This is a genomic window from Haloferula sp. A504, assembly GCF_044385805.1.
Classification (GTDB): domain Bacteria; phylum Verrucomicrobiota; class Verrucomicrobiia; order Verrucomicrobiales; family Akkermansiaceae; genus Haloferula.
The window spans coordinates 1-56,495 of record NZ_JBISBU010000033.1 but is presented as its reverse complement, the minus strand read 5'-3'; the positions used below and the strand labels follow the sequence as shown (position 1 = coordinate 56,495).

Annotated in this window: 45 protein-coding genes and 2 tRNA genes (1 of these 47 running past the window's edge); 25 read left to right on the top strand and 22 right to left on the bottom strand. The window is 65.1% G+C overall.

Going from position 1 to position 56,495, the window contains the following annotated elements; genetic code table 11:
• From ACG2LG_RS15025 to ACG2LG_RS15005, 5 genes are all read right to left on the bottom strand, one after another.
• On the bottom strand, positions 1-380 hold the 5' portion of the coding sequence (locus ACG2LG_RS15025) for a SurA N-terminal domain-containing protein (protein WP_396260299.1). 82 nt of this gene lie to the left of the window's left edge; only the first 380 of its 462 coding nucleotides appear in the window; its start codon is at positions 378-380; the stop codon falls past the left edge of the window.
• A 56-nt stretch (positions 381-436) separates the two neighbouring features.
• Complete coding sequence (locus ACG2LG_RS15020; RefSeq protein ID WP_396260291.1) at positions 437-1,612, bottom strand: transposase; 1,176 nt, start codon at positions 1,610-1,612, stop codon at positions 437-439.
• 196 nt (positions 1,613-1,808) lie between these two features.
• Positions 1,809-2,234 (bottom strand): Imm7 family immunity protein, encoded by a 426-nt coding sequence (locus tag ACG2LG_RS15015; protein WP_396260289.1) that lies wholly within the window; start codon positions 2,232-2,234, stop codon positions 1,809-1,811.
• Positions 2,235-2,318: 84 nt separating this feature from the next.
• Positions 2,319-2,705: a hypothetical protein gene (locus tag ACG2LG_RS15010; RefSeq protein ID WP_396260286.1), complete on the bottom strand. Its 387-nt coding sequence runs from the start codon at positions 2,703-2,705 to the stop codon at positions 2,319-2,321.
• Between the two features lie 346 nt (positions 2,706-3,051).
• Positions 3,052-3,474, bottom strand: coding sequence for a DUF6869 domain-containing protein (locus ACG2LG_RS15005; RefSeq protein ID WP_396260284.1), 423 nt, complete (start codon positions 3,472-3,474; stop codon positions 3,052-3,054).
• A 532-nt stretch (positions 3,475-4,006) separates the two neighbouring features.
• Between ACG2LG_RS15005 and ACG2LG_RS15000 the strand changes: the two genes are divergently transcribed.
• The 4 genes from ACG2LG_RS15000 (at position 4,007) to ACG2LG_RS14985 (ending at position 10,768) form a co-directional block, all read left to right on the top strand.
• Positions 4,007-5,347 carry an integron integrase gene (locus ACG2LG_RS15000; RefSeq protein WP_396260282.1) on the top strand — a complete coding sequence of 447 codons (1,341 nt, stop codon included), beginning with the start codon at positions 4,007-4,009 and terminating at the stop codon, positions 5,345-5,347.
• A 488-nt stretch (positions 5,348-5,835) separates the two neighbouring features.
• Positions 5,836-6,603 (top strand): hypothetical protein, encoded by a 768-nt coding sequence (locus tag ACG2LG_RS14995; RefSeq protein ID WP_396260280.1) that lies wholly within the window; start codon positions 5,836-5,838, stop codon positions 6,601-6,603.
• Positions 6,604-6,620: 17 nt separating this feature from the next.
• Positions 6,621-7,145: a hypothetical protein gene (locus tag ACG2LG_RS14990; RefSeq protein ID WP_396260278.1), complete on the top strand. Its 525-nt coding sequence runs from the start codon at positions 6,621-6,623 to the stop codon at positions 7,143-7,145.
• The gene (locus ACG2LG_RS14985) at positions 7,142-10,768 is read left to right on the top strand and encodes a hydantoinase B/oxoprolinase family protein (protein ID WP_396260276.1); all 3,627 of its coding nucleotides are present in this window, start codon (positions 7,142-7,144) and stop codon (positions 10,766-10,768) included. Before ACG2LG_RS14990 ends, ACG2LG_RS14985 begins: the two co-directional genes overlap by 4 nt.
• On the opposite strand, the gene ACG2LG_RS14980 is transcribed toward ACG2LG_RS14985, so the two are convergent.
• Both ACG2LG_RS14980 and ACG2LG_RS14975 read right to left on the bottom strand, forming a co-directional pair.
• Positions 10,757-11,434 carry a rhomboid family intramembrane serine protease gene (locus tag ACG2LG_RS14980; RefSeq protein ID WP_396260274.1) on the bottom strand — a complete coding sequence of 226 codons (678 nt, stop codon included), beginning with the start codon at positions 11,432-11,434 and terminating at the stop codon, positions 10,757-10,759. The two genes, ACG2LG_RS14985 and ACG2LG_RS14980, sit on opposite strands and share 12 nt — an antisense overlap.
• A gap of 147 nt (positions 11,435-11,581) precedes the next feature.
• A complete protein-coding gene (locus ACG2LG_RS14975; protein ID WP_396260272.1) occupies positions 11,582-12,412 on the bottom strand; it encodes a TIGR00730 family Rossman fold protein in 831 nt (276 codons plus the stop codon).
• A gap of 161 nt (positions 12,413-12,573) precedes the next feature.
• Between ACG2LG_RS14975 and ACG2LG_RS14970 the strand changes: the two genes are divergently transcribed.
• Positions 12,574-12,972 carry a hypothetical protein gene (locus ACG2LG_RS14970; protein WP_396260270.1) on the top strand — a complete coding sequence of 133 codons (399 nt, stop codon included), beginning with the start codon at positions 12,574-12,576 and terminating at the stop codon, positions 12,970-12,972.
• Positions 12,973-13,047: 75 nt separating this feature from the next.
• Here ACG2LG_RS14970 and ACG2LG_RS14965 read toward each other — a convergent pair whose 3' ends face one another.
• Positions 13,048-14,058, bottom strand: a complete 1,011-nt coding sequence (locus tag ACG2LG_RS14965; RefSeq protein ID WP_396260268.1) for a helix-turn-helix transcriptional regulator — start codon at positions 14,056-14,058, stop codon at positions 13,048-13,050.
• A gap of 82 nt (positions 14,059-14,140) precedes the next feature.
• On the opposite strand from ACG2LG_RS14965, the gene ACG2LG_RS14960 reads away from it, so the two are divergent.
• Both ACG2LG_RS14960 and ACG2LG_RS14955 read left to right on the top strand, forming a co-directional pair.
• Positions 14,141-14,290, top strand: a complete 150-nt coding sequence (locus ACG2LG_RS14960; RefSeq protein WP_396260266.1) for a hypothetical protein — start codon at positions 14,141-14,143, stop codon at positions 14,288-14,290.
• Between the two features lie 134 nt (positions 14,291-14,424).
• On the top strand, positions 14,425-15,087 hold the full coding sequence (locus tag ACG2LG_RS14955; protein ID WP_396260264.1) for a hypothetical protein: 663 nt from the start codon (positions 14,425-14,427) through the stop codon (positions 15,085-15,087).
• A gap of 208 nt (positions 15,088-15,295) precedes the next feature.
• Here ACG2LG_RS14955 and ACG2LG_RS14950 read toward each other — a convergent pair.
• Positions 15,296-15,370 (bottom strand) — tRNA-Val (locus ACG2LG_RS14950).
• A gap of 156 nt (positions 15,371-15,526) precedes the next feature.
• Here ACG2LG_RS14950 and ACG2LG_RS14945 point away from each other — a divergent pair.
• From ACG2LG_RS14945 to ACG2LG_RS14930, 4 genes are all read left to right on the top strand, one after another.
• The gene (locus tag ACG2LG_RS14945) at positions 15,527-16,075 is read left to right on the top strand and encodes a hypothetical protein (protein ID WP_396260262.1); all 549 of its coding nucleotides are present in this window, start codon (positions 15,527-15,529) and stop codon (positions 16,073-16,075) included.
• Between the two features lie 59 nt (positions 16,076-16,134).
• Entirely contained in the window at positions 16,135-16,956 is an 822-nt protein-coding gene (locus ACG2LG_RS14940) for a hypothetical protein (RefSeq protein WP_396260260.1), read from the top strand.
• A gap of 51 nt (positions 16,957-17,007) precedes the next feature.
• Positions 17,008-18,756, top strand: a complete 1,749-nt coding sequence (locus ACG2LG_RS14935; RefSeq protein ID WP_396260258.1) for an alanine/glycine:cation symporter family protein — start codon at positions 17,008-17,010, stop codon at positions 18,754-18,756.
• A gap of 91 nt (positions 18,757-18,847) precedes the next feature.
• Positions 18,848-20,923: an ATP-dependent helicase gene (locus ACG2LG_RS14930; protein ID WP_396260256.1), complete on the top strand. Its 2,076-nt coding sequence runs from the start codon at positions 18,848-18,850 to the stop codon at positions 20,921-20,923.
• A gap of 185 nt (positions 20,924-21,108) precedes the next feature.
• Here the strand turns inward: ACG2LG_RS14930 and ACG2LG_RS14925 are convergent, their stop codons facing one another.
• A complete protein-coding gene (locus ACG2LG_RS14925) occupies positions 21,109-21,870 on the bottom strand; it encodes a sulfite exporter TauE/SafE family protein (protein ID WP_396260254.1) in 762 nt (253 codons plus the stop codon).
• Between the two features lie 255 nt (positions 21,871-22,125).
• Here ACG2LG_RS14925 and recN point away from each other — a divergent pair, with 255 nt between their 5' ends.
• The 4 genes from recN (at position 22,126) to ACG2LG_RS14905 (ending at position 27,053) form a co-directional block, all read left to right on the top strand.
• Entirely contained in the window at positions 22,126-23,775 is a 1,650-nt protein-coding gene (gene recN / locus ACG2LG_RS14920; RefSeq protein WP_396260252.1) for a DNA repair protein RecN, read from the top strand.
• Complete coding sequence (locus tag ACG2LG_RS14915) at positions 23,772-24,314, top strand: ATP-dependent zinc protease (RefSeq protein WP_396260250.1); 543 nt, start codon at positions 23,772-23,774, stop codon at positions 24,312-24,314. The genes recN and ACG2LG_RS14915 overlap by 4 nt, the downstream gene beginning before the upstream one ends.
• A 98-nt stretch (positions 24,315-24,412) precedes the next feature.
• Positions 24,413-26,086: a sodium/solute symporter gene (locus ACG2LG_RS14910; protein ID WP_396260248.1), complete on the top strand. Its 1,674-nt coding sequence runs from the start codon at positions 24,413-24,415 to the stop codon at positions 26,084-26,086.
• A 343-nt stretch (positions 26,087-26,429) separates the two neighbouring features.
• Positions 26,430-27,053 carry a YceH family protein gene (locus ACG2LG_RS14905; protein WP_396260246.1) on the top strand — a complete coding sequence of 208 codons (624 nt, stop codon included), beginning with the start codon at positions 26,430-26,432 and terminating at the stop codon, positions 27,051-27,053.
• A gap of 164 nt (positions 27,054-27,217) precedes the next feature.
• Here the strand turns inward: ACG2LG_RS14905 and ACG2LG_RS14900 are convergent, their stop codons facing one another.
• Together ACG2LG_RS14900 and ACG2LG_RS14895 are read right to left on the bottom strand one after the other, a co-directional pair.
• Positions 27,218-27,781: a DUF5698 domain-containing protein gene (locus ACG2LG_RS14900; RefSeq protein WP_396260244.1), complete on the bottom strand. Its 564-nt coding sequence runs from the start codon at positions 27,779-27,781 to the stop codon at positions 27,218-27,220.
• A 74-nt stretch (positions 27,782-27,855) separates the two neighbouring features.
• Positions 27,856-29,631 (bottom strand): L-fucose isomerase, encoded by a 1,776-nt coding sequence (locus tag ACG2LG_RS14895; RefSeq protein WP_396260242.1) that lies wholly within the window; start codon positions 29,629-29,631, stop codon positions 27,856-27,858.
• 217 nt (positions 29,632-29,848) lie between these two features.
• Here ACG2LG_RS14895 and ACG2LG_RS14890 point away from each other — a divergent pair, with 217 nt between their 5' ends.
• From ACG2LG_RS14890 to ACG2LG_RS14880, 3 genes are all read left to right on the top strand, one after another.
• A complete protein-coding gene (locus tag ACG2LG_RS14890; protein ID WP_396260240.1) occupies positions 29,849-31,591 on the top strand; it encodes an alpha-L-rhamnosidase C-terminal domain-containing protein in 1,743 nt (580 codons plus the stop codon).
• A gap of 63 nt (positions 31,592-31,654) precedes the next feature.
• Positions 31,655-31,727, top strand: a tRNA-Thr gene (locus tag ACG2LG_RS14885).
• Positions 31,728-31,832: 105 nt separating this feature from the next.
• Entirely contained in the window at positions 31,833-32,447 is a 615-nt protein-coding gene (locus ACG2LG_RS14880) for a DUF1294 domain-containing protein (RefSeq protein WP_396260238.1), read from the top strand.
• Positions 32,448-32,570: 123 nt separating this feature from the next.
• Here ACG2LG_RS14880 and ACG2LG_RS14875 read toward each other — a convergent pair whose 3' ends face one another.
• From ACG2LG_RS14875 to ACG2LG_RS14860, 4 genes are read right to left on the bottom strand one after another with little or no spacing between them, the layout of a single operon-like run.
• Positions 32,571-33,314: an SDR family NAD(P)-dependent oxidoreductase gene (locus ACG2LG_RS14875; protein ID WP_396260236.1), complete on the bottom strand. Its 744-nt coding sequence runs from the start codon at positions 33,312-33,314 to the stop codon at positions 32,571-32,573.
• 17 nt (positions 33,315-33,331) lie between these two features.
• Positions 33,332-34,627, bottom strand: coding sequence for an FAD-dependent oxidoreductase (locus ACG2LG_RS14870; RefSeq protein ID WP_396260234.1), 1,296 nt, complete (start codon positions 34,625-34,627; stop codon positions 33,332-33,334).
• Complete coding sequence (locus tag ACG2LG_RS14865) at positions 34,624-36,063, bottom strand: UbiA family prenyltransferase (protein ID WP_396260232.1); 1,440 nt, start codon at positions 36,061-36,063, stop codon at positions 34,624-34,626. The genes ACG2LG_RS14870 and ACG2LG_RS14865 overlap by 4 nt, the downstream gene beginning before the upstream one ends.
• Entirely contained in the window at positions 36,056-37,810 is a 1,755-nt protein-coding gene (locus ACG2LG_RS14860; protein WP_396260230.1) for a tetratricopeptide repeat protein, read from the bottom strand. Before ACG2LG_RS14860 ends, ACG2LG_RS14865 begins: the two co-directional genes overlap by 8 nt.
• A gap of 146 nt (positions 37,811-37,956) precedes the next feature.
• On the opposite strand from ACG2LG_RS14860, the gene ACG2LG_RS14855 reads away from it, so the two are divergent.
• Positions 37,957-39,993, top strand: a complete 2,037-nt coding sequence (locus ACG2LG_RS14855) for a sensor histidine kinase (RefSeq protein WP_396260228.1) — start codon at positions 37,957-37,959, stop codon at positions 39,991-39,993.
• A 7-nt stretch (positions 39,994-40,000) separates the two neighbouring features.
• Positions 40,001-40,669: a response regulator gene (locus tag ACG2LG_RS14850; RefSeq protein WP_396260227.1), complete on the top strand. Its 669-nt coding sequence runs from the start codon at positions 40,001-40,003 to the stop codon at positions 40,667-40,669.
• Positions 40,670-40,877: 208 nt separating this feature from the next.
• Here ACG2LG_RS14850 and ACG2LG_RS14845 read toward each other — a convergent pair whose 3' ends face one another.
• On the bottom strand, positions 40,878-42,251 hold the full coding sequence (locus tag ACG2LG_RS14845; protein ID WP_396260225.1) for an SGNH/GDSL hydrolase family protein: 1,374 nt from the start codon (positions 42,249-42,251) through the stop codon (positions 40,878-40,880).
• Positions 42,252-42,298: 47 nt separating this feature from the next.
• Positions 42,299-43,261, bottom strand: a complete 963-nt coding sequence (locus tag ACG2LG_RS14840) for a sodium-dependent bicarbonate transport family permease (protein ID WP_396260223.1) — start codon at positions 43,259-43,261, stop codon at positions 42,299-42,301.
• A 132-nt stretch (positions 43,262-43,393) separates the two neighbouring features.
• Here ACG2LG_RS14840 and ACG2LG_RS14835 point away from each other — a divergent pair, with 132 nt between their 5' ends.
• Positions 43,394-44,278, top strand: a complete 885-nt coding sequence (locus tag ACG2LG_RS14835; RefSeq protein WP_396260221.1) for a LysR family transcriptional regulator — start codon at positions 43,394-43,396, stop codon at positions 44,276-44,278.
• Position 44,279: 1 nt separating this feature from the next.
• Here ACG2LG_RS14835 and ACG2LG_RS14830 read toward each other — a convergent pair whose 3' ends face one another.
• The gene (locus ACG2LG_RS14830; RefSeq protein ID WP_396260219.1) at positions 44,280-46,802 is read right to left on the bottom strand and encodes a glycosyl hydrolase; all 2,523 of its coding nucleotides are present in this window, start codon (positions 46,800-46,802) and stop codon (positions 44,280-44,282) included.
• Between the two features lie 158 nt (positions 46,803-46,960).
• Here ACG2LG_RS14830 and ACG2LG_RS14825 point away from each other — a divergent pair, with 158 nt between their 5' ends.
• Positions 46,961-48,934 carry a DNA gyrase/topoisomerase IV subunit A gene (locus tag ACG2LG_RS14825; protein WP_396260217.1) on the top strand — a complete coding sequence of 658 codons (1,974 nt, stop codon included), beginning with the start codon at positions 46,961-46,963 and terminating at the stop codon, positions 48,932-48,934.
• A 90-nt stretch (positions 48,935-49,024) separates the two neighbouring features.
• Here ACG2LG_RS14825 and ACG2LG_RS14820 read toward each other — a convergent pair whose 3' ends face one another.
• On the bottom strand, positions 49,025-50,086 hold the full coding sequence (locus ACG2LG_RS14820; protein WP_396260215.1) for a substrate-binding domain-containing protein: 1,062 nt from the start codon (positions 50,084-50,086) through the stop codon (positions 49,025-49,027).
• Between the two features lie 140 nt (positions 50,087-50,226).
• On the opposite strand from ACG2LG_RS14820, the gene ACG2LG_RS14815 reads away from it, so the two are divergent.
• A complete protein-coding gene (locus ACG2LG_RS14815) occupies positions 50,227-51,552 on the top strand; it encodes an alpha-L-fucosidase (RefSeq protein WP_396260213.1) in 1,326 nt (441 codons plus the stop codon).
• Between the two features lie 2 nt (positions 51,553-51,554).
• The gene (locus ACG2LG_RS14810) at positions 51,555-52,340 is read left to right on the top strand and encodes an alpha/beta hydrolase (RefSeq protein WP_396260211.1); all 786 of its coding nucleotides are present in this window, start codon (positions 51,555-51,557) and stop codon (positions 52,338-52,340) included.
• A 74-nt stretch (positions 52,341-52,414) separates the two neighbouring features.
• On the opposite strand, the gene ACG2LG_RS14805 is transcribed toward ACG2LG_RS14810, so the two are convergent.
• Together ACG2LG_RS14805 and ACG2LG_RS14800 are read right to left on the bottom strand one after the other, a co-directional pair.
• Complete coding sequence (locus ACG2LG_RS14805; protein WP_396260209.1) at positions 52,415-54,202, bottom strand: beta-L-arabinofuranosidase domain-containing protein; 1,788 nt, start codon at positions 54,200-54,202, stop codon at positions 52,415-52,417.
• A 54-nt stretch (positions 54,203-54,256) separates the two neighbouring features.
• The gene (locus tag ACG2LG_RS14800; protein ID WP_396260207.1) at positions 54,257-55,927 is read right to left on the bottom strand and encodes an FAD-dependent oxidoreductase; all 1,671 of its coding nucleotides are present in this window, start codon (positions 55,925-55,927) and stop codon (positions 54,257-54,259) included.
• Positions 55,928-56,274: 347 nt separating this feature from the next.
• Between ACG2LG_RS14800 and ACG2LG_RS14795 the strand changes: the two genes are divergently transcribed.
• Positions 56,275-56,495 (top strand): hypothetical protein (locus tag ACG2LG_RS14795; protein ID WP_396260205.1); only part of this gene is annotated, 221 nt, incomplete at its 3' end.

Below are 56,495 nucleotides of genomic sequence, written 5' to 3'. Positions count from 1 at the left end.
TTTTCCTCTACCTCTTTTGCCTGGAAGTCCTTGAGCCACGCCTCTCGCTCCACCTTCTTCAATCGTCGAGCATAGTCTTCGATAAGCGCCTCGTGGATTGCTTCCCACAGCTTCTCGCGCACGATCTCTCGAGCGCCCGCCACGACCTCTGGGTCATTCCGCCGATTGTCATTCTCAGCAAGGAACGCTCGAACATCCCTCTCAACCCGCTGTGAAAGTTTCTTTGCGGTAATCGGCCTTCCGTTGACGGTGGCTACGATTCGATTCACCGCAATAGGGCCGTCTGCCTCTGAGCTGATCGTCAAGGTAGCAAGTGCAATAAGAATCAGTAGGGTCTTCATTTCTGGCCAACGTTTAGGATCACGCGCGGCGGCTTGCAGACACTTTCTCCATCAAGGCTGGTTCGCCGTCGCGTGCATCCGACTTGTTGGACACTCTAGTTCGCGCCTGTCGGGGGAGGAAGGGAAAAGCTCGCCAGCCCCCGTGCCAGAAGGCCTGCGGCAGATCGGAAACCCTCGACGCAAGCCCGGCGCGTCAGATAGCACGCGTCGTAGCGCCATTCCTCCCGTCCGCACCGCTTGCAGACCGGCCGGGACACCGGGAGGCTCCTCTCTGCGGCGCAACTCCCCGGTGCTCCGGGCAGCCGGGTGAAGCGTTCGCTGCGCCCGGCCAGCAGTCCGAAGTAGCGGATCCGCCGCAGGCCCTTGGGCACCAGATGGCGGGTGAAGCGGCGGATGAACTCCGCCCCTCCGAGCGTGATCTCCCGGTTCCGCCCGCCCTCGCGGTAGTCCTTCCACTCGAAGCTCACCGTCTCCCGCCCTTCGTCGACGTGCCGGATGCGGTGGTTGCTTATCGCGATGCGGCTGGTGTAGCGGGCCAGGTAGCGCACCACCGCCCGGGTGTTTCCCAGCGTCGGCCGGCTGAACACGTTCCAGCCCTTCGTCGCGAGCTTGAGCCGCCAGTCCCGGCGCTCTTCCAGTGCGGCGAGTCCGGCGGGCCAGCTCACCTCACGCGACGCGTCGAGCGCTTCGATCCGGCGCAGCATCACCGCCCGGAACACCTTCGAAAGCGCCCGCACCGGAAACAGGTAGTTGCGCCGTGCCGAGGTCCAGCACCCGTCGTAGCGGACCCCTCCGGCGCTGACCAGCAGGTGGATGTGGGGATGCCAGTTCAGCGCACGGCCCCAGGTGTGCAGCACCCCGAAGAAGCCGCCCTCCATCTTCCACTCGTTGCGCTGGAAGATCCGCAGCGTCTCGGCGACCGCCCCGAAGAGCTGGTCGGCGGCGGTCCGGTAATTCAGCGCGAAGAACTCGTGGAACTCCGCCGGCACGGTGAACACGACGTGGAAGTGCGGGCAGTCCGGCAGACGCCCGCAGACCTGTTCAGACCATTTCGCCTGGCGCGGACCAAGACACTGCGGGCAGTGGCGGTCGCCACAGGAACTCGCGTACCACTCGTCATGATGGCAGCTCCGGCATTCGGCGCGGTTGTATCCCAGTTCGCCGTGGCGGCAGTGCGCCATGAGGTTGAGCACCGAGTAATCCCGCTCCGTCAGGCCGCCGGGCCACAGATGCCGCCATTCACGCAGAATGTCGTTGACCGTCGCAAGCATGACTGTTCACATAAACAGTATGACTCGCCAATTCAAGTCCGACCTAATCCCATAACTCCGCCGGACTTTTCATATCGCTAGATATTTTAGTCCAACGTCAGAGTCTAGGCAACCCGCTACGGGAGCCGCACTCCGATACACTGGAAAGGGTTCAAATCACGATGAAAATTCGACTCGGAGCGGGTAGCGGGGTTGCCTACGACGGCTTGTTCGCTTCGTTGTATTCTGGTTCGAGCGCGGGGACGCAGGGGGACATTTGCGCGTCTGTTGATTCGGTCACCTGTCCGAGGGCCATCGTCCACTCGCGCATCGAATTCTCGAAGCCACGGGCATCCTCGTCGTCGCGGACGTGAAGCTTGCCATACGAATGGGGCGCAATCTTCGAGAGGCGTTTGAAGAACTCGATTATCGCTTCGTCTCGGTGATTGTGGTCGCCGCAGAAGATCAGGTGGGCGGTCCCATTCAATCGATTCAGGCGGAAGTCACGGTTGGCCCCTTCGACCCTACGGATGGCGTCACGAACTGCCGCCATGATCCCCCGCTCCCGGTCCTCCATCAGGTCACCGGCAGGATCATCCGAATCATCGGCGTGAATTGTCGCCCAACCGTGGAACTCGAACATGGTTTTCTAGCGAACGTCCGAGGTGTGGCAGCGGCTACTGGGAGCGCCACCTCGAAACAGGGTTGAGTGTTGTAATAAAGAGGGTCATGTCGACTCAGAGCGAGTAGCCGCTTGTCCACCACCGCCTTGTTCTGCCTTGGTGATTCGAGGTGGCACGCCATCCCAGAATATCGGAACGTCATCCTCTCGTTCGAGAAAAATCATCGAGTCAGCAGGCGCATCCTCCACGCCAACATTCCGAGGAAGCGTGAACGCGAGAGACTCTCGCCCTCCCGCGTGCCGGATGAAATCGAAGTCCTTGATGAAAGTCGTAGTGGACGACTGATCCGGCCGCAATATCCTGATGACCTCTCGGCGGTGAACAGGTTCCGATCTCGGAATGCGCCACTCATACATCGATTCTAGGGCGATCACGGTGCCACGCCCTTCGATGGAGAAGGAATCAATGATCTTGCAGAGCAATTTGGGCATCGTCTCGGTGATTCTATTCTAATCTGCAGTCATCCACCACTTGATTCCGAAACCGACTGCCGCGAAGAAGAAACTCCAGCCGACAATCATACCGATCAATAAGACATCCTGCGTTCCGCCCATACCCTGGGTCTTCGTGCGGTGCTTATCTACAGCTCCACGCAGAAGCTCAGTCCCAACGATCGCGAAAACCACCCCACCAGCGGAGATTAGTGTAGCGGTTTTCCACATGGTTTTCTTGGCAGAACGTCAAAGGCCATGCACCCCTGACCGAGGGCGCGCTTTCGACTGTGGTTTAAGGGTTATGCTACCGGTGGTCATCGAACTCAGAACGGGTCAGGGGTTGTCATGCGCCGGCTTGTTGGGCTTCTTGTTCTTGTGTTTTGGGTCTCTCGGATTCTAAGTGGCAAACAGCTCTTACCCTGTCGGCAACCCTCTCAGGATGGCAAGCAATGGGATAAACGCATGCAAGAACATCACAGCGGAAAAGCTCATTCTGTAGTGCGAATTCTTCGATTCGATCAATAAAACGGGAGCCATGCGCTCTTAACAGGTCTTCTAGTGGCCCGGCACCAAGGATACCCAGTATCCATTTTGGTGGTTTGCGCTCCACAATCAAACATATGATCGGCCAAGCCCGTTCTGGGTCCTGCCACACCAAACCCAACAATTCGTCATTCGCCCACGAAGATGGTTCGTCGCCTGTCATCCCATTTGCGATGAGGTAGGCTTCAACAAGCTCAGCTTCGGTGTAATCACGCGGGGACATAATGGGATGCAGTATTGCGAAGTCTTTTTTTGCCCAACAGTGTATTGTATCGACTCGTGGTTTCCCGGGGAAATCACGAATCTTGTCTTCCTGAAGGGTGCCAAGGGCGGGAGGCTTCGTCAAGGGAGCGGTCTGGCAGCGGTTCTAGACTCGCCGGGTGCTGACTTCCAGCGACTTGTGGGGCATCGGAGGTCCGGCACGGGGGCGGGTTTCTGGTTGATGGCCCGCGTCGGCTTTCAGATGAAACTACGGATCGTGGTTTCCAGGGGGATATCCCGTACGATGATAAGAAAGTTCGCCCGTCCGTGGAACATCGCGGAACGTTTCGGGTCGGATCGTGCCCGTGGGCCGATTGCTTGCAGTGACGGGGGTTCGAGGCCGAGTCATCAGGGTTCGTTGATGTTCGTGGAAAATTTGATGGCCGGAGTTCCTTACAACAAAATGCTTTCAGGTGTTCAGAAGGACACTTTTAGATGCTGTGGTTATGAACACATTATCCGGTTTGTCTGACGATGGTTTCTGGCGTGGCTTCATGAGGGTTCTTTCCGAGGAGGGAATTCCCGAAGTCCAGCGGCCGTATTTCGTGCGATGGGTCGAGCGGATGTTCCACGAGGCGGGTCCGGGAGGGCCGGACCGGGAGAAGGTGGAGGAGTTCGTGCATCGGCTCATAGGGGATGAGAGGGTTTCGGGCTGGCAGGTGAGACAGGCGATCGAGGCGTGCCGGCTTGCCCTGTGTCGTGCGGGGCGTGCGCGGTGGGGGGAATGGGCGCGGCGGATCGACTGGGCGGGGTGGAGTGAACGGGTGCGGACGCTGGAGCGGGAGCATCCGACGCGGATGCGTTCGGAGATCCGGTGCGAGGAGTGGCGGGTGATGGAGGAGGCGTGGCGCAAGCCCCACCCCGGGGAGGAGCGGGGCGTGGCGTGGACGGCGAGGCTGGTGCGGGACCGGGCGCGGGCGCTGGAGTATGCGTTGCGGACGGAGTCGGGATACGTGTCGTGGGCGACGCGCTACGTGCGCTTCGCCTACCGGGTGCTGGGCGGGCCGGAGGCGGTGAGGAAGCCGGAATCCGTGGGGCGCTACCTGCATTTCCTGGCGGTGGTGAGGGATGTGTCGCCGGGAACCCAGAAGCAGGCGCTCAATGCCCTGTCGTTTCTTTTCAAGAGAGGTTTCGGCAAGGAGACGGTGGATTTCGGGGAGTTCGGCCGGGCGCGGGAGCGGCGGCACCTGCCGGTGGTGCTGTCGAAGCCGGAGGTGGAGCGGGTCCTGAAGGAACTTCCCGATCCGTGGAGGCTGGCGGCGGAGTTGATGTACGGGAGCGGGCTGCGGATCTCGGAGTGCATGCGGCTGCGGATCAAGGACCTTGATTTCGACCGGCAGCAGATCGTGCTGCGGGAGACCAAGGGAGGGAAGGAGCGGGTCGTGCCCTTGCCGCGGGCACTTGAGGAACGGCTGCGCCAAGCGGTGGAGGAAGCGGGGCGGGTCCATGCCGGGGATGCGGCGCGGGGCGAGGGACGGGTGACTTTGCCACGTGCCCTGGAGCGGAAGTATCGCGGGGCGGCGACGAGCTTTCCGTGGTTCTGGGTGTTTCCCGCGGCGAAGCTGGTGCGCGACGAGAGGGGCGAGTGGCGTCGGCATCACCTGCACGAGGGTTCGATGCAGAAGGTGTTCAAGGAGGCGGTCGGGCGTGCGGGGATCACCAAGCGGGCGACCTGTCACTCGATGCGGCACAGTTTCGCCACGCATCTGCTGGAGCGAGGAACCGACATTCGCTCGGTGCAGGAGCTGCTGGGGCATTCGGACGTGAGCACGACGATGATCTACCTGCACGTGACGGGCAACGGAGGGATGGGTGTGCGCAGTCCGCTGGATTGAGGCAAGCCGGCGGAGGTGCCTGGGGAGGGCGGCGGCGGCGGGAAAGGTGCCGGTTTGGAGATCGGGGCCTCCCATTCGGGTCAGTAGTACCAGAGCTTGGCACGGGATTAAGCCGGTTTTCGGGTAAAAGAGTGACGGAAAGCCGGTCGAATTACGGTAGTTGTAGTTGGGACTTTCAAGTATGACTTGCCACGCAAGGGAAGATGCAGGCCGGCTGAGAGATCTTGAATACAAGATAACGCTTCATAGTGTCGCCGGAAATGTGTGGGTGATAGGCAGCCCGGGAGAGGTGATCAAAGGGCTCGTCGAGGAGGGGTGGGGAAGCACGCCGAATCGAAATGGGGCGTTGGAGGGGAGATTGGAGTGCGGGCGATTCACCGGGTTCCGGCGTTCACTGGCGAGGACCAATGAAATTCTCGACCTCCCAAAGCATCTCGGTTAAAAACTCGGCCAGCCGATTTCGGCAGTTCCATTCGACACCAGGCAGCATGAGCAAAGACAAAGGCATCTTCGAACCGCAGGAAGGATTCACCGATCCACCCAAGAGTCCCTTCGCCGTGGATGAGGGCGACGACAGTCCCTTCGCGTCGCCGTCGCCCGAGAGCAAGTCGCCCTTCTCCGAGGTGGCGGAGGAAACTCCGAAGCGCCTGGAGCCCGAGGCATCCCAGCCTTTCGCCTCCGGCAGCGAAAAATCCCCCTTCGGCTACGAGCCACCGGCAGCCTCCGAGGCGGCGTCTCCCTTCAGTGAGGCTCCCAAGCCTGCCGAAGCCGAGTCCAGTTCTCCCTTTGCGACGGCATCCGAGCCGCAGTCGTCGCCCTTCGGCGTGGATCCCACGCCGGCACCGGAGCCCGCGAGCGCAGCTCCCGAACCGGCACCGCAACCGGCTCCCTCGCCGGCGGCTACCGATTCGATGGAATCGGATTCCAGCTCGATCAAGCAGCTCGAGCTTCGTGCGATCTTCGGCGTCGACCGCGAACTTTCGGCGTCCGAAATCCTGCAACGGGCCGGTGCCCTTCCGGGGATCCGGAATCTCGCCCGCGTCTCGGCCTCCGAAGTCGGTGCCGTCGATGCGATCAAGCGCCTGATCGGTGGTCTCGGGTTCGGGGACGGTCAGGTGAAGCTCTACTGTGGCAGCGCGCCGATCGAATTCGTGCGTGAGGGATCGGTCCTGCTGGCGGTGCAAACCGACGGAGGCTTCGCCCCGGGTGTCAGGGAGACCCTGATGATCGCCGCTCGCGAGCTCGGCAAGATGTAAGTGGATTCCGGCCGGGGATGAAGACTTCTCCGGAGTTTCGCGGGACCAGACTGGTCGTCGTCGGTGCCACGGGATCCGGGACCGTGGACCTGCTCCAGGCGGTTGCGACGCGCTTTGGAAGCGACGCTCCGGAGCGCCTGGTCGCGGGGTGCTGGGAAGTGCTTCGAGCCGATGTGACGGTGGCATCGACGCCTGTCGAGCTGGTCTGTCTGGCGAATCCCGGACCCTTCGCGGGGGTGCGGGATCTGATGCTCGGTTCCGCCGACGGGGTCGTCTTCATGTTCGATGTCTCACCCGGTCGCATCGTCGAGTCGCGTCGGGTTTTTGATCGTCACCGGCCGAAGCTCGAGGACGAGGAGCGGCCTTTCGCCCTGCAGTATCATCGCATCGAGCGTGAACCGCGCTTCGATGCCGAGCGCATGGACGCCTGGCTCGGGCTCGACGGCAGGGGGCTGGTCCGGTTTTCGACGACATCGGATGCGCCCGAACAGCCGTTCGAGAGAATTGTTTCGGGCCTGATCCCGGGAGCTTCCCAGGAATGACCGACCACTGGCGGATCCGTGTGGATACGGGCGGAACCTTCACCGATGCGTGGGGGATCGGTCCGGACGGCGGGGAGCGCCGCTGCAAGGTGCTTTCGGATGGCCGGCTGCGGGTGGAGGTCGACGCGTCGGAGGACGGCTGGCTGGTCCTGAAGGGGGCGTCGGCGGAGTTGGCCGACGGCCTGCTGGTGGGTTGGAGGGAAGCAAGTGGTGCCGTGGTCGGGAAGCATGCGGACGGGCGGATCCGGCTGGCGGCCGGGCCCGGAGTGATCGAGTTGGACAGCGGTGAGGAGGCGCCGGTGGTGGCGGCCCGGTTGCTGACCGGAACCCCGCTCGGGGAGGCCCTGCCCGCGATGGATTTCCGGGTGGCGACGACCCGGGGAACCAATGCTCTCCTGGAGCACAAGGGGGCGCGGGTGGCCTTGTTCATCACCTCGGGATTCGAGGACATGCCCCGCATCCGCGATCAGCGGCGGGCGGACCTTTTTCATCTGGCAGGCACCGGCGGTGCGCCGCTGGCAGGGGAGATCTACGGCGTTCGTGGTAGGTTGTCGGCCGATGGATCGGTCGTCGAGCTGCCCGACGAGGAGGAGGTGAGGCGGGATGCGAGGAAAGCGCTTGCGGCCGGATGTGAGGTGGCGGCGGTCGCGCTGCTGCACGCGTGGCGGAATCCCGACCACGAAGCGAGCGTGGCAGGCTGGTTGCGTGAGGAGGGCTTCGCCGACGTGACCCTGTCCTCGGAGGTGTCGCCCTTGATCCGCCTTCTGCCGCGGATGGAAACGGCGCTGGCGGACGCCTTTCTCGGACCGGTGATGGGCCGGTTTGTGGAACGGGTCAGGGCGCCGCTGGGCGACGAGCCGGTGTGGATGATGACCAGTGCCGGGGGGCTGGTTCCGGCCGCTCGGTATCAACCCAAGGACTCCCTGCTATCCGGTCCGGCGGGAGGCCTGATCGGCGCGGCCGAGTTGGCCCGGGCGGCGGGATTTTCGAGGGTGCTGACCTTTGACATGGGGGGCACCAGCACCGATGTGGCGCGGGTCGACGGACCCTTCAACTACCGGGAGGAGCAACAGATCGGGCCGGCGAGGGTCGTGGCACCGGCGCTGGAGATCGAAACCGTGGCGGCGGGTGGAGGGTCGATCTGTGCCTGGCGCAACGGACGGCTCGAGGTCGGACCGGAGAGTGCCGGGGCGAATCCGGGACCGGCCTGCTATGGCCGGGGCGGTCCGCTCACGCTGACCGACGTGAATTTGCTGCTGGGGCTGATGGAGGCCGGGAAGGCGGGCCTTCCCCTCGACGCCGCTGCTTCGCGTTGCCGGTTGGAGGAATTGATGACCGCCATGCGCGACGACGGGGAAGACCCCGGGGAGGAGGCCCGGCTGCTGGCCGGCCTGCGGGACATCGCGGTCGAAAGGATGGCCGAGGCGATTCGCTCGGTGAGCATCCGGCAGGGCGTCGAGGTCGCGGATCACGCCCTCTTCGCCTTCGGTGGAGCGGGTCCCCAGCATGCCTGCGCGGTGGCTGAGCGGCTGGGGGTTTCGACGGTTCTCGTTCCGGCCGATGCCGGCTTGCTCAGCGCGTGGGGGCTGGAGCGCGCCCGGCGCCAGGAACAGCGGGTGCGGCAGGTCCTGGCAGGGTTGGAGGGGTATCCGGTCGAGACGGTGTGGCGGGAAATGTCGCAGGAGGCGGCGGGAGCGCTCGGCGTCCGGGAGCCCGGCTTTCGCTTCATTGCCTCGCTCCGCTTGCAGGGACAGGAGGCCACCCTCGAACTGGAATCGGAAGACGGACGCTCCGCGGGGCTGCGGGAAAGGTTTTCGGAACGCTATCGCGGGATCTTCGGCTACGATCCGCCGGCAGCGGTCGCCATCGAGCTGGTGCGCTTGCGGGTGGTGGCGGAGGAGCCGGCCCTCGGGGAGGAGCACGAGTGTTTTGGTGAACCGGTCGGCGTCGGTCCGCTGCTGTGGCAGGATCCCTTTTCCACCTGTGTCGTGCCGCAGGGATGGCAGGCGCGGCGGGGTGACTGCGGGACGGTCCGGCTCGAGTGGATCGAGCCGTCCGGCGCGTCGGGGGCGCCGGTTGGTTCCGCGATTGCCGCGGGGCTGTTCCGGAGCCGCTTCGAGGGGATTCTCGATTCCATGGGGGAGGCCCTCAAGCGGTCGGCGCTTTCGACCAACATCCGCGAGCGCCTGGATTTCTCGTGTGCCCTGCTCGATGCCAAGGGCCGCCTGGTCGCCAGCGCGCCTCACGTGCCGGTGCATCTCGGCGCGCTGGGCGTCTGTGTCAGGGAGTGCCGCCGGCGCATGGAGATGCGGCCGGGAGAGGTGGTCATCACCAATCATCCGGGCTTCGGCGGCTCGCACCTGCCGGACGTGACGCTGATCGCTCCGGTGCACGATTCGGGGGGCGAGCTGGTCGGCTTCATCGCCAACCGCGCCCATCACGCCGAGATCGGGGGGATGGCCCCCGGGTCGATGCCGGCGGGTGCGACCTGCCTCGAGCAGGAAGGAGTGGTCATCGAGCCGATGAGCCTGGTTGATGCCGGCCGGTTCCGGAGAAAGCGGCTGGCGGGCTTGCTACGGGATGCGTCGTACCCCTCGCGGCGCCCCGCGGACAACCTCGCCGACGTCGAGGCCCAGTTGGCGGCCTGCCGTTTCGGGTGCGAGGCGTTGGTCGGCCTGGTCGAGGCCCACGGGGCCGGTGTGGTGCGCGATGAAATTTCGGGAATCATCGATCGCAGTGCCGCCTTGATGGAGGCGAAGCTGGCGAGCCGGGAATTTTCCTCGTCGGTGGGCACGACGCTGGACGACGGGTCGCCGCTGGCCGTCCGGATCGAGGTCCGGGGCGGCGCGATGACGGTGGATTTCTCGGGGTCCGGACCGGTTCATGCCGGCAATCTCAATGCCACCCCGGCCATCGTGCGCAGCGTGTTGCTTTACGTGCTGCGGCTGTGGCTGGACGAGGACCTGCCCTTGAACGAGGGGCTTCTCGAGGCCGTGCGGCTCGAGTTGCCCGGGGGGATGCTGAACCCCGTCTTCGATCCCGATCCGTCGAAGGCGCCGGCGGTGGTCGGCGGCAATGTCGAGCTCAGCCAGCGCCTCGCCGACCTGCTGTGCGAGGCCTTCGGCCTGTGTGCCAACGGTTCGGGAACCATGAACAACTTCCTCTTCGGCGACGAGTCCTTCGGCTACTACGAAACCCTGGGCGGTGGATCCGGGGCGGGTCCCGGATTTCACGGGGTCTCGGGGCTCCAGGTCCACATGACCAATACCGCCCTGACCGATCCCGAGGTGATCGAGCACCGCCATCCCGTGCAGGTGCTGAGGCATGCCTTGCGCCGGGGATCCGGTGGCGGCGGCGAGTGGCGGGGAGGGGAGGGCATCGTGCGCGAGGTGCGGTTTCTCGTGCCGCTCACCGTTTCGTTCCTCACCCAGCGCCGCAACGAGGGGCCGCGTGGGCTGGCCGGGGGCGCGGACGGATCCAGGGGCGGGCAGTGGCGGATCGACGACCAAGGGAACGAGGAAGCGCTTCCCGGCATCTGCACCGTCGAGGTGGCGGCCGGCGAGTCGATCCGGATCGAAACGCCGGGAGGCGGAGGATGGGGACGGGCGGCGTCACCGGGCTGAGGCGGGTCGCGGCACCAGCAGCCCGGCCATCAGAAGCCCTGTCGTGAATCCGCCGACATGGGCGCCGAAGGCGATCAGCTCGGTCGATCCGCCGAAGATGGCGAAATAATCCATCGCGATGTAGATGCCGCCGAAGAAGGCAAGGTGGCTCGGGGGAATGGGTCGGGCCAGCGGCCAGACGTGGGGATCGGGCAGTCGGAAGCGCGTGGCCAGGCCGAGGTAGGCCCCCATGAAACCCGAGACGGCACCCGAGGCCCCGAGCATTGGGATCGGGTTGTCGGGTTGCAGCGCGACGTGGGTGATGGATCCGCCGATGGCGGCGAGCACGAAAAAAACGAGCATCCAGCGCCATCCCAGCAACTCGGAGACCAGCGCGGCGAAGCCCCACAGGAACAGCAGGTTGCTCGCCAGATGTCCGATGTCGGAGTGGAGAAGCGCACAACTCAGCAGCGTGAAAAGGCTCCACGCCTCGGTCGCTCCCGCCGTTCCGGCAAGCAGGTGATTCCAGGCCGCCGTGACCTCCGCCGGCACGCACATGAAGGGCTCGTAGCCGCTGCGACCGACCGCGAGCTGCAGGATGAAGAGCAGGATGAGCAGCGTGATCAGTCCGAGCAGCACGCCCTGCTCGTGCAGCACGCGTTTCCAGCCGATGACGGGGCGACTCACGAGGGCAGCTTCCCCGCGGCGGTGCAGGGCGGGCAAGCGGAAAGCGGGAAGCGGGAAGCGGGAAGCGGAAAGCGGGAAGCGGGAAGCGGGAAGCGGGAAGCGGGAAGCGGGGTGTCCGCCATCGACGGGTGTCGCGCGTCCCGGAAATCAACCGCGGCTGGCGGCCGGCATTTCGCTTTCGCCGAGGATGGAGCGGGGTCTTGGAAGATGCCGCTTGCGGAGCCCGAACTGCCGCACGGCGTGTCGCTTGAGGTGCGCGGCCGCCTCGTCGACATCGTCGGTGAAGAAAATCAGGTCGGGATCCTCCGGGCTGATGGTGCCCGCTTCGGCCATCCGGTAAACGAAGTCCATCAAGGGCTGCCAGTAGTCCTTGCCCATCAGGACGATGGGGAAGTTCCGGATCTTGCCGGTCTGGATCAGGGTGATGGTCTCGAACATCTCGTCCAGCGTGCCGGCGCCTCCGGGCATCACCACGAAGGCATACGAGTACTTCACCAGGATCACCTTGCGGGTGAAGAAGTAGTGCATGTCCACCGAGCGGTCGACGTAGGGGTTGAGGTGCTGCTCGAAGGGAAGCTCGATATTGACCCCGATCGATTTGCCCCCGGCCTCGCGCGCCCCGCGGTTTCCCGCTTCCATGATGCCGGGGCCGCCGCCGGTGATCACAGTGAAGCCGAGCTTGGCGACCTCCGAGCCCATGGCGCGCGCCAGTTCGTAGTAGGTCGTGCCCTCCTTGGTCCGGGCGGAACCGAAAATCGTGACGGCGGGTCCGGCGAAGTGGAGGGCCCGGAAGGCCCTGACGAAATCCCACGACACGCGCGCCAGCGTGGCCAGTTCGCGCACCCGGGATTTCGGACCGCTGAGCATCGAGCGCTCGGCATGCTCGAGTTCGAAGGCAAGCTCCTCGCGGATCGCCGCCTCGTTGATGTCGTGTTCCTCGGTCGGCTGGGGATGGGTGGGACAGTCGGGTGGCGTCATGGGCTGGCCCTTCCTAACACGCTGGGCGGGGAATGCCAGCCATTGGGGACCGGGAGCTTGCGTCTCCCCGCCGTTGTCCCACCCCCGGGGTGAGGGTGGGGCATGTCCGATTTTGCTTCCGGCTGCCCGGTTCAGAGGAAACGTTCCGCCGCCGTCCCGTCATGATCCGGCACCCGAAATGGCTGATGTGCCCGCCCGCGGCCCGGAGAGCCCGGCACGAGCCGGCCCGGCTCGGCCTCGGAAACGCCAACCTGTGGGCCGACATGCGCGAGGTGCTGCTGGATCCGGAACCGGATTCCAAGGAGCTGGAAGTGATCCGCCGCTGGCTGCGGGAGGAGGTCGAGCGGGAACTGCTGGAGCGCCTGCGCCGCGGCAACGCCTCCGGTCTGGTCCGCTGGGCCTGCCGGCTGTCGCCCCGCCTGATCTGGAAGCTGCCCTTCAGCCGGGCCCAGCCGTCACCTCGGCATCACCGCCGCATCGTTGCCGTGCTGCTGCCGCACAAGCTTCGCCAGGTCGAGCAGCAGTTGGCGGTGTACGCGTTCCGCGAGGGCCTGACGTGACCCTTTGCTCAGTCCGGCATGCACTGGGCCACGCAATCCACTTCATCCACCGTGCCGGCCCGTCGGCGCCGGGTCTCACCCCGCCTGGATTTTTGCCGCCTCGGCCCGGACCTGATCGCGCAGTGACTTCGGCTCCCTCACCTTGGCCTGGCTGCCCCAGCTCAGGGTCCAGCGGACCAACTCCTCCAGCCGACCGACCTCGAAGCGCACCTCCACCCGGCTGCCGGTGGCATTCAACGGGGTGACCTGCTGGCTCGGGTGCCAGCGGCGTTCCTCGACCAGCCGGGCCGCGTAGCCGCTGAGTTCGATGCGGACTTCCTGCTTGAAGTCGGGACGCTCGGGATCGGTCCAGATGCCGAAGGAGGTGCCGAGGTAGGCCGGGCCGTCGAAGTCGTCGGGCACCTCGAAGCGACCCTTGAGCACCTTGGCACCATTGATCCGGGGGAACGCGAAGGTCCGCAGGGCCCGGCGCTCCAGGTCTTGGCCGATCAGATACCAGCAGTGGTCGACCTCGCCGAGGTGGTAGGGCTGGATGCGGCGGATTTCGGTCTGGCCGGAGCCGAGCTTGCGGTATCGGAACTCGACCTCGCGGCGCTGCATCACCGCCTCGGCCAGCTTGCCGAAGAGCTTGAGGTCGGTCTTGGTGACGCCGCCGGGCTTGCGGGAAAACGCCTGGTCGAGATCGGCCCAGGCGAACTTCACTTTGCCCTGCATCGAGCGGGTGAGCTTGGCGAAGACCTCGCGCATGGTGGTTTCCAGCTGGGTGCCGCGGACCGACTCGATCGCCTGCCGGGCGAGGAACAACCCTGCCAGCTCCTCGGCACCCACTTCGAAGACCGGGAAAGTGCTGACATCCTCGGTGTAGCGGTAGCCGTGGGACGGGCCGTGGTATTCGAGGGGAAGCCCGAGGCGGTCGCGCATGAAGGTGATGTCGCGCTGGATGGTTTTCTGGGTGACCTCCAGCTCCGTGGCCAGCGTCGAGCAGTTGGGCAGCCGATCCTCCATCACGGCCTCATGGATGTGGTAGATCCGCTCCATCGGTCCACGGGTCATCCCGGCGCGGTCCCCTTCCAACATTCGAGGCATGCCGGAGTCTTCCACGGGGCGGGGGAGCATGGCAAGCCTGCTCACCCTGCGATTGTCCCACCCCATCGGTTGGACTGGGTGCATGCACTCACTCCGCCATCCCGGCCGTCGCGCCTTCCTCGGTTTTATCGGAGCCCTGCTGGGAGCTCCCGGTGCGGTCCGTGCCTTCCGCGCGTTCTTCGACCGTCAAGGACCGCCCGAGGATCTCGATTGGCGGGTGCTCGACCTCTGAGCTTCTCCAAGCCAACGGACCGGGGATGTCCCACCCCGCCCCGTAGTCTCGTTTTTGCCACGCCATCCGAGGGTCCCTGACTCCGGGTCGGCTTGGTCAACGCAACCCCCCAACACAGCCCCAACCAAACCACCATGAATCCCAACCTCACCGAAATCGCCTACGTCCTCGACCGCTCCGGCTCGATGCAGCCGCTGACCGAGGCCGCCATCACCGGCTTCAACGACTTTCTCCAGCAGCAACTCGACGAGCCCGGCGATGCCAACCTGTCGCTGATGCTCTTCGACAACGAGTTCCTCACGCCCCACATCCGCACGCCCTTGCAGGACGTCCGCGGGCTGGATGCGGGCAGCTACGTCCCCCGGGGCTGCACCGCCCTGTTGGACGCGATCGGCCTGACCATCGACGAGCTGGGCAAGCGCCTTGCCGCCGAGCCGGAGGAGCGGCGGCCGGGCAAGGTGATCGTCGCTATCTATACCGACGGTTACGAGAACGCCTCGACCTGCTACACGCTGGAGAAGATCAACCAGATGATCACCCACCAGCGGAAGCACTACGACTGGGATTTCATGTTCCTGGCCGCCAACCAGGATGCCATCGCCACCGCCGCGCAGATGGGCATCGCCCGCGACATGGCCTCGGTCTCCGATCACTCGGCGAAGGGCATGCACAGCGCGCACCACGCCTTTTCCCGCAAGATGAAGTCGATCCGGCAGGAGATGCGCACCGGCGAGAAGGACGCCGACTACGACAAGCCGATGGAGGAGGTCGTGAAGGAAGAAGAGGGGCGTGATTGATTTTCCCCCAGAGAACGCTGGTCGGGCTGCTCAAGGCTGCCAGCACCGGCGCCGTCCTTCCCGAAGGGCGGCGCCGGGTTTCCTCCGGGGAACCCGCAAGGCGAGCCTGCTGGAAGCTCTCCCGGCACGACCGGAGGCAGGGGCGGGATTTCGGGGATGATCACCGGCCTTTTGAAGTGCAGGGCCTGCGGAAATCACTCGGACTGAATGGTACACGGGGACGGGATCGAACCGCCGACCGACCGGGTGTAAACCGGTTGCTCTACCGCTGAGCTACCCGTGCGCGCGGGCAGAGGGGAGCGCGGGGAGAGGTGGGAATCAAGCGATTTGTATGATCCGCCGGGCGCAGCTCGTCCGTGCATGCTGCGTCGCCGGTCAAGCGGCACAGGCGCCGGATTATTTCTTGTCACAAATTGGCGGGCTGGACTCAATGGGAGGTATGCAAGTTTCCGAACCACGCCCGCTGCGCCTGTTGGCCCTGTTGTTTCCCGTCCTGTGTCTGATCGCCGATCCGGCGGAGGGCGCCGAGCGTTCGCTGAACCAGGCGAAGGCCGAAAAGAAGGAGGTGCGCTACTCGATGATGGGTCCCCGGGACACGCTGCTTTTTTACACCTTCGCGGAACAAGGCGCGGTCCTCAGGCTGCGGATCGCGAATCAGGACGCCTCGTTCCCGGTCACCGGAACGGTCTTTCTCTTCGATGACAAGGTGACGAAGGAGGGACTCGCCAAATGGCTGAACAACCAGCACTCGGACGGGATCTTCGTCGACCCGGCCGAGCCGAAGGAGACCATCGAACTGCCCGAAGGCGCGTGCTCCGTGGTCGAGAAGAAGCTCCTCGGCGAGAAGGAGAACGAAGGCCCCGGGGGTGGAAGCTTTGCCGACTACGAGTTGAAGATCGCGGTCAAGGACCACAAGGTGGGGGAAAAGTTCGAGTTGAAGGGTTTCGAGGACAAGGCCGGGGTGTTTCTCAAGGTGACCAAGAGTTGAGCGATCAAAGCCTCTCCGGAGAGCTTGCCCATTGGTCTCGGATCCGCTCGACTGTCGGAATGAGATTGCCACTTTTCCTGCCGGCCCTCCTCGTTTCGTCCGCATTTGCCGCCGAAACCTATCTGCTCAAGGAGCCGGATGAGGCGCTCGGACTCAGCGTCGAGACCTTGTCGGTCGCAAAGAATTCGACGACAACGACCCGCACGGAGGGTGGCGTCAGGACCAGTCACAAGGCGGATGTCGTCCGCTGGCGGCAGTGGAACCGGACCTTTCGTGACGACGCGCTGGGTGGGAAGGTCCACTACCGGATGCTGCGCGATGAAGTCACGACGCGGCTCGATGGCGACGAGCGGACCCAGGCAGGTCCGCTGCACGGCAGGATCGCGATGGGCCAGCGCAATGGCGCCGGCAACTGGGTCTTCACGCTCGAGGAGGGAGCTGCGGTGGGAGATCAGGTGACCGAGCTGGAGTCGATCCAGGCGATCGAGAACCGCCGCTGGCTTCCGAACCGCAAGGTGGCGATCGGGGAAACCTGGGAGTTCACGCCGCAGTTCATCCGCAACACCCTGCGCCGGGACGTGAAGAATGCGGTGGCCGTCGGCCTGATGGAACTGGTGGCGGTCGACAAGATGCCCGACGGCGGCCGGCAGGCCCGGATCAAGGTGGTGGTTCGTGCCGGGGGCGAGGAAGTGAAGTCGGCGCGCGAGGTGGTGGGTGCCGAGGGCATGCTTTCCGGGGAGATGACCGTGGAGCTGGACCGACCGGGGGCGATGGTGCTGCGACTGGCCGGGACGGTTGTGAGCGAGGCCAAGGTCGGGACGACCGGTGCCGTCGCCCGGATCCCGGTGACGCTGCGCTTTGAATCCGAGCCGCTGCCATGACCTGCTTCCGGCCTTGCCGGTTGGCACGGGACTTGCCAGCGTTGCGGGAACATGGTTCGCCGGTCGTTCTCCCAGCTCGCTTTTTTTCTCGTGGTGGTTTTTCTGACCCTCTGTCCGGGGCCGGCCCTCGCGGCTGAGGAGGCGGCGATGTCGATGGACGAGAAACTCGACGCCTTTCTCGAGCCGGTCGCCTACTGGGCGGACAAGATCGTCTTCTTCTCGATTCCGGTGGGAGGGCACAGCGTTCCCATCGTTCTGCTGCTGCTTGCCGGTACCGGGGTTTTCCTGACGTTGTTCTTCAAGTTCATCAATTTCCGCGCCTTCCGGCTCGCCCTGAGGACGGTGCGGGGAAAGTACTCGTCGGAGGATGATCCGGGGCAGATCACCCACTTCCAGGCACTGGCGACGGCGCTATCGGCCACGGTGGGTCTCGGAAACATCGCGGGCGTGGCGGTGGCCATCGGCATCGGAGGCCCCGGCGCGGTGTTCTGGATGGTGGTCATGGGGCTGCTGGGCATGACCTCGAAGTTCGCGGAATGCACGCTGGGGGTGGCCTACCGTTTCATCGACTCCGAGGGCCGCGTCCACGGTGGGGCGATGCGCTATCTCGAAAACGGCATGCGGGAGCACGGTGTGGGCGGCCTCGGCAGGGTGCTGGCAATCGTCTTCGCCGTCGCCTGCGTGGGGGGCGCGCTCGGTGCCGGCAACATGTTTCAGATCAACCAGTCGGCGCAGCAGATCGGCGAGACTTTCGGGATCTTCAACGACGGCCAGAGTTGGATCCTCGGGGTGATCGTCGCGGCGATGGTCGGGGCGGTGATCATCGGGGGCATCGTCTGGATCGCCCGGGTGACGGCGGTGCTGGTGCCGTTCATGACGATCATCTACGTGCTCGCCTGCATCGTGGTGCTGGGCGGCTACGTGTCGGAGATCCCGGCCGCCCTCGGGACGATTTTCCGCGAGGCCTTTTCCTTCGAGGCGGGATTGGGAGGCTTCCTCGGAGGCCTGATCCAGGGGATCAAGCGCGGGGTGTTCTCGAACGAGGCCGGGCTTGGTTCGGCGGCGATCGCCCACGCCCCGGTCAAGACTCGGAGGCCCGCCAGCGAGGGGGTCGTCGCGCTGCTCGAGCCCTTCACCGATACGGTGATCATCTGCCTGATGACCGCCCTGGTGATCGTGACCACGGGCGTGTGGAAGGCGGATGCCAGCATCAACACCGCCACCGAACTCCGCGAGGGTCCGTCGGCGACGGCCCCGGTGGTCCGGCAGCTGGCCGAGCGCGACCTGATCCACATCGTCACCCCGGCGAAGGAGGGCGAGCCGTGGATGGAGATCGAGATGAAGGACCGCGATGCCGCCGGTCATGTGCTCGCCGAGGCGGTGACCGAGCGGACCGGCTGGTCGGGTGGCATCTGGCTCACCTCACGCTCGTTCGGATCGGTGATCCCGTGGTTTCCCTATGTGCTGACGGTTGCGGTGTTCCTGTTCGCCTTCTCGACGATGATCTCGTGGTCCTACTACGGAGAGCAGGCGATCTATTATCTGGTCGGCGGCAACCAGCACGTCATCACCGCCTACAAGCTCGTCTTCTGTGGATGCGTGGTCGTGGGGGCGGCGGCCTCGCTCAAGAACGTGCTGATGCTCTCCGACGCGCTGTATTTCGCCATGGTGGCGCCCAACCTGATCGGCCTCTATTTCCTGCTGCCGAGGATCCGCAGGGAACTCGACCGTTTCCTTGCCTTCAGTCGCAAGGTGGACGGCGGGGCGACGCTCAAGGAGGCTGACCAGAGCGAGGCGTGAGGTGCTTGAAATCCATGCGGTTCGGGGACGCGGCGGTTCCCCGGCGAAGCCCGGCGCTTGATCGGCGGAGAGCCTGAGGCATGCTCCGACCATGCCGCGCGAGTTTCACCTGACCAGCCGACCGAAGCCGGGTGCTTCGGGCATCGACTACCGTGCGGAGCTCAACGAGGAGCAGTTCGCGGCGGTGACCTCGGCGCCGGGACCGGCGCTGGTGATCGCCGGTGCGGGATCGGGGAAAACCCGCACGCTGACCTACCGCGTCGCCTACTTGCTCGACCAGGGCGTCGACCCCCGCCACATCCTGCTGCTGACCTTCACCAACAAGGCGGCGCGGGAGATGACCGACCGGGTGCGCGAGCTGGTGCCGCACGACCTTTCGCCGCTGTGGAGCGGCACCTTCCATTCGATCGGCAACCGCATCCTGCGCCGCCATGCCGAGGACCTCGGGCTGACCAAGGCCTTTTCCATCCTCGATCGCGACGACCAGAAGTCGCTGCTTGCCGGCGTGGTGGGGGGCATGGACATCGACACGACCGTGCGCCGGTTTCCCAAGGCGGACGTGCTGGCGACCATGTTCAGCCTGGTCGAGAACACCGGCGTCGATCTCGGGGAACTGATCGAGACGCGCTATCCGTATTTCGAGGACTGGGCGAAGGAGATCGGCGAAGTCCACAAGCGCTACACCAAGCGCAAGCTGGAGACCAACTCGGCGGACTTCGACGACCTGCTGGTGCTGACCCTGAAGCTCTTCAAGCAACAACCGGAAGTCCTGGCGCTCTACCGCAAGCGCTTCCGGCACGTGCTGGTGGACGAGTACCAGGACACCAATGCGGTGCAGTGCGAGTTGATCGACCTGCTGGCCTCCGACGGGGCCTCGGTGATGGCGGTCGGCGACGATGCACAGTCGATCTACTCGTGGCGCGGCGCCGACATGGAGAACATCCTGAGCTTCCCCAAGCGCTACGACGGCTGCCGGGTGTTCAAGATCGAGACCAACTACCGCAGCGTCCCGGAAATCCTCGACCTCTCGAACTCGGCGATCCGCGCCAACCGCTCGCGCTTCGACAAGGACCTGCGCTCGGCGCGGGCCGCGTTGGGGACCAAGCCGGCGCTGGTGCCGCTCGAGGATCCCTCCACCCAGGCCCGGTTCATCGCCCAGCGGTTGCTCCAGCTGCGCGACGACGAGGGCGTGCCGCTCGAGGAGATGGCGGTGATCTACCGCGCGCACTTCCAATCGCTGCAGGTTCAGATGGAGCTGACCAACCACGGCATCCCCTTCGCGATCACCAGCGGGCTGCGGTTCTTCGAGCAGGCGCACATCAAGGACGTCGCGGCCTTCATGCGCTTCGCCACCAACCGGCGCGACGAGACGAGCTTCAAACGCATCGTCCTGCTGCTGCCGGGGATCGGCGCGAAGGGCGCGGACAAGTTGTGGCGGGCGTGGCTCGACACCGGCTGGGCCACGAGGGAGGAGCCGCCGGAGTGGTCGGAAGTGCTCGGGGCGCTGAAGGGTGTGCCGAAGAAGGCGGCGAAGCACTGGGAGCAGCTCGGCTTCATTTTCAACGAGCTGACGCCGGGGGGGGAGTTCGCGCGGCCGGCGGACATGATCTACAGCGTGCTCGAGGGGATGTATGACGAGCATCTGCGGGCCAGCTACGACAACTACGACAATCGCCGTAGTGACATCGAGGGCTTGATGGAGTATGGTGACCAGTATGAGGACGTGCTCGAGCTGTTGTCCCAGCTCTCGCTGCTCGGGTCCGCCGACGGCGAGCCCGGGGGCGACCGCAGCGAGCCGGACAAGGAGAAGGTCACGCTGTCGTCGATCCACCAGGCCAAGGGGCTCGAGTGGAAGGCGGTGTTCGTGATCTGGCTGGCGGAGGGGCAGTTTCCCAACGCACGGGTGATCGAGGCGGACGACCCGGAGATGATGGAGGAGGAGCGGCGGCTGTTCTACGTCGCGGTGACCCGGGCCAAGGACGAGCTCTACCTGAGCTACCCGATGATCAACCCCAAGAGCTACTCCGGCGACGTGATCCAGCGTCCGTCGCGCTTCCTCGACGATTTTCCCAAGGAGATGGTCGAGGAGTGGAAGGTTCGCTCCTCGTGGGAGGAGCCGGAATGGGACGAGACCGAGTGGGAGAAGGACGCCGACGAGCCGTTTTGAGGAGGACCTGGTGAGGGGCTCCGGCTTTGGTGGTGAGGGGTCAGGGGTCAGGGAGCGGCTTGAATGGTCCACGGTGAACGAATGGTAGAGTGGGGGTTGCTTGATCGGCGGGTGCCATCGCTTCGCCCGGCACCGGGGATCTGACCACCGGCCACTCGCCACTCATCAGCCAGGCAGGAATCCGCTCACTGTTTCGCCAGCAGGCTCACGGCGATGCCGATGCCGATGGCGGCGACGATGAAGCGGACGATCTTCGCCGGCACCCGCTGGGCGAAGTGGGCACCGAGAAAATAGCCGGGGACCGAGCCGACCAGCAGGATAACCGCGAGGCGCAGGTCGAAGCTTCCGGAGACCAGGAAGAAGCCCATCGCTGCGGTGTTGCAGAGCAGGGCGAGGAGGTTCTTCAGGGCGTTCATCCGGTTCAGGTCGCGGATCCCGAGCAGGCCGAGCCCGGCGAGCATCATGATCCCGATGCCGGCACCGAAGTAGCCGCCATAGACGGCCACCCCGCTCTGGAAGAGGAGTCCCCAGCGCGGCGGCTTCTCGGGGTCGTGGTCGGGCGCATGGGCGAAGGCCCAGCGGCGGATCGGCTCGTTGGCGAGAAACAGGGCGGTCGCGCCGAGGATCAGCCACGGGACGGCGGCCTCGAACACCGAGTCGGGGAGCCGGACCAGCAGCAGCGCCCCCCCGAGTCCGCCGAGCAGCGATATGATCCCGAGCGGCAGGATCCATCTTCGCACTTCCCGCAGGCGCCGGCGGAAGGCCCAGACCGAACCGGGCATGCCGAACCACAGCGCGACGGTCGAGGTGGTGTTGGCCAGCACCGGCGGCAGGCCGACCCCCATCAGGGCGGGAAAGGTGAGCATGGTGCCGCCGCCGGCGATCGAGTTCATCGCCCCGGCGAGGAAGCCGGCGACGAGAACAAGCCATTCGGTGGGGGTGGGCACGGCGCATTCTTCCGGAGAATCGACATTCCTGTCGATCTGCACTTTGGCGGGGTGGCGCAAAGCTTTGCTTTGCGAGGCGATCCCCACGGCTTTGCCGTGGGGCGCTGGATTGGAGCGATGGACCCAACCCCGACCCGCGCGGATTTTGCCAAAGCGGGAGCTTCGGCAGCCTCTCGCAAAGCAAAGCTTTGCGCCACCTGCCTGCGGCGTTGATTCCTCGAAGGTCGCAGGCATACTCCGGCCACGTTCCCCGCCATGTTGACCCTGCTGAAGATCCGCAACCTTGCCCTCGTGGACGAACTGGTCTGGGAACTCGGCGAGGGGCTGGTCGCCGTGACCGGCGAAACCGGGGCCGGCAAGTCGGTGATCGTCGGGGCGCTCAAGCTCGTGCTGGGCGAGCGGGCCGACAAGTCGCTGATCCGCACCGGCGAGGATTCGTGCACGGTGGAGGCCGTCTTCGAACTCGGGGATCCGGACGAGGTGGATGCGGTGCTGGAGGAAGGCGGGCTGGATGCCTGCGACGGCGGAACGCTGATCGTCCGCCGCGTGATCGGCGCGAAGGCCAACCGCCAGTTCGTCAACGACTCGCCCGTCACGCTCAACCTGCTCAAGCGCATCGGCGAGCAACTCGTCGACCTGCACGGACCGCACGATCACCAGTCCCTGCTTTCGACCGAGCGCCAGCTGGTCATGCTCGATGCCTATGCCGAGGTCGATCTGGCCGGCTACCGCGAGGCCTGGCAGGCGTGGCGGGAAAAGCGCAACGAGCTGGAGGAGCTGCGCCAGGCCGAGTCGACCAGCGAGCAGGAGCTCGACCTGCTGCGCCACCAGGTTTCGGAAATCGACGCCGCCGAGCTGAAGCCCGAGGAGGAGGAGGGAATCACCGATCGCTGGCGGCGGGCGGGCAATGCCACCCGGCTGGTCGAGCTTTCCGGTGCCGCGGCCGGGCTGCTGGGGGAAGACGACACCGGGATCGTGAGCCGGCTTGGCGAGGTCCAGCGCCTGACCCGGGAGCTGGAGAAGCTCGACCCCTCGATCGCCGACCGCACCATGGGCCTGGAGGGTGCCGTCGTGGAGTTGCAGGAACTCGAAGGCGTGTTCCGCGACTACGCCGAGGAGTTGGATCTCGATCCCTCGGAAGCCGCGGAACTGGAGGACCGGGTGAATCTTTTCGAGTCGCTCAAGCGGAAGTATGGCGCGACGCTCGAGGCGGTGCTGGCCCATCGCGACCGCTGCGCCGACCGCCTGGACTCGGTGGAGAACCGCGGCGAGCGCCTGCAGCATCTCGCGGACGAGGTGGAGAATCTCCGCGGAAAGGTCGACAAGCTCGGCCGATCGATCGGCCTGAAGCGCAAGAAGGCGGCGCCGCGGCTGGCCAAGGAGATTGCCGGACAGCTCCGCGACCTCGGTTTCAAGAGTTCGAGCTTCGAGATCCGCCTCGAGGCCCGGCGCGACCCGGGATCGGCGGGTTTCGAGGCGGTGGAGTTCTTCTTCGGGCCGAATCCGGGCGAGCCGCTCCAGCCGCTGCGGCAGGTCGCGTCGAGCGGCGAGGTGAGCCGGGTGATGCTGGCGGTGAAGAGCGCGCTGGCGGATCAGGATTCGACGCCGCTCATGGTTTTCGACGAAATCGACGCGAATGTCGGCGGCGAGATCGCCCGCGCGGTCGGCCGCAAGATGTCGGCGCTCGGCGAACGGCACCAGGTGGTGGCGATCACCCATTTTCCGCAGGTCGCGGCCAGTGCGGCGCGGCACTACGTGGTCGAGAAGCAGGTCGTCGGCGGGCGCACCTGTTCCCGGCTGTTCCCGGTCGATGGCGACGGTCGCATCGGCGAACTGGTGCGCATGCTCGGTGGCGGCGGCGACTCGGCGAAGGAATTGGCGAAGAGCCTCTTGCAGGGATCATGAGGAAACGGCGCCGCAATGAGTGCCATGTCGGCAGCATCCGCCGGGTCGAGAACCCGTCGGGGGAGACGGCAGCCGAGCTCGACCTTCCGAGCCGGAAACGGAGCGCCGAACGGCTTGTGGTGGGGCGCCGTGAATGGATCCGCCTGCCGGATTTCGATGCCGGTCCGTTCCATGCCAAGACCGACAGCGGGGCGCGCAGTTCCAGCATTCACGCCGAGGAGATCAAGCTCTCGGACGACCGTTCCGAGGTGGGTTTCTTCACCCGTGACCACTACGGGCGTCGCCACTGGTGCGAGATGGCGGTGGGCGGCGTGAGCCGGGTGAAGAGCTCGACCGGCGAGGCCCGGCCCCGGATCTGGGTCGAGGTCGAACTCGAGCTGCCCGGCGGCTTCCGCTGGCGCACGCGGCTGACCCTGGCCGACCGCCGCCGGATGAAGTGCTCGATGCTGCTCGGCCGGCGGGCGCTTTCCGGGTATTTCCTCATCGATACCGCCCGCGACCACCTGATGGGGGCCTTCGATGCTCGTGACGGGCACTGAATCGAAGACGTCGATTTGAGAAATTTTGCGCTGACGAGCCGGAGGCATCCGCCGATGATCGGGCTCCCGAAATCCTGCGGCGCGACAGCCACCAACCCATGATCACACCACAGAGCTCCCTCCATTTTCTCGGCCAGATCGATGCGACCTTCAGCCCGCTCGATACCGGCATCGTCATTGGCTACATCATTTTCATCTGCATCCTCGGGATCTGGGTGGGCTTCCGTAAAAACACTTCGTCCAGCCAGCTCTTCCTGGCGGGCAGGTCGCTCGGTTGGCCGGTCATCGGCATCTCCCTCTTCTGCGCGAACATCTCGTCGATCCACCTCGTGGGGCTGGCGGCCGACGGCTACCGGGTCGGGATGCCGGTGGGCAACTTCGAGTGGGGGGCCTCCTTCTGCCTCATCATCCTCGGACTGGTCTTCGCGCCCTTCTACTTCCGCAGCCGGCTCAGCACCCTTCCGGAATACGTCGAGCGGCGCTACAGCCCGATCACGCGGACCATCCTCGGGGTGATCTTCGTCCTGTCGGCGCTGCTGGTCCACATCGGCATGAGCCTCTATGCCGGCGCGAAACTGATGAACGTGTTCTTCGGTTTCAACATCACCACCGCGATCATCGTGATCGCCGGCGTGACCGCGATCTACACGGTGCTGGGTGGATTGAAGGCGGTCATGATCACCAACGTCGTGCAGGTCATCATCCTGCTGGCGGGTGCCGCCACGCTGACCTACCTCGGCTGGCAGGCGCTGGGCGAGGAGCGGGGGATCACCACCTACGCCCAGCTGAAGGAGGCGGTCTCGCCGGACATCTCGCCGACCGTGCTGCAGCCGATCAAGAACGCGGACGGGGGATTCAACGACTTCTCGTGGCTGTGCGTGCTCGTCGGCTATCCCATCCTCGGCATCTGGTACTGGTGCACCGACCAGACCATCGTCCAGAACGTGCTCGCCGCGAAGAGCGAGAAGGACGGCCGCGATGGCGCCATCTTCGGTGGTTTCCTGAAGATTCTGCCGGTGTTCCTGATGGTGCTTCCCGGGGTGATGGCCTACGCCCTCTACCGGGACGAAATTCAGGGCGAGAACAACAACACCCTGATGATCCTGATGCAGAAGCTGCTGCAACCGGGCTTCCTGGGCATTTTCGCCGCCGGACTCCTGGCCGCGCTCATGAGCACGGTCGCCGCCGCCCTGAACAGCACCGCCACCCTGGCCTCATCGGACATCCTCAAGCGCCTGCGGCCGGACACGCCGGACAAGACGCTGGTCTGGTTCGGTCGCATCGCCTCGATCGTCGTGGTGCTGTTGGCCATGGCGTGGTCGACACAGGGTGACAAGTTCAAGAGCATCTTCGAGGCGATCAACAAGATCCCGATGATGTTCGCTCCGGCGATCACCACGATCTTCCTGATGGGCGTCTTCTGGAAGCGGGGCACCAAGCAGGCCGCCATCGGCACGTTGCTGTTCAACATGGGCATCGGGGTGATCTACCTGCTGGTGGACATCCCGATCATCACCGACAAGCAGCTCATCGCCGAGGGCCTGGGCCTGCCCTTCATGCTGGTCGGCGGCATCTTCTTTGTCTTCTGCCTGGTGATCTACATCATCGTCAGCCTGGCCACGCCCGCGCCCGACGAGGCCCACATCAAGAACCTCGTCTGGGAACATCCGCTCGGATTTCTCCGCGAAGGCAGGATTTCCGGCATCACCGACCCCCGGATCATGGCCCTGCTTCTGCTGGTCATCATGGTCGTGCTGTATGTGGTGATGTGAGGATGGAGGGTGGCCTGCCTGGTCCCGTGGTCCCAAAAGTCGGACTGCTTCGCCGGCGAGGGGCATGGAGGTCCCGCTTGAAGGGGAATGGGACCCCGGTAGAAGCCGGGATCTCCGTCCCTGCTCGGGCGGTGATGCCATGATCGGCGCCCTGCGCCTTCCCCAGGATCCGATAAGATGGGGGATTGCCTTGTGGCGGGATTCATCGGTATCTGGCCCTCGAAGATGCCCCGTAAACTATTTCGAGTCCGCTCCTCTCCCGAGCAGTTTGGTCCTGTCCACCAGACGGGAAGTGTGCCTGGGCTTGACCTCCGGGAGCTCGGGGATGATGTATCGAGATCCCATGAGACACTTTCCCGAAATCCAGCTTTCCGCCGCGGCGGCGCGGGTGCTTGGCTGCCTGCTTGAAAAGGAGGCCGTCACCCCGGATCACTACCCGATGACGCTCAACGCGCTGGTCGCGGCGTGCAACCAGACGACCTCGCGTCATCCGGTGACCGACTACCGCGGCACCGACATCGAGCAGGCGTTGCTCGAGCTTTCCGAGGAATACCTGGTGAGCAAGTGCCTCGGCGGACGTGCCGCGAAGTATGAGCACAACCTGCCCGACGTGCTCGCGCTGAGCGATGGCGAACGGGCGGTGCTCACGGTGCTCCTGCTCCGCGGCACCCAGACCGCCGGAGAACTGAAGCAGCGCACCGATCGCATGCATGCCTTCGCCTCGCTGGCGGAGGTCGAGGAGATCCTGGCCGGCTTCATCGAGTATCCACACGGCCCGTTGGTCGAGCGTTTGCCGGCCGGTGGTGGACGACGGGTCGAGACTTTCCGTCACCTGCTCGGCGGCGGGGACGACGTGGAGGCGGAACCCCTCTCCGCCCAAGCCGAGGCCGCCGACTGGCGGCAGTCGGTCGAGCAGCGGCTCGCCGCACTCGAGGCCGAGGTGTCGCGGCTGCGGGGCGGGGAGTGAATGGCCATGTGGTGCAGGATTGAGCCGGGGCGGAAGAAGAACCGCGTGGCTCCGGCCGCGCCTCTCCGCGAACCCGGTTGTCGTTCCACACCGGTCCATATTTGCGTTCCCTCCAAGGGCTTCGCTCCAGTATCACGGGGCGTCGCGGGAGCCACGCGGTGCTTTCATTTCCGCATCACGGAGCGGCGGCGGCTGAGCGGGGTTTTCGTCCGTGGCATGAGGACCTTGTTGGAGATGCCGCCGTAGTCGAGAGTGTAGAAGACCTGATCCCGATAGGCCTTGAGCAGCGGCTGCACCCGCGGCAGGGCCCGCTTGGGCATGAAGCAGAAGAGCATGTTCTTCTCGCCGGTGCGGCCTTCGCCCTTGAGAAGGGTGGTGGACAGGTCGAGTTCGTGGAGTTCCGAGGCGAGGGAGCGGACTTGGTCGTCGCCGACCACCCGCAGGGTAAGATTGCCGAGTGGAATGCGACGCTCGACCCAGATGCCGAGCACGTTGCCGATCGAGAAGCCCAGCGCGAAGAACAGCCCGAGCCAGGGGTTTTCTTGGATGCGGTCCAGCGTCACCGAGATCACCGACAGCCAGATCACCACCTCCACGAATCCGAGGATGAAGGAGGTCTTCATCCGGCCGTCGATCACCGAGATCACCCTCAACGTGCCGATGGTGACGTCGGTCATGCGGGCGAGCATGACCAGCAGGCCGATGCCGAGGGTTTCCAGCCACTCCATGGTGCGAGTCTACCCCGTTGCCGGGGTGGGGCAAGGAAGGGGGTGATCGGCAGGAATGTCGATTCTCCGGAAGGCTATCCGTACAGCGGGCCGTAGGTGGCGCAGGCGCGGAAGTCGGCACCCTCCAGGTCGGCGGTGCCGAAGGCGTTCCAGGCACTGGGGCGGAAGACGCGGTCGCCGCCGACGTTGTGCATGTAGACCGGAATGCGCAGCATCGACGCCAGCGTGAGATACAGGTGGCCGACGTGGCCGTAGGTCATCACGCAGTGGTTGGCGCCCCAGTGGTTCATGACCTCGTAGGCGCTGACGAAGGCACCCTCGCCGGTGAGCTTCGGGGCGAACCAGGTCGTCGGCCAGGTTGGGTTGGTGCGCTGGTCGAGGGCGTCGTGGACCTCGTCGGGCAGGTCGATGGTGTGCCCCTCGGCGACCTGCAGCGCCGGGCCGAGGCCGTCGACGAGGTTGAGCCGGATCATGGTCGCCGGCATGCCGCCCCTGGTGCGGTAGCGCGTGCTCCAGCCGCCGCCGGGGAAGTACTCGGTGATCGACGGGTGCCAGGTGGTCGCCTTGAGGCAGGCGTTGACGTCCTTGTTGGTGATCTCCCAGTGCGGCTTCATCACCGGTTCGCCCTTGGTGGTTTGCTCGCCGGTGCCGTCGAGGGCGGCCGGTCCGGAGTTGATCAGGTGGAGGATGCCGTCCTTGACCAGCGGATGCTTGAGGGCCTTGCCGCTGGCTTGCTTGATCGCGTCGGTGCTCCAGTAGGTGCGCAGGTCGGCGAAGATCTGGGCGGTGTTGGTCAGCAGGTGACCGAAGAGCATCCCGGCACCGTTGAGGGCGTCGTTCTCGGTGGCGAGGATGTAGGGCGCGCGCTTGCCGTTCCAGTCGAAGGAGGAGTTGAGGATGGCCTCCATGAAGTCGCCGTTGGGGAAGTGGTCGGTCCACTGGCGCTGGCCCTGGAAGCCGGCGGCGATCGCGTTGTGGCCGAGTGCCTGTTCGCCGAGCCCCTTGCGCTTGAGCTTCGGGTTGCCGACCATCAGGTCACGGGCGATCAGCGCCATTTTCACGCTGTCCTCCCATTCCTGGTCGAGCTGCTCGCGGGAGCGGGTGGTTTCCGGCGAGTTGTAGTCCTTGCCCTCCTTGCAGTGCTTCTTCACCCAGGCGAGGGCGGTTTCGAATTCCTTGGTGTCGTATTGACCCTTGCGCATGCGTCCGGCGATTTCGCTCATGTCGACCGCCTCGACCCGCATGCCGAGCCATTTCTCCCACATCGCGGGATCGACCACCGATCCGGCGATGCCCATCGAGGTGCCGCCGATCGAGAGATAGGATTTGCCGCGCATCAGGGCGACGGCGAGGCCGCAGCGGGCGAAGTTGAGAAGCTTTTCGCGGACGTCGTCGGGGATGCTCGTGTCGGTGGCGTCCTGGACGTCCTTGCCGTAGATACCGAAGGCCGGGAGCCCCTTCTGGGCGTGACCGGCGAGCACGGCGGCGAGATAGACCGCGCCGGGACGTTCGGTGCCGTTGAAACCCCAGACCGCCTTGGGCGTGTGCGGGTCCATGTCCATCGTCTCGGAGCCGTAGCACCAGCAGGGGGTCACCGTCAGGGAGACACCGACGTTCTTGCTGCGGAACTTGTCGGCGCAGGCAGCGGCCTCGCGCACGCCGCCGATGCAGGTGTCGGCGACCACGCATTCGACCGGTGAGCCGTCCGGGTAGCGGAGGGTCTCCGCGAAAAGCGAGGCCACGGCCTCGGCCTGCTGCATGGTGCGTTCCTCAAGGGATTCGCGGACGCCGCCGAGGCGGCCATCGATGGTTGGACGGATGCCGATGCGGGGAAAAGCTCCGGATTTCATGGTGCCCGAAGCCTGTCAGGACCCTCCGGACATGTCACGGGACAAGCTCCGATTCGCGGGAAGATGCGAAGCTTTTGCAGCGATAGGAGGGGTGATCCGGGCTGAGGTGTCGATCCGCGTCTCCCCCGATTGGGGCATGCCCGGAACTTGGTTTTCGCTTGGATGATGCCGCCGACCCGTGCGGAATCGACCGGACCTCCTTCCACCCTTGTTGTCCATGATGAATCTTTGCTTGTTCCTGCGTTCCGGTGCCTTCAGCGCGGTGGTGTTTCTGTTCTCGGTGACCTGCCTGGTTTCAGCGGCGCCGGTCGGGTTGGTCGAGGAAAGACCACTGGAGATCCGCACGTTGGAGGACGGGCATCTATGGATTGATTTCGGCAAGGTCTCGTTTGGCAATCTCGAACTGAAGGCTCCGCAGGACGCCGAGATCGTCGTGCATTTCGGAGAGGCCGCCGCGGACGGACGGATCGATCGCGAGCCACCCGGCACCGTGCGCTACTCCAAGGTCCCGCTGAGCATGAAGGCGGGAACGCAGATCGTCGCCCCGCCGGCCGACAAGAAGAACACCAGCACCAACGACGACCGCCATCCGCCGGCCATCCTGACGCCCGAGGAATGGGGCGTGATCACGCCCTTCCGCTGGGTGGAAATCGAAGGCTGGCCCGGTGAGTTGAAGCCCGAACAGATCGTGCGCCGCTCGGCCTTTCCGGTGGGATGGGATGACGAGGCCGCCGCGTTCGAATCCTCGAACGAGACCCTCGACGCGATCTGGGAACTCTGCCGCTACTCGATCAAGGCAACTTCGTTCGCCGGCGTTTACGTCGATGGCGACCGCGAGCGGATCCCCTACGAAGCGGACGCCTACCTCAACCAGCTCAGCCATTATTTCGTCGACCCCGACAAGCAGATGGCGCGCGACACCTACGACCGGCTGATGGAGCATCCGACCTGGCCGACGGAATGGGCGCCGCACATGGTGTTCATGGCGCATGCCGACTGGATGCACACCGGCGACGCCGAGTGGCTGAAGCCGCGGTATGAGGCGCTGAAGGGCAAGCTGCTGATGGACCGCGTCGGCAAGGACGGTCTGGTCGTGAGCAACGAGAAGCAGGTCAAGCGCGACGACATCGTCGACTGGCCGAAGGGCGAGCGCGACGGTTACGTGTTCCGCAGGGTCAACACGGTGGTCAACGCCTTCCACATCGAGGCGCTGCGGCGGATGGCGGCACTGGCCGACGCGGTGGGAAAAATGGACGAGGCGAGCGAATACCGGATGCGGGCGGACAAGGTGGAGAAGGTTTTCAACGAGAAGCTTCTGATGAAGAAGGGGGTCTACCGCGACGGCATCGGCACCGACCATGCGGCCTTCCACGCCAGCATGTTTCCGCTGGCCTTTGGCCTGGTCCCCGAGGAGCAGGTGCCGACCGTGGTCCGGCATCTGGTCGGCAAGGGCATGGCCTGCTCGGTCTATGCGGCGCAGTATTTCATGGAAGCCCTGTTTGAGAACGGGGCGGGGGATGAGGCGCTCGATCTGATCCTCGCCGACGGCGACCGCAGTTGGCGGCACATGCTGGAGAGCGGCACCACCATCACCTGGGAGGCTTGGGATCATAAGTACAAGCCGAACCAGGACTGGAACCACGCCTGGGGCGCGGCGCCGGCGAACCTGCTGCCCCGCTACGTGCTCGGGGCCGACCCGCTGGAGCCCGGATGGGAGGTGGTGGGCATCCGACCGAACCTCGGCGATCTGACCTACGCGAAAGGCCGGGTGCCGACCGTGAAAGGTCCGATCGAGATCGAATGGAAGGTCGAGGGCGAGGTCCTGCACCTCGATCTCGAGGTGCCGGAGGGGATGGGCGTCCGAATCGACCTGTCGTCCGAGTCGCGGAAGGTTTACGTCAACGGCAGCCCCAAGGCCCTGTCGCCGAAGGATGGCTGGATGCCACTCCTGCTGAATTAGGGCGGAATTCTTCGGACTTGTCAGCGCGGTGCGACCGGGTAGTTTTCCGCGTCTCCGGGAAATGCCCGTTTAGCTCAGTTGGTAGAGCAGCTGTTTTGTAAACAGCCGGTCGCTGGTTCAAGTCCGGCAACGGGCTCTCCTCCCGCTCACGACCCATCACCGACCACCCAGACCGGCTGGGGGGCCGTTCATGGATGTCGCTTGAATATCGAGTGAGCCAAAGTAGCGTAAAGACCGCTTGATGAAGGAGGCCAGTTACCGGGGCGTGATCGTGGATTGGAAGGCCAAGAGTCCTTTCGGTTTCGCGGAGGCGAATGACGAGAAGATCTTCCTGCACATCACCAACTTCGTGGACCGGCCGCGGTGGCCGGAGAAGGGCGATGAGGTTTCCTTCGAAATGGGGCAGGATGCGCAAGGCCGAATCTGTGCGCAGGACATCGTGCTGCATGTTTCGCCCAGCGTCCTCGGCTGGCGTCACCTCTTCGAACTCGGGCTGTTGCTGATGCTTCCGGCGCTTGCGCTTCCCGGGCTGATGGAGTTCCTGAGTTTCTGGTGGATCGCCTTCTGCGTCGGGATCCTGTCGTTTCTGGCCGGCCTGCTGCAGTGGCTCGACAAGCGCCATGCGATCGCCTCCAGCTCACGGGTGCCCGAGGCGACCCTGCATCTGTTTGAGCTCTTCGGAGGTTGGCCCGGGTCGTTTCTCGGTCAGCGTGTCCTGCGCCACAAGATTTCAAAGGGCTCCTACCAATGGGTGTTCTGGGCGATCGTGCTCGTGCACCAGTTGTTCGCCCTCGACTTCATCTTAGGCGGCCTGCTTTGGAACGGACTCCACGGGCTGGTGCCGGAAGCCGGCTAGCCCGAATCACGCGCTTGGAGGCAGGCCGCCCCCGGCCTGCGGGCCGATTGGCGTTCGCAAGCGGGAAGCGTTGCGGGGCGAGGGCGCCCCGCCTCCGGAAGCGGCCGCGACGGCGTGCCGATCCTACAGCTTCGTCTTGTGCAGGACGAACTCGGGAAGGTGGCGAATGACCCCCATGACGAGTCGCCACCAGCCGGGCAGGTAGGCGGTGGACTTGCGCTTGTGGATCGCCTTCCAGGCGGCCTCGCCGACTTTCGAGGCGGAGGAGAAAAGCGGGCCCTTTTCGATGTTGGCCGTCATCGGGGTATCGGTCAGGCCCGGCTTGAGCAGGGTGATGGCGACGGCCGGCAGGTCGGCGAAGCGATGCCGCAGGCCGGCGAGGAACGTCTCGAGAGCCGCCTTGGTGGCGCCGTAGAGGTAGTTCGACTGACGCCCGCGGTCGCCGGCGACCGAGCCGAAGACGGCCAGCGTGCCCTTCTGTTGCTTGTCGAGGATGCGGGCGCAGGCCGCGGCGATGCGGACCGGGCTGATCAGGTTGATGTCGATCTCGCGGCCGGTGGCGTGGGGGTCGGCAAGGGTGGCGTCCTGGTCGGGCAGCGAGCCGTGGGCGATGAGGAAGAGGTCCCATTCCTTTCCCGCAAGCAGGGACTCCCAGCCGGCATCCGGGTTGAGCAGGTCGGTGGCATGCACCTCGCACACCGCGCCGCGGGCACGGAGGTCGGCGGCCACGGTTTCGAGGCGGTCGGCATTGCGACCGATCAGGAGGATCTCGGCGGGGCGGTCCGCCAGCAGGGCGCGCAGGGTCTCGCCGGCGATGGCCGAGGTGGCTCCGAAAACGGCGGTGCGGTAGGATGGGGAATCGCTCATGGTGGCGGGGCGGGGGTTCAGGCGTTCATCCGTTTCCAGAAATCCGAGCTCATGCCGGGATCGACATGCGGGCGGAATTCATCGAGGCGCGGATACGAGCGGACAAAGTCCTCCCGGCTCATCCGGGCGTCCTTGGCGGGGTAGAAGCGGGCGTCGCAGGAGCGGGCCACCTCGTCGAGGCGCCCGAAGAGCTCGAGGGTGGATTCGCCCTGGTTGGCGAAGTCCAGGGCCAGGGTGATGCCCGGAGAGGGGAATGACAGCATCCCCGGCGAGGCCTTCTCTCCGAAGGTCTTGATGACGGCGAGGAAGGAGCCCTGACCGCTCTCGGCAATGATCCGGAGCATCTCGCGCATCGGTTCGGCGCCGGCACCGGTGGGGGTGACCACCTGATACTGGAAGAAGCCGCGCTTTCCGTAGATCCGGCTCCAGCCCTGGACCGAGTCGAGCGGATGGAAGAACGGCGAGTAGTGCTGCTGGAGCGAATTCGTGCGGCCGAAAAAGCGCCGGTAGTAGAGGGTGTTGAAGGCGGTGATGCTGAAGCGGTTGAGCGCGAAGTTGGGGAAGTCGACCGGTACCGAGGCACCGGGCGGCTTGTGCGGATCCAGTCCGCCGTGGGCCGACCAGTTGCCGCGGATGAAGATCCCGCGCCCGAGGCTTCTCCCGCTGGCGGCGCAGTCGATCCACGCCACGGTGTGCTCCCAGAACCGCTCGGAGTCCTTCGACAGCTCGAGGAATTCATCGAGCCCGCTGAAGCGAACCAGTTCGACATCGAGCTGCGCCGAGCGGATGGGCACGAGCTGGAGTTCGGCCCAGGTGATGATGCCGGTCAGCCCGAGACCCCCGATCGTCGCGGCGTGGCGGGGGTTGCCCTCGGAGAGCAAGGTCCGGGTGCCGTCCGAGCGCAGCAGCTCGAAGCGCGGCACATGGTTGCCGAAGCAGCCGGCGCGGTGGTGGTTCTTGCCATGGACGTCGTTGGCGATCGCCCCGCCGAGCGTGACCAGCCGGGTGCCCGGGGTGGTCGGGAGAAACCATCCGCGCGGCACGCAGAAGCGCAGGATCGCATCGAGCGAGATGCCACCCTCGGCACGCAGCAGGCCGGTCCCGGGATTGAAGTCGAGGATGCGGTCGAGGAAGCGGGTCTCGATCATGCGTCCCTCGCTGAGCAGGCAGGAATCGCCGTAGGAGCGACCGAGGCCGTAAGCCAGGACCGGGCCCGGGGCGGGCCGGATCTGGTCGGCCCAGGCGGGGGCGTCGACGGTGGTGGTGACCGGTGAAACGCGGCCCCACGAGTGCATGGTGCGGGTGGTGTTCACGATGGCAGGGGTTGGGCCAGCAGCACACAGGCCAGGCCGGCAAGGGCAAGGATCCAGGTGCCCCGGTCCTTCAGGGCGAAGACCACCGGGTCGTCGTGCATGAGGCCGCGGTGGGTCAGGAACCAGATCCGGGTGATCCAGTAGAAGGCGATGACGCAGATGCCCCAGAACCACTCGTGGCGGGCGTAGAGCGAGGTGACCTGGTCGCTGTTGGAGTAGAGCGAGAGGACGATGCAGGAGGCCACACCCGAGGCGATTCCCAGCGCGGAGATGGTCGGGAGGTCGTCCTGCAAGTAGCCGCGGCCCTTGATTTCGCCGTCGCCGCTGTCGGCGGTGATGCGGAGCTCGACGCAGCGCTTGGCCGCCGCCAGGGAAAGGAAGATCAGGAAGGTGAAGGCGAAGAGCCAGAACGAGACCTTGGCCTCGGAAATGATGATGCCGCCGACAATCCGCGAGAGGTAGAGGAAGGTGAGCAGGAAGATGTCGGCGATGGCAACCCGCTTGAAGTAGAGCGAGTAGGACAGCGTGGTCGCGATGTAGCCGAGCAGCAGGAGCCCGAAGGTGGGGGAGAGCACGAAGCCGCCGACGAGCCCCGCGGCGACCAGGCCGGTCGAGGCGATGAGAATGCGCTGCAGGCTGGTCCGGCCGGAGGCCGCGAGCCGATCCCGCTTGCGGGGGTGGGCGCGGTCGTACTCGAGGTCGAGCAGGTCGTTCCACAGGTAGGTGCCCGAGGCGCACAGGCTCATGGCGAGGAAGGCGGCCGCCAGTCCGGCCAGTTGCCAGACGGTGTGAAAGTGGTGCCCGGCGAGGAAGGGCAGGGCGATGAGAAGATTTTTGGCCCACTGGTGGACGCGGATCGCACGCACCCAGTCCGGCCACGAGGTCGAGTTGGTGCAGAAGGAGCGTTCGACGTCGTAAACGGCCTTCGTCTTGGTGAGCGTGGACTCGTCGTGATAGACGACGATGGCCTTCCGTGCGTGTTCCCAGACGGCTTGGTCGGAGGTGGAGTCGCCGGCGTAGTCGAAGCCCTGCTCCCCGAAGCGCTCGACCAGCAGGGCGGCCTTGGTTCTGCCCTTGAGATTCGTCTCGTCGTCCGACGCCAGGATCTCGTCGAAGGGGAAGAGGTCCCGAACGGGGCCGAGCGCCTCCTCGTGCGACGCGGTCACCAGCAGGATCTTCCGGCCGTTCGCCTTTTCCTCCTCGAGCCACGCGAGGACCTCCCGGTTCACCGGGGGCGGGGTCTTCGGGGGATCGACCGCCCGGGCGAGGCGGCCCTTCAGGTGTTGTTTGCCCTTTGCAAGCCAGATCGGCAGCCGCCAGGCATCGAGGGGCCGATGGCGCAGCAGGCGGAGCACACCTTCGATCAACAGGTCCGAGCGGATGAAGGTGCCGTCGAGATCGACGCAGAGGGGGAGGTTGTCCGTTTCCTCACTCATCTTCCGGGCCTTCCCCGAGGGCCTCGAGGGCGGCGAGCAGTTGGGGATTCTCGGGGTGGAAATCGAGGCCGCGGGTGAGTTGATGGCGCTGTTTCTCGGAGTCGCCGGCGTTCCCGTACATCTCGGCGGCGGCAAGGATCGCCCGAAGATGGAAATCCGAGCTGGGACGGCGCAGGACTTCGAGGAGGTGGGCGAAGGCCTCCTCGGTGCGCGCGGGATCGCGGCCGATCATCTTGCCCAGATAGTAGTTGATCGACTGCGGGCTCTCGGGGTCGATGTGCCGCTTTTCCCGCGCGGCCTGGAGCATCGCCATGGCCTCTTCGAATTCCTCCCGCTCGTAGTGGACCCGGCCGAGGACCACATAGGGGGTCGAAATGCCCTCCGTGTCCTCGATGGCCTTGCGGGCGAAGGGCTCGGCCAGGTCCGGTCGGCCGTGATCGACCATCACCTGCGCGACGACCATTTTGGCGAGGTACTGATGGGGACGGGCGGCGGCGGTGCGCGCCATCATTTCCACGGGGACCGTCCAGGCGCTGGCCCAGACGCGGAGTTCGACCAGATTGGCGGCCCGGGCCGTGACGACAAGCGCCAGCAGGACGAGGGCGAAGCGTTTCGCCGAGGGTTCGATGTCGGCCTTGCGCGACAGGCGGAGGAGGCTGCGGAGAATCGCGACCGTGGCGAGGGTCAGGCCGATCGCGGGGATGGGCACGTAGTAGTCGGCGTAGGGGGTGTTGCCGAGCGGGACGAAATTTCCCGAGGGAAAGGCGGCGAGGAAGAACCAGGCGAGGCCGAGGACGAAGAGGTTGCCTGGTTTCCAGAAGCGGATGCAGAGCACGCCGATGCCGATGAGCATGAGCCAGCAGAAGGGGATGATGATCGCCGGAATCGACCGGTCCCACAGGTAGCTGCCGAGGAATTCGAGCCGGCCCCACGGAGCGAGCCACATCAGGAAGTGGGTCCACAGGAAATAGGGGGCCGAGGCGGCGATCTGCCAGTTCTCGATTTCGGTGGTGAAGGACGGGTTGTTGAGGCGGGCGGTGGACGACCCGCTCTGGTGCCGGATCAGCAGCCAGGCGATCACGACCACCGCGATCCCGGCGTAACGGGCGATGCTGGATCTGGCGAAGAGGCGGCGTCCGCGATAGAGGTCGAACATCACCGCCAGCGGGGCCGTCGCGACCGCGGTTTCGTAGGAGCAGAGGCCGAGCGCCAGCAGCAGGAAGAAGCCGATGCCGTCGGGCAGACGCCCGGATTCGCCACGCCAGCGGTCCCACAGGGTCAGGCCGAAGGCCATCGAGGCGGCGGCGACCGAGATGTTCAGGGCGCTGGGCCAGATCGCGGTGCTCACGTGGGCGGCCGAGAGCGACCAGATGGCGGCGGCGGCCAGCGCCCACAGCGGGCTGCCGGTGAGGCGCCGGGCCAGGGCGAAGACGCCGAGGGTGGCGACGAGGTAAGCGGCGAGTGTCACCCAGTGGTAGGCCACGGCGGAGGCGCCGGCCTGTTCCATCAAGTAGAAGAAGACGTTCTTCACCGGGCGGAAGAGCGAGAACACGTCGCTGCCGAGTGCATCCGCCACCGAGTCGAAGGTCTCGATCTGCTTGAGCGAGATCAGGTCGTCGAACACCAGCGGTGCCTTGAAGGCGGGCTGCAGCAGGATGGCCAGCACGACCGCGAGCACCACCATGCCGGCCACGGCGATCCACCGGTGGCGGGTGGGGGTGGGCTGGGAATCGTCGCGGTCCTCCATGCGCCGCCTAGAAAAACCACGAAGCCGGTAGTTTGGAAATCCTAAATATTGGAGATGGGAAGGATGCCGGAGCCGGCCACCGCTTGATGGGGTGTCGAAATCCGCTCTCCCGGAGCGGGCCTTTTCCTGCTTAGGCTGCGGACACGATGACGCGGGCAATGGTTCGAGGCGTGGTGGCGCTGCTGGTTTCCGGGGCGAGCGCCGGGGCGGCGGATTGGGGCGAGGACCTGGCGCGGAAGTTCGGCGGCAGGCTCGATGCGATCGACCAGGAGTTGGCGCGGATCGATGCGGATCTGGTCGGGTTGCCGGTTTTGCCGCGCGACGATCAGGGAGGGTCGGGGGGATTTGCCAGCCTGCATCCCGAGCCGCGGGGCGAGTTTCCCATGGTGGTCGAGTGGGGCGAGCCCGCACCGGTCGACTTTGTCGCGCTGGTGCCGGCGCGCCGCTACGAGATCGACGGACTGAACCGGCAGTATGGTCTGCCGGACGACTTCCGGGTCGAGTTGACGGATGCGCAGGGTGAGGTCGTGACCACGGTGGCGGAGGTGACCGACACCTGGAGCCATCCGGTGCGCGGCGGTCATCCCTTCGTCTTCCGGCTTTCACCGCCGGTCAAGGCGGCCGGCCTGAGGATCGTCGCCCAACAACTGCCGGGCGATGGCGATCGATTTGCCCACGCCTGGTCGGAAGCGTTCGTTTTTTCCAGGGGCGTCGATCTGGCGGCCGGGACAAGGGTCGGCAATCCGGGCGGCCAGAATTCGGCGGCGCCGTGGCAGTGGGCGCCGGAGTTTCTGGTCGACCGTCAGACGCCGCTGGGCCTTCCGGAAATGCCGGCGGGGGAACACCGGAACATCGGCTGGCTTTCACGGGGGCGCGAGCGGGCCGACGAGGTGACCTGGCTCGAGCTCGACCTGAGCGAGGTGCGGCGCTTCGACCGCCTGAGGCTGATCCCCGCGCGGCGCCCGACTTCGGATCTGCCGAGCGGCTTCGGATTTCCCCAGACCTTCAAGGTCAAGGTCGGCGAGCAGCGGGACGATTTCGAAACGAACGGCTCGAAGCTGGAGGTTTCCATGCGCAATCCCGGTCACAATCCCGTGGAGGTGAAACTGGGTGAGCTTTCCGGGCGCTTCGTGCGCATCGAGGCGACCCGCTTGTGGAAGCCTTTCGAGAGCTACCCGGCGTTTTTCGCGATGAGCGAGGTCGAGTTGTGGAACGGCCCCGAGAACGTGGCGCTGGGGGCGCGGGTGCGCTCGCCCGACGGGATGGGAAACGTGATCGCCTCCGGTGCCCGCTTCTGGAGCACGGTGAGTTTGTGTGACGGCTACGGGCCCGACGGGAAACTGGTGCCGACGCAGGAATGGCTGGCGGCGATCGACCGGCGGCTGGCCCTCGAGACCGAGCGCCACGAACTGCGGCGCGAAGCCGGCCGGATCATTGCCGACTGGCGCCGGGCGGTCTTCTGGGTGCTCGGGTTGCTGGGCGGCGTGGGTGGCGTGGCGCTGGTCGTCCTGCCGCTGCGCTACCGCATCCGGGAGCGCCAGCAACTGCGGGCGGTGCGCGAGCGGATCGCCGGGGACCTGCACGACGAGGTCGGCAGCAATCTCGGCAGCATCCAGATGTTCGCGGATCTGGCCGAGGGGCGGACCGGGCCGTCGAAGGAGCTGAGCCGCATCCAGCGCATCGCGGCGGAAACGGTGAGCGCCGTGCGCGACATCGTGTGGCTGCTGCGACCGCAGGGCGGGGCACGGATCGGGACCGTCGAGCATCTCCGCGAGACCGCGTCGATCATGCTCGAGCGTCTCGAGTGGAAATTCACGGCCAACGAGGCGGCGTGGCAGACGGAGCTTTCCGACGAGCAGAACCGGCACCTGTTCCTCTATTTCCGCGAGGCCCTGCACAACATCCTGCGGCATTCGGAGGCGAAGACCGTGACGATCCATGCCGATGAGGGCGACGGAGTCTTCGCGCTACTGATCACGGATGATGGGGTGGGCATCCCGGAGGCCAAGCGGGAACGTCCGGCGACCCTGAGGGCGTTGCGCCAGCGGGCGGAGGCGTTGCGGGCGGAGTTTGGCGTCGAGAGCAAGGATGGTGATGGCACCGCCTTGCACCTTGCGATCCCGCTGCGAAAGTCCAAACGAAGCAACGCGGGGATTGCCTCGAAGGCGGCGCAAGGTGCATGATCCGACCGTGGCGAAGGACGATAATGGGGCCGAGAGGCCGACGCAGGTGATCCTGGTGGAGGACCACGCGGACTTCCGCGAATCGGTATCGATGGTCCTCGAGGACCGCGGTTACGAGTGCGTGGGCGATTTCTCGACCATGGAGGATGCGCTGGAAGCGATGCGCGGCGGTCTCCAGGCCGACGTGGTGCTTTCGGACCTCGGCCTCCCGGGAATGAGCGGCATCGAGGGCATCAAGCAGGTCCGCGAGATCATGCCCCGCTGCCAGGTGCTGGTGCTGACCGCCTTCACCGACAAGGAGAAGGTCTTTGCGGCCCTCGAGGCCGGTGCCCACGGCTACCTGGTGAAGGCCGGCAGTGCGACGCGCCTGATCGAGACCCTCGAGGAGGTGCTCGCCGGTGGGACGCCGCTCGATCCGAAGATCGCGGGCATGATTCTTTCGAGCTTCCGCAAGCTCAGCCCGATCGCCGGTGCCGAGACGCTCTCGGATCGAGAGTGCGAGGTGCTGCAACTTTCGGCGAAGGGCCTGACCCGCCAGGAGATCGCCGACTCGCTGAAGCTCAGCACCCACTCGGTGACCGAGTACATCCGCCGGAGCTTCGACAAGCTGCACGTGCGCAGCCTTCCCGCCGCCGTCAGCGAGGCAATTCGCCGGGGCTTGCTGGATCTTTCGTGAGGACCGCCGATCTCCGAATCGGCATCCGGCGTGGCTGTGTCCGGTAGGCTCCGATGCCGATTCGGAGATCGGCGGTCCCTGTCCCTATTTATGGCGACATGACAGGATGGCGGAAATCGCGCACTCTTCCGCTGTCGCCGGGAGTAGAGGCCCCGGTTTCATGACACCCAGAAAAGGGTTCGCGCGCAAGCGCGGCCCTTTTTTGTTTTCAGGGCCGGGGGGCCGCGCGGAAGCGCAGGAAGTACCGGTCCTCGCCGCCGGGAGGCGTGACGGTCCGCTGCGCGCCGTTGATCGAGATCCGTGCCTCGGGAACCGGGGTCCAATCGCCGAGATCCGGCGACTCCTCGGCGCTGAGTGCGGCGTATCGCTCGTCGGCCGGCGTCCACGAAACGCCGCCGGGCCACGATCCGGTGAAGGGCGTCGAAAAGGTGTTCGGCGGGGTGCCGAGGATCATCTCGACGAGGTTCGGCAGCCCGTCCCGGTCGGGGTCGTCATCGGGACCATCGGTGGTCACCCCGAAGCCCGCGATCCAATCGAGGTAGGGTTGGTCGGGATCGAGCAGAAGGATGTCGAGGATCTCCCGATTGCTGAAGGGCGTGATGGTACCGGGGAAATCCGGATCAGCCGCAGCGATCTGATTGATCGCCGCGATGACTTCGTTGGCGATGAGTAACTGACCGACGGTGTGGGGGTGGAAGCCGTCCTTGCAAAAAAGGTGATCGGGCGGGTTGTAGGGATCGCCCGCGTCGCTCACAAACTCGGTGCCATTGAGGTCGTAGGGTCCGGGAACCAAGCCTAGTTTGATGTCAAGGATTTCACTGGTCAGGTTGTCGACCCTGGCCACCGTGGTCTTGGATTTCGTGGAAAAGGTGCTCACGATGTCTTGGTTTATGAGCGCGATCGCGGCGCGGGCCGCCGCGATGTCCGGGCTGGTGCGGGAATTGAACACGTCCGGTGTCGCACCGACATCGGGGACGGTGGCAACCACAATTGGTAAGTTTGGTGCCTGAGTCCGAATCCGGGTGTGGATAGTCTCAATTCGGTCGTGGACCTCACTCAGGAAAGGATTGGGTGGCGGGGTGGTGATGATGTTGTCGTAGGCTCCCTTCAGATCGTTGCCGCCGAGGAGGATGACGGCGACATCGACGGACCCAAGGGAGGCCAGTAGGTTGCTACCAGTGTTTGCAAACAGACCCGGGTAGACAAAGCCAGAGGTCTTGCCATTAAGAATATTTACCCAGTCCTCGGTGGTCATGGCCACGAGTGCGAAGTTGTATTGGTAACCTTCGTAGCGCGTGTCTCCCGGATTGAAAATGTTCCATAGCCTCGTCCACATTCCGAACACTCCAAAATCCGCCTCGGCAGATCTTCTCAGCTCGAGTAGCTCCGGCCAATTGAACGCGCGTGGGTTGTTCGAGGGAGGATCCGGCTCGGGATAGACGCTGCCAACGGTGAAAATGTTGTCGAGGCTAGAGATCGCTCCGTATTCATCTGTAATGCTGTCGCCGATGGTCAGGATTCTGACCTGCGCCGTGGACACGGCGCAGGTCAGCAGGAGGATGACAGCCAGGAAGCGAAGCATGCGGGAACCTACCCCCATTCTCCGGGCTGGCCAGCCGGGATTGCCGCTCAGACCCAGCGCTCGATGATCCACCAGTAAACCGGGATCCCGACCACGATGTTCAGGGGGAAGGTGATCCCCATGCTCATGGTGAGGAATTTCGCGGGGTTGGCGTCGGGCAGGGTGTCCTTGAGGATGGCCGGGGCGACGATGTAGGAGGACGAGGCACACAGGATGGTGAGCAGCAGGGCGTCGCCGTGCTGGAAGCCGAAGACCTTGCACAGACCGATGGCGATCATGCCGTTGACGATCGGCGCGATGATGGCGAAGGCCACCAGCAGCGGCGGGAAGTGGTCGAGCTCGCGGAACTTCCGCCCGACCACCGTGCCCATGTAGAGCAGGAAGAAGACCAGCATGCCGGTGAACATGTCGCCCCCGATGAAGGTCGCCAGGGGCGAGGTCTCGGTGCCGAGCGCGGTGAGCAGGTAGCCGATGGCCATGCTGCCGACCAGCACCAGCAGGGTGCCGTCGGTGAGCGACTCGCGGATCACCGTCCGGGTGGACTTCGTCGACTTGGTTTTCATGGCGAACTGCGCCATGAGCACCGCAATGATGATGGCCGGGGTCTCCATCACCACCAGGGCGACGGTCATGTAGCCCTCGTAGCTCTGGCCGATGGAGGTCAGGAAGCCGGCGGCAGTGATGTAGGTCAGCGTGCTGTTCGAGCCGTAGGTCGCGCCGATGCCGCAGGCGTCGGCCACGCCGAGGCGCTTCTTGAGCAGCAGGAAGGAGTAGAAGGGCACCAGGGCGCTCATCGCGATGATGATGCCGATGATGATCATCCCGTCGCCGAAGAGCGGCGAATGGTAGAGGCTGATGCCGCCCTTGAAGCCGATCGAGAGCATCAGGTAGAGGCTGAGGAAGCGGACCACCGATTCGGGGATCGTGAGGTTGGACTTCAGCAGCACGGCGACGAAGCCCAGGATGAAGAACAGGACGCCGGGGTTCAGGACGGTGGTCAGGGATTCCATGAATTTCAGATGGTTGATTTCAGATTTCAGATCGGGAAGGCCGTTGCCTCCTCGATCCGCGACAGGTGAACACAAATTCGTTTGTTCTTTCCATTAGTGGATTTAAAGAATATCGTTCTTAAAAAACGAACGATGGGATTTCTCAACTACCACCACCTGCGCTACTTCCGGGCGATTGCGAACGAGGGCACGCTGACCGGTGCGGCGGCCCGGCTCGGGGTGTCGCAGTCATCGATCAGTGTGCAGCTCCGCCAACTCGAGGAGAGCCTCGGGCAGCCGCTTTTCCATCGGGAAAAGAAGTCGTTGGTGCTCACCGAGGCCGGGACCATTGCGCTCGACTACGCCGAATCGATCTTCCAGGCGGGCGACGAACTGGTCGCGACACTGGGTCATCAGACCACGGCCCGGAGGCGGATGCTCAGGGTGGGATCGGTCGCGACCCTCTCGCGGAACTTCCAGCTCCAGTGCCTGCGGCCCTTTGCCGGACGGGACGACGTCGAGCTGGTGCTGCGCTCGGGGAGTCTCAGCGAGTTGTTGCGCCAACTGCGCGCGCATACCCTCGACGTGGTGTTCTCCAACCTCGCGGTCCGGCGCGACGCGGAGACCCCCTGGTACAGCCATCTGCTGGAAGAACAGCCGGTCGCCCTGGTCGGCCGCAAGTGGCGGGGGAGGAAGCGCTTCCGTTTTCCCGAGGATCTGGGCAGGGAGCCGCTGCTGTTGCCGACGACCGACAGTGCCGTGCGCGGTGCCTTCGATCTGGAGCTGGAGCGGGCGGGGATTCGTCCGGTGATCGCGGCCGAGGTGGACGACATGGCCATGCTGCGTCTGCTCGCCCGCGAGGGTGCCGGACTGGCGCTGGTGCCGCCGGTGGTGGTGCGCGGCGAACTGGAGCGGGGCTTGCTCAAGATCCACCACCGCTTCGCCGACATCCGCGAGGCCTTCTACGCGATCACCCCCAGTCGCCGGTTTCCCAATCCGCTGGTCGATGAACTGCTGGCCGCCTGTCGCGCGGCGTGAGCTATTCGGGCGGCGCCGCCGGAACCGCGGCGGTTTCGACCAGGGGAATCAGCCGGACCGGGCCGAGAAGTCCGGCGGGTAGCTCGGGATGGCCGGGGGCGAGCAGGTTGGCGACCCGGATGCTGAGGGTGTTGGTGCCGGCCTTGAGCATCGGGCCGACGTCGAAGCGGTGGGGCGGGGCAAAGGCAATCCCGGCGGGAAGGCCGTTGAGGTGGATCTCGGCGCTGTGCGCGACCCCGCCGAGGTCGAGCTGCCAGTGGCCTTCGCCCGGGTCGGGCAACTCGAACTCGATGGTGTAGCGGGCGACGCCGGTGAAGGAGGCCACCGCCGGATCGGCCAGGGTTTTCCATGATCCCAGGACCGGGCTGGCGACGGAGTCCGGCCGGACCGGGCCGCCCTCGAGAAAGTCGATGTTCCAGGTGCCGGCGATGGGCAGCGGGTCGCGATCGGCGACGAACTCCTTCCACACGGCGTCGGCGATTTGGGGCTCGCGGTAGGTGCGGAGGATGCGGGACTCGCCGGGGTCGAGTTGGAGGCGCACCGAGGCGACGCCATCCTTTTGCCGGACCTCGGTGAAGCCCGAACGCTCGGGGAAGCGGGGGTCGAGCAGGCGGATGGAGGCGGCAGGCCTGGCGAGCGGGATCCATTCGTCGATGGGGCGGTCGCCGGTGTGGACGACGAAGTAGTGGTGGCCGTCGGCATGGCTGCGGCGGACGAAGTGCAGTCCCTCGCGGGTCATCGGCTCGGGCGTGACGCCGAGCCGTTCCGCAAGCTCGACGGCGTCGCTGCCCTCGGCGACGGAGGCATCCGGCATGGCCTGGATGGCGCTGACCAGCGTGCCGCGGCGGATGTCGGGCGAGGGGAGTCCGGGCACGTCGCGCGGCCATTCGCCGAGGATGCCGATCCTGGCGCCGGCCCGGGCAAGGTCGAGAAGCTTGGTGGCGGTCGTCTCCGGCAAACGTCGTACTTCCGGCAGCACGATCCCGGTGTAGGTGAGTCCGCCGAGGATGATCCTGCCATCGGCCACGACGGCCTGCCGGAGGAGGCGGTCGCTCACGATGTCGTAGTCGACGCCGCCCCGGTCGAAGTCGGTGGCTGCGCGATGGAAGCCCGTCGGCTCGAGCCAGCGGCTGCGGGCGACGGGCTCGTCGGGAAGTCCGTCGCGCTCGACGTGGAAATCGTGCGCCGGAAAGTAGAGCAGCAGGTCGGGGTCGGGCGCTCCGGTCTGCAGCACGCTCTGGCAGCGATCGACGTAGGCGGTGAAGGCCGGGAGGTGACGCCACAGTCCGGTGCCCGGGTCGAGCGGTGCCCGGATTCCGCCCGTGCCCCGGCCGTCGAGGATGAGTTGGTTGGCTCCGGCCAGCCACAGGTGGTCCGCCGTGCGCTTGAGCAGGGCGGGGGTGAGGAGTTGGTCGGTGCGGAAGCTGCCCTGGACGATGGGCTTGTAGGTGAGATGGGCCGCCGAGGCGGCAAATTTCGCCGTCACCGGCGGCAGTTGACCGTTATTGATTTCGATGAGCGTGCCCGGGATGTCGGCAACCGCGTGCACGTCGAGTGGATGACCCGGGCCACCGGCGAGGAGGCTGCGGGTGAGCGAGCCCCGGTCGCGGGTGTGCTCGTGCCAGGCGAGCAGGGTCTCGTAGCGCAGGTCGTCGAGGGTTTCCCGGTAGTCCGAAAACAGCCGCTCGACCGTGCCGGCCGTCGCGTCGCCGAAGAGGGCCGGGAGTTCCTCGCGCAGGTCGTAGCCACGGAGCCTTCGAAAGGCCGGGACCAGTTCCCGCGACCAGTCGGCACCGGTGGACCGGGTGCGTTCCAGGGTGCGGGCGCGGGGCAGCGGGGCAGCGGCGGCGAGGAAGGCCTCGTCGAGGCGGTCCAGCCGGTCGATGGCCGCCGCCGGAGAGAACGGGTCGAGGTGACGGCCCGCCGTTTGATGGATCGCGCCGAAGATCCTCCAGGTCCCGGGCGGGGCTTCCCAGATGAGCCGGCCGGCCTCGAGATCGACGAAGTCGGAGAGGTCGATCGGGGCCCCCTGGCGTGGCCAGGCACCGAGGCAGTCGATGGTGCCCTCGGGCAAGGCGATGTCCACCGGTCCGGCGGCGACGGTGGTGATGACCGGGTGGAGGGAAGTCTCGCGGCCCTCGTCGTTGGGGGTCTCGGGAATGGCGCCGCGCTGGGTCGCCAGGTCGAATCCCATGCCAAGCTTCGCGCAGGTTTCCGCCGCCAGGCGGCAGCGCTCGATCCACGCGGGATCCGGCCACAGCATTGCGGGGTCGGGACCCTCGGGAACCACCTCCACGCCACCAAAGCCCGCGGCGGCGACGGCCTTCAGGACGGCCTCCGCATCGGCAGGCAGTTCGCCGCTGGCGGGCCAGCGCCAGCGCAGCCACGGCCGCGACTCGGGGTCGAGTTCGGGCCATTCCCGAGCCGGGGTGATCTCGGCGGGGCCGTCCTCCGGCCACGGCGGGAGTTCCGGATCCTCGGCAAGGACCGGGATGACGAGCAGCAGTGGGAGGAGGCGGAGCATCGGGCGGGCCGCATGGCAGCATTCCCGGAGGCACGATCCAATCAAGAAGGTGTGGCTGGTGAGAAGATGAAATCCGGGCCTGGCGGATGAAATCCGCCGCCACGGGGAGAAAAGCCTCTTGCCCAGTGCTTCGCAAAGCTTAAGCATCGGGCCAACGGATGACCCCAGATCCCGACCAGCACGTCTCGCTCGGCGAGATGTATTCGGACTATTTCCTCGATTACGCCTCATACGTGATTCTCGAGCGTGCGGTGCCGCACCTCGGTGATGGGTTGAAACCCGTCCAGCGCCGGATTCTTCACTCGATGAAGGAATTGGACGACGGTCGCTACAACAAGGTCGCCAATCTCATCGGTAACACGATGAAGTACCACCCGCACGGCGATGCGGCGATCGGCGATGCGACGGTGAATCTCGGCCAGAAGGACCTGCTCATCGATACCCAGGGAAACTGGGGCAACACGCTGACCGGGGACGGGGCCGCCGCCCCGCGTTACATCGAGGCCCGGCTGACCAAGTTCGCGCTCGAGGTGCTCTTCAATCCGAAGACGACCGCCTGGACGCCGAGCTACGACGGGCGCAACAAGGAACCGATCACGCTGCCTTCGAAGTTCCCGGTGCTGCTCGCCCAGGGGGTCGAGGGCATCGCCGTCGGCCTCGCGTGCAAGATGCTGCCGCACAACTTCAACGAGATCATCGACGGATGCATCGCGGCGCTGCGCAAGCAGAGCTTCGAGTTGCTGCCGGACTTTCCGACCGGCGGCATCATGGATGCCAGCGACTACCGCGACGGTCTTCGCGGTGGCAAGGTGCGGGTGCGGGCACGGATTTCGGTCGAGAAGAAGAACCTGCTGCGCATCACCGAGATCCCCTTCGGCACGACCACCGGCGCACTGATGGACTCCATTGTCGCCGCCGGTGACAAGGGGAAGATCAAGATTTCCAAGATCGAGGACAACACCGCCGAGCACGCCGACATTCTCGTCTATCTGCCGAGCGGGTCCGATGCCGAAACGACCCGCGATGCGCTGTTCGCCTTCACCGACTGCGAGATGGGCATCTCGCCCAACGGCTGCGTCATCACCGAGGGCAAGCCGAAGTTCATGGGGGTCTCGGAGATTCTCAAGGCGAGCGCCTTCCAGACCCGCGACCTGCTCGAGCAGGAACTCAAGATCCGCCTCGCCGAACTCAACGAGAAGTGGCACTTCAGCTCGCTGGAGAAGATCTTCATCGAGAACCGCATCTACCGCGACATCGAGGAATGCGAGACCTGGGAGGCGGTGATCAAGGCCATCGACGACGGTCTCAAGCCGTTCAAGAAACTGCTCAAGCGCGAGGTCACCGAGGACGACATCGTCCGGCTCACCGAGATCAGGATCAAGCGGATCTCGAAATACGACTCCTTCAAGGCCGACGAGGAGATCAACAAGCTCGAGGAGGCGATCGCCGAAACCGAGAAGAACCTCGGGCAACTGACGAAGTTCACGATCCGCTGGTTCAAGGACCTCCAGAAGCGCTACGGCAAGGGACGCGAGCGGAAGACCGAGATCGCGTCGTTCGAGCGGGTCGATCGCACACAGGTGGTGGCCGCGACCGAGACGCTCTACCTCGACGAAAAGGGCGGCTTCGCCGGCTACGGACTCAAGAAGGAGAAGCCGGTCGAGAAGTGCTCGACCATCGACGACATCATCGCCTTCACCGCCGACGGCACGATGAAGGTGGTGAAGGTGGCGGAGAAGGTGTTCGTCGGTCAGCGTCCGGTCCACGTGGCCGTCTTCCGCAAGGAGGAGGATCTGATCTACTCGATGATCTACCGCGACGGCCGCGACGGCCCCCTCCTGGCCAAGCGCTTCCGCGTCGGCGGCGTGACCCGCGACAAGGACTACGATCTCACGCCCGGCAAGAAGGGCACGCGGATCTTCTATTTTGCCGTGCACGAAACGGAGGAGGCGAGCAACGACCAGATGCTGGTCGTGCACATCAAGCCCGCGCTGCGGCTTCGCAACCTGAGCCGTCCGTTCCATTTCGGCGAGCAGGCGATCAAGGGCCGCGGCAGCCGCGGCAACATCATCACCAAACACGCCGTCGACCGAATCGTCCGTGCCCCGAAGGATTTCGAGCTGGAGGAGTAGGGGTTCCGGGAAATCGACATTCCTGTCGATCTGCACGCTGAGTCCGTTGGATGCTCGACAGGAATGTCGAGGCTGCCGAAGCAGCTCGACTCAGGGTGCCGGGCCGATGGTGCCTCCCTCGACGAATCTTGCCTTGATGGCGGTCTGACGCCGGTCGTCTTTTCCCCGGGCCACGTTGTCTGCCCACTTCACGGTTCGCCGGACCAAGGGGCGGGCGTCCCAGTGAATGTGGCTGATGGATGGCTGATACCACTCGAAGGCCGGATCGGGATCGTCGCAGACAACCGAGACTTGGCGGGGCGAGACGATCCCGCGATTGGCCAGGTGCTGAAGGGTGGCCAGACAAAGTGCCATTTCCTCGACGACCAGGGCGGTCGGAGGGGTGTGGGCGAAAAGTGAGTCGAGGAGCTTCTGGAGACTCCCCGGTGACTCGTCCCAATCCGGCAGGTTGTAGGGGCCGGTGGGGATTCCCGCCTCGTTGAGAAGAGAGAGAAACCGCCTCTCGCCCCTCCCGGGTTGCGGTTTGCGGCGCTCCTCACGGGCCAGAAGCACGATTCGCCGGTGTCCCAGCCCCACCAGCCGTTGCACCAGATGGCGGACCACGTGGGCCTTGTCGGGGCCCGCTCCGGCGATCGGCAGGTTGGCCCGGCGCCCCAGAAGGGAGAATGTGGGTTCGGGTCGCTTGGAAAACCATTCCAGAACGGGCCGCGGTCCACTCCCGACGACCCACGCGTCGGCGGACGTTTTCTGAACCAGCCTCCTCACCCGTTCGACGTCCATCCGCAGATCGGTCAGGGTATGACTTGCGAAGGTGACTTCGTGTCCGGCTTCGCGCAGCCGGTGAACCAGGTCGATGGTGTAGTGGAGTTGTTCGTCGGACCGCTGATAGAGAAGCACCCGGATCCGAAGTGAGGGAGGGTTCTGTCCAGGAACAAGAACGATTTTACGTCGGCGGCCTGCTCCCTGTGACTCCAGCAGTCCCTGTCGCTCGAGAAGACCGAGCGCGGTCTCGATGGTGCTGTTTCCCACGCCGAGTTCCTCGGCCAGCCGGGCGCTTCCGGGCAGCCATTCTCCCCACGTGCCGCGGCTCATCTTCTTCCGAAGATGATCCGCCACCTGCTCGGCAGCGTTGCGCACCCTGAATTCCTGCATCGCGACAAGACCACCCCAGATGGGGGGGAGACGTCGAGAGTTATTGGCCTTTGAAAATTCGGGAGGCCCAATCAGCCTGAGAGGAGCCTTCAGGAAGCAATTGAACCCACTGGCCAGCGATGAAGATTGGATTCTCTGCCATGTGGCTCGTATGGATTGGCCTCATCGGCAATCTCAGAGCCGTCCCGCCCCAACCGCTCGGGGAATTCCGGAACGATCCGGCCCTTGAGCAGGAATTCATGGACTGGGGATTAGGCATGTTCATCCACTGGAGCGTGGATGTGGAACTCGGCAGCGTGATCTCCCATGGCATGGTCGGCGCCTCGCAGGACTACCTCGAGCGCTACATCGAGGAGTTGCCGAAATACTTCAACCCGCAGGAATACGATCCGGACGCCTGGGCCAAGCTGGCCAGGTTGGCCGGTGCGAAATACATGGTGCTGACCGCCAAGCATCACAACGGTTTCTGCCTGTGGCCGACGAAAACGACCGATTTTTCGGTCGCCAATACGCCCTATGGCAAGGACCTCATCAAACCCTACGTCGAGGCCTGCCGCCGCCATGGGCTCAAGGTCGGGCTCTACTTTTCCCCGGAGGATTTCCTCTTTCTCCACCGCCAGGGCCACGAGGTCCGGCGCAAGGACACCTATTCCCACATCTCCAACAATCCCAAGCTGCTGGCCCACGATGAAGCCCAGATCCGCGAGCTCTTCGGCGGGGCCTACGGCAAGATCGACGTCGCCTTCCTCGATTCCTACGACCATGCCGCCATCCGCGACCTGATCCATCAGTTGCAGCCCGACTGCCTGGTCACCCGCGGCGAGATGAAGACCCCCGAGCAGAAGATCCCCGATGCCCCGCTGCCTGGCCCGTGGGAGTCCTGCTTCACCCTCGGGACCCAGTGGCAGTTCAAGCCGACCAACGAGGATTACAAGTCCGGCGGGAAGCTTATCGAGATGCTCATCGACGTCCGCGCCAAGGGCGGCAACCTGCTGATCAACATGGGGCCCGAGCCCAGCGGGCGCATCCCCTTCGAGCAGGAACGCACGTTCCGCGAACTGGCCCTGTGGATGTTCATCAACCGCGAAGCCATCCACGACATTCGTCCGGCTCCGGTCGCCAGGGAAGGCGAGCTGTGGTTCACCCGCGACAAGGACGATCCGTCGACGGTCTATGTGTTCGTCCCCCAGGGTGACACCCATTGGGCGCTCGGCGAGCGGCGCGAGTTCACCCTGAAGTCGCTGGAGGCGGGGCCCGGGGCCGCAATCTCGGTGCTCGGCCAGAGCGGCAAGACCGTTGAATACCAGCCGGATGCGGATGCCGCCGCCCGACTGCGCCAGACCGACGAAGGGCTCGAAATCTCGGTCGTCCGCGCCCAGCGGATCTACAACGACAAGACCTGGCCGAATCCGATCGTGGTCCGCCTGAAAGGCGTCACCTTCAACCCGAATCATCTTTCCCAATAGCCATGAAACGAAACCACTTTTTCATCCTCATCGCCGCCTTCGCGGCATTCTTGCTTGCGGCTCCTCCGGCCCATGCCGGCAAGCGGCTCGCCAAGGAATCCATCTATTTCAACGGCAAGGACTTCACCGGGGGGCAGATCATCGTGCCCGAACCCGACTTGATGGACGCCAAACGCTGGGTCGTGGTCGATGCGCATGGCGTCGGGGGACCCAGTGCGAAGAACGGCAACAAATTGCTGGGTTACGGATACGTGCCAACCGACAAGGTGATCGTTTTGGTGCCGAAGTTCGAAGAGGGCTATCACATGGCAGATGATGCCGCCTGCAAGGAGCTGATCACACGCTTCGAGTGGATCAAGGAGCGCCACAAGGTCCACGACAAGATGTTCCTGCACGGGTTTTCGGGAGGGGCGCAATTCGTCCACCGCTTCGCCTTCAAGCACCCCGAACTGGTGGTCGGCGTCTCGGCCCACTCGGCCGGATCCTGGTCAGGAGTCGAGGGCTGGGGTGAGATCAACGACAAGGCCAAGGACATTCCCTTCTTCCTGACCTGCGGGGATAATGACAGGCAGAAAGCCTTCAACGGCACGGCCCCCTACAGCCGCATCGAGTGGATGAAGAATTTCGCCGCACAGCTCAAGGAGCGCGGTTTCAACGTCCGCACCCACACTTGGCCCGGGCGTGGCCACATGCCTCCTCCCCGCGAGGCCGCGGCACCGATGGTTCGGGAGTTCTTCCTGTTTGCGACCGAGGGCGCGGTGCCGCAAAACCAGCCGGGAAATTCCTGACAGTTTGTCGGAATCGGTCGGCGGTCTCCAGTGGAATGAAACACGAGTTCAGGAACGCCCCGGTTTTCCGGCAGTCATGGCGCCGATTCATCGGCAGGCATGACGTAGCTGCAGTCTTTCTTGTGATGCACGGGTGAGAGCGGTGTGATGCCCTGGCTGGCGAGCTCTTCAAGCGTCGTCGGCCAGGCGGGACGCGGAGCGGCCTTTCCCTTGAAGGCCAGCAGCCGGGGCCCGTAGCCGATGACGAAAGGTTTGCCGGGTTCCGGTCCGCCCGGCAAGCGCTTGCAGCGGCGGTCTTCCCCATAGAGCCCGCCGAGATAATCGAACTCGATCTCGGACACGGGGCGGGTGGTGGTGCACCAGCCGTCGCGGATTTCCAGGGCCACCGCTTCGCCCCCACCGGAACGGGCGGTCACGCCGTCGGCCCAATGCGGCAGACGAACCCGCAAAACCCTGGAGGGCTGGCCGGTGAGCGACAGGCGCTGGCGGATGACCGTCCCGGGTTCGGGGCCGTCCTTCAGGACGGAAGTCACGGTGCCGGACGGATCCTCGACCGTGAAATCGAGCACCAGTGGCACCGTCAGCACCTCGTCGGCCCGCATGAGCAGGTGCCGACGCAACTCGATGAAGCCCAATTCGCCGTGGTAGGTGCAGCACCAGGTCGATTCGAGATTGCTCTTTCCCAGGCCGGTCACGCCTTCGTCGTCGGCAAGCGCGCCGCGATGGCCGAAACCGCCCTGCGAAGACTGGTTCTGGAGATAATGGTTCTGCAGCGTGCGCTCGGCCATCGCCCAGTAGCGCGTCTTGCCGGTGATCCGTCCCAGCGCCAGATTCAGACGCAGCCAGTCGGCGAGCGCACAACCTTCGTCGCAGAGTCGGCGTTTGTACGAGACCCGGCATTTTTCGAGGATGCCGCCGGCCGGGTTGATGTAGCCGTCCCGCACCAACTCTTCCCAGCGCTTCTCGACCCGGTCGAGGTACGAGGCGTCGTGGGTTTCCTCGTAGAGATCCAGCAGCGCGACCTGGCAGCACAGCATGCCGTGCGCGTGATCGATCGGGATGGTGTCGAAGCGCTGGTAGAATTCGGCGATCGTTTTGGCCCCTTCGAGATACTTCGCTTCACCCGTCGTCCGGCTCAGCCGCACCAGGCCCTCCATGACCGGGAACCAGCAGGTGACATAGCCGGCCGCATACGAGCCGCTACGTTCGTATTCCTTCATGCGCTCTGGATTTGTGAAGCGCGGCAGGACGGAGAGGTAGAAGTCGCCAAGTTTCACGGCGCTCCGGGCCGTGGCCGCCTCCTCGGGAAAGGCGCGCATCACCTCGACCAGACCGCAGAGCATGCGGGCATTCCCCCACAAGGCGGGCAGGACCACCTTCATGGCGGGCGAGTCCTTGTCCTTGGCGTCGAGCGGTTGCTGCCAATCGATCTCCCCCGAGGCGCAAAAGTAGCCACCGGGCCGTTGATGTTCCGGCACCTCGGCCAAAAGGTCCTTGAAGGCGGGATGCACGGCAGGGTCGCCCGTCGAGTTCAGCGCCATGATTTCGAGGAAACGGCCGGAGATGTCGCCGGAGTATTGCTTGTAAGGGCGGCACAGCGGATGGCGGTAAACGTCGTCAAACTCCGAAACCTTCTCGCCGGTGAGGTCGGCCCGCAGCCAGGGCAGCGAATCGAAGGGCGCGCTCTGGAATCGTGCGGATGCGGCGGCGGCCGCCTTGCCGACTTCGCCTCCCAGGGTGACCTTCGCGGCATCCCTGCCGGTGGTCGCCTCAGCGCATAGACCCAACACGCAGAGGACTTTCGTGAGCCACACCAGGGTCGAGCCCCGCGAGGTGAAAGAAGCAGACGGTTGGCGTTTCATTTTCTGAGCAGTGGAATGAGCGGGAGGGTTTGGAGGAAGGATCGAATGTCGGCGTCATTTTCCCGGGGTCCACGGGACGACATCGTCCGGAAGTTCGAGCACCTGCTTCTGGGCCAGCAGGCGGGGCTTGAGTTTGTCATAAGAAAGATCCTGAACAGCGATGCCGCTCCTGGCAGCCAGGGCCGCGGCAATCCCCGAACTTTGGCCGATGACCATCCACGCCCCCTCGATGCGCAGCGACGACATCGCGACATGGGTTGAGGACAGCGCCACCGGCACCAGCAGGTTGTCGCACTCCGCGGGCTTGGGCAGGATCGAGCGGTAGGGGACGTGGTAGGGATAGCCCTGCCGCACGTCCTTCTTCTGGATCACCGGGAAGATGGTGCCCTCGTTGACCACCGTCCCGTCCTTGCGGGCGATGCGGCGGCAGTCGTGGGAGTCGATGGGAAAGGACGAGATCGCGATCGCGTCGGGTTTGGTGGGTTCCTTGAGGATGTCCTTTTCGGAGATCATGTGGAGGCCTTCGAGGCGGCGGCTTTCCCGCACGTAGAGCTGCGGCGGGAAATGGCCGGAGTCGACGAACTCGTCCTTGCACAAGCCCCATTTTTGCTGGGCTTTGCGGCTCTGGGCGCTGAAGACGGGATCGGTTCTGAGGAAGTGGAGGAATTCGAGCGTGTACTCCTTGTGCGCCTCGAAGATCGCCGCACGACCCGCCTCGTCCGCCTCGGCCCATCCCGCGTTGCCGCCGACCAGGCCCAGCGAGAACTGCGCGCCGATCGCGTTGTTTCCATCGTACTTCTTGTTGGGCACCTTGTAGCTGTCGAAACGGACCGCTTTCTCAGCGGTCTTCTGCCCCCGCTTTTCGCCCATCTTTTCCACCAGCGCACGGACGTAGCGCCGGATCACCTCGAAGCGGGCCGGGTCGTAGTTCGCGGGTTGGGGAATCTCGACCCGGTTGGCGGGCTCTTTGGTGAGGGAAAGCCGGAAGCTGTAGGTCATGATCGTCTGGTCGCCGGCCTCCGGCTCGCCGTCCCCGGTGTGGGTGATCAGCGGCAGCGGCTGGCCATTGGCATCGAAACCGTCGATCTCCATCACCCGCTTGGTGTATTGCTTTCCGGCCAGTGTCTCGCCGAATTCCCCACGGCCCTCGCGCCCGATCCGCCAGCTCACGCCCGCTGCCGCCATCAGGTCGCCCTCGTATGAGCCATCGATGAAGACCCTGGCCTTGAAACTACCCTGTTTGGTGACCAGACGCGTGATTCGTGGCCCGCTCTTCTCGACCGATTGGAGATATCGCCCGGTGAGCAAGCGGACGCCGGCTTCGTCCAGCATCGCCAACGTCACGCGACTGGCCACGTGCGGTTCGTACGACCACTCGCTCTGGTCCTTCACCCGCACGTCGTAGGGCAACTCAATGCCGCGGCTTTCGTAGTCCTGCTGGATGCGCAGATGCCATTCGTGAAACAGGCCCATCAGGGTCCCGCGGCACATCTGGTTCGAGTCGCTGAAGCTCAGCCCGCCGGTGTTCATCCCGCCCACATGCTGGGTCGGTTCCAGCAGAATGACCGAGGCACCCTCACGGGCCGCGCCGATCGCCGCGCAGAATCCTCCGGGGGTGGAACCATACACCACCACGTCGGCCTGCGTGGCTTCCTCAGCTTGGCCGGGAAGCAGGGACGCGAGAACCGCGCCGATCAAGGTGAGGCGAAACAGATGTGCGCGCATGGTGGCCAATACAGGGCGTGATGGGTCGGCTTATCTTGTTCCACGTGCGATCGAACCCCTCACCGACCTTCGGAATTCGGAATTTGCGTCGATCCGCGGGCGCGGGAAATCAATGATGAATGTCCTGCCATCTGCCGGAAGCAGCCTCTCCGGATTTTGGATTATCGATTGAAAAACAAAGGCTTGAGTGCGCCGGTCGGCTGCCTGACGGCGGATGGAATCCGGGAAACGGGCACCTGGACGGACCACCCCGGATCAGGGATGGTCGCTGGAGAGAGTTTTCTAGGCGAGCGGGGTCCAGGTGACGGATCATGCATGCGCTCCATCGAAAGAGTCATCTGAACGCCATGTACATCCCTCGATTTCTCTTCCTCATCTCGGGTCTTGCCGTGTTCGGCACCGGCCCGGCTTCCGCGGACGCCCTGATCTACGAACCCTTTGCAGACAGCGATTCGACGCTTGCCGACAACGCTTCCGGGACTGGGCTCAGTGGGACTTGGGTAGCATCGACCATGACGGTCGACGCTCCCACGCTCAGCTACGGGACCCTGGACTCCTCTGGAAATAA

What these genes read in the sequence shown, in the direction of transcription:
- ACG2LG_RS15020 (WP_396260291.1), bottom strand. Translation starts at nt 1,612, where the DNA reads ATGCTTGCGACGGTCAACGACATTCTGCGTGAATGGCGGCATCTGTGG.
- ACG2LG_RS15015 (WP_396260289.1), bottom strand. Translation starts at nt 2,234, where the DNA reads ATGTTCGAGTTCCACGGTTGGGCGACAATTCACGCCGATGATTCGGAT.
- ACG2LG_RS15010 (WP_396260286.1), bottom strand. Translation starts at nt 2,705, where the DNA reads ATGCCCAAATTGCTCTGCAAGATCATTGATTCCTTCTCCATCGAAGGG.
- ACG2LG_RS15005 (WP_396260284.1), bottom strand. Translation starts at nt 3,474, where the DNA reads ATGTCCCCGCGTGATTACACCGAAGCTGAGCTTGTTGAAGCCTACCTC.
- ACG2LG_RS15000 (WP_396260282.1), top strand. Translation starts at nt 4,007, where the DNA reads ATGAGGGTTCTTTCCGAGGAGGGAATTCCCGAAGTCCAGCGGCCGTAT.
- ACG2LG_RS14995 (WP_396260280.1), top strand. Translation starts at nt 5,836, where the DNA reads ATGAGCAAAGACAAAGGCATCTTCGAACCGCAGGAAGGATTCACCGAT.
- ACG2LG_RS14990 (WP_396260278.1), top strand. Translation starts at nt 6,621, where the DNA reads ATGAAGACTTCTCCGGAGTTTCGCGGGACCAGACTGGTCGTCGTCGGT.
- ACG2LG_RS14985 (WP_396260276.1), top strand. Translation starts at nt 7,142, where the DNA reads ATGACCGACCACTGGCGGATCCGTGTGGATACGGGCGGAACCTTCACC.
- ACG2LG_RS14975 (WP_396260272.1), bottom strand. Translation starts at nt 12,412, where the DNA reads ATGACGCCACCCGACTGTCCCACCCATCCCCAGCCGACCGAGGAACAC.
- ACG2LG_RS14970 (WP_396260270.1), top strand. Translation starts at nt 12,574, where the DNA reads ATGATCCGGCACCCGAAATGGCTGATGTGCCCGCCCGCGGCCCGGAGA.
- ACG2LG_RS14965 (WP_396260268.1), bottom strand. Translation starts at nt 14,058, where the DNA reads ATGCCTCGAATGTTGGAAGGGGACCGCGCCGGGATGACCCGTGGACCG.
- ACG2LG_RS14960 (WP_396260266.1), top strand. Translation starts at nt 14,141, where the DNA reads ATGCACTCACTCCGCCATCCCGGCCGTCGCGCCTTCCTCGGTTTTATC.
- ACG2LG_RS14955 (WP_396260264.1), top strand. Translation starts at nt 14,425, where the DNA reads ATGAATCCCAACCTCACCGAAATCGCCTACGTCCTCGACCGCTCCGGC.
- ACG2LG_RS14945 (WP_396260262.1), top strand. Translation starts at nt 15,527, where the DNA reads ATGCAAGTTTCCGAACCACGCCCGCTGCGCCTGTTGGCCCTGTTGTTT.
- ACG2LG_RS14940 (WP_396260260.1), top strand. Translation starts at nt 16,135, where the DNA reads ATGAGATTGCCACTTTTCCTGCCGGCCCTCCTCGTTTCGTCCGCATTT.
- ACG2LG_RS14935 (WP_396260258.1), top strand. Translation starts at nt 17,008, where the DNA reads ATGGTTCGCCGGTCGTTCTCCCAGCTCGCTTTTTTTCTCGTGGTGGTT.
- ACG2LG_RS14930 (WP_396260256.1), top strand. Translation starts at nt 18,848, where the DNA reads ATGCCGCGCGAGTTTCACCTGACCAGCCGACCGAAGCCGGGTGCTTCG.
- recN (WP_396260252.1), top strand. Translation starts at nt 22,126, where the DNA reads ATGTTGACCCTGCTGAAGATCCGCAACCTTGCCCTCGTGGACGAACTG.
- ACG2LG_RS14915 (WP_396260250.1), top strand. Translation starts at nt 23,772, where the DNA reads ATGAGGAAACGGCGCCGCAATGAGTGCCATGTCGGCAGCATCCGCCGG.
- ACG2LG_RS14910 (WP_396260248.1), top strand. Translation starts at nt 24,413, where the DNA reads ATGATCACACCACAGAGCTCCCTCCATTTTCTCGGCCAGATCGATGCG.
- ACG2LG_RS14905 (WP_396260246.1), top strand. Translation starts at nt 26,430, where the DNA reads ATGAGACACTTTCCCGAAATCCAGCTTTCCGCCGCGGCGGCGCGGGTG.
- ACG2LG_RS14900 (WP_396260244.1), bottom strand. Translation starts at nt 27,781, where the DNA reads ATGGAGTGGCTGGAAACCCTCGGCATCGGCCTGCTGGTCATGCTCGCC.
- ACG2LG_RS14895 (WP_396260242.1), bottom strand. Translation starts at nt 29,631, where the DNA reads ATGAAATCCGGAGCTTTTCCCCGCATCGGCATCCGTCCAACCATCGAT.
- ACG2LG_RS14890 (WP_396260240.1), top strand. Translation starts at nt 29,849, where the DNA reads ATGATGAATCTTTGCTTGTTCCTGCGTTCCGGTGCCTTCAGCGCGGTG.
- ACG2LG_RS14880 (WP_396260238.1), top strand. Translation starts at nt 31,833, where the DNA reads ATGAAGGAGGCCAGTTACCGGGGCGTGATCGTGGATTGGAAGGCCAAG.
- ACG2LG_RS14875 (WP_396260236.1), bottom strand. Translation starts at nt 33,314, where the DNA reads ATGAGCGATTCCCCATCCTACCGCACCGCCGTTTTCGGAGCCACCTCG.
- ACG2LG_RS14865 (WP_396260232.1), bottom strand. Translation starts at nt 36,063, where the DNA reads ATGAGTGAGGAAACGGACAACCTCCCCCTCTGCGTCGATCTCGACGGC.
- ACG2LG_RS14860 (WP_396260230.1), bottom strand. Translation starts at nt 37,810, where the DNA reads ATGGAGGACCGCGACGATTCCCAGCCCACCCCCACCCGCCACCGGTGG.
- ACG2LG_RS14855 (WP_396260228.1), top strand. Translation starts at nt 37,957, where the DNA reads ATGACGCGGGCAATGGTTCGAGGCGTGGTGGCGCTGCTGGTTTCCGGG.
- ACG2LG_RS14845 (WP_396260225.1), bottom strand. Translation starts at nt 42,251, where the DNA reads ATGCTTCGCTTCCTGGCTGTCATCCTCCTGCTGACCTGCGCCGTGTCC.
- ACG2LG_RS14840 (WP_396260223.1), bottom strand. Translation starts at nt 43,261, where the DNA reads ATGGAATCCCTGACCACCGTCCTGAACCCCGGCGTCCTGTTCTTCATC.
- ACG2LG_RS14835 (WP_396260221.1), top strand. Translation starts at nt 43,394, where the DNA reads ATGGGATTTCTCAACTACCACCACCTGCGCTACTTCCGGGCGATTGCG.
- ACG2LG_RS14830 (WP_396260219.1), bottom strand. Translation starts at nt 46,802, where the DNA reads ATGCTCCGCCTCCTCCCACTGCTGCTCGTCATCCCGGTCCTTGCCGAG.
- ACG2LG_RS14825 (WP_396260217.1), top strand. Translation starts at nt 46,961, where the DNA reads ATGACCCCAGATCCCGACCAGCACGTCTCGCTCGGCGAGATGTATTCG.
- ACG2LG_RS14820 (WP_396260215.1), bottom strand. Translation starts at nt 50,086, where the DNA reads ATGCAGGAATTCAGGGTGCGCAACGCTGCCGAGCAGGTGGCGGATCAT.
- ACG2LG_RS14815 (WP_396260213.1), top strand. Translation starts at nt 50,227, where the DNA reads ATGTGGCTCGTATGGATTGGCCTCATCGGCAATCTCAGAGCCGTCCCG.
- ACG2LG_RS14810 (WP_396260211.1), top strand. Translation starts at nt 51,555, where the DNA reads ATGAAACGAAACCACTTTTTCATCCTCATCGCCGCCTTCGCGGCATTC.
- ACG2LG_RS14805 (WP_396260209.1), bottom strand. Translation starts at nt 54,202, where the DNA reads ATGAAACGCCAACCGTCTGCTTCTTTCACCTCGCGGGGCTCGACCCTG.
- ACG2LG_RS14800 (WP_396260207.1), bottom strand. Translation starts at nt 55,927, where the DNA reads ATGCGCGCACATCTGTTTCGCCTCACCTTGATCGGCGCGGTTCTCGCG.